A 57,119-nucleotide genomic window follows, 5' to 3' on the forward strand; every position below is an offset into this window, starting at 1 on the left:
CGGGGGGGGCCGGGCGCGTTTTTTGTCGGGTACCGGCGCCTCTTGGGGCTGGCTGGGGGGGCGGGGTGGTTTAATTGCCGGGCCGCCGGGGGGGGGGGGCGGACTTCGCCGAGAAGTCCGCCGCCCCCCACACGCGTCTCAGGGCGAAGCCGGCGGATACAGCGAGCGCGGCAGTCGCGCCGCCGCCGCCGCGTCCAGCAGCCACAGGGTGCGGGCGCGGCCCCGCGCACCGGCCGCCGGAGCCTGGATCTCGCCCGCGCCCGACAGGGCGATGGCCGCCGCCTGCGCCTTGTCCTCACCGGCCGCCAGCAGCCACACCTCACGCGCCGACCGGATCGCCGGAAGGGTGAGGGTGGTGCGGGTCGGCGGCGGCTTGGGCGCGCCGCGCACGCCGACCACCGTGCGCTCGGTCTCCCGTACGGCCGGCAGCTCCGGGAAGAGCGAGGCCACGTGGGTGTCCGGGCCGACACCCAGCATCAGGACGTCGAAGGTGGGCACGCGGCCGTGGTTCTCCGGACCGGCCGCGCGGGCCAGCTCCTCCGCGTAGCCGGCCGCGGCCTCCTCCACGTCGCTGCCGTGAGGGCCGTCCGACGCGGGCATGGCGTGCACGCGCTTCGGGTCCAGGGGCACGGAGTCCAGCAGGGCCTCGCGGGCCTGCGTGACATTGCGGTCCGGGTCGCCCTCGGGCAGGAACCGCTCGTCGCCCCACCACAGGTCGAGCCGGCCCCAGTCCACGGCGTCGCGGGCGGGGGCCGCCGCCAGCGCGGCCAGCAGGCCGTTGCCGTTGCGGCCGCCGGTGAGGACCACGGACGCGTGGCCCCGGGAGGCCTGCGCGTCCACGATCTTCGTGATGAGACGGGCCGCGGCGGCCTGGGCCATCAGATCCTTGTCGCGGTGCACGACGAGCTGGGGCGCGCTCACTTCGCGGCCGCCTTCTTCACCGGGGCCTGCGCCGTCGCCTCCCCCGCGGGTGCTTTCGCAGCCGCTTCGACGGGAGTGGGGGCCGCGACCGGTTCTCCTTTGGCGACGGCTTCCGGAGCGTCGGCCGCCGGGTCCGCCGCGGCGGACCCCCCGGCGCCCCGGTCACCCTCGCCGCCCGAGGTGTGCAACCGCTCCACCCCGAACCGCAGCGCCGACGCGTAGGTGTCGTCCGGGTCGAGCCGCCGCAGCTCCTCGGCGATCAGCTCCGCCGTGTCCCGGCGCTTGAGCGCCACCGCACGGTCGGGCTGCCCGTCGATGGACAGGGTGGCCAGCGAACCGTCGGCCCGGTCCAGCACGATCGGGCCGCAGGTCGTCGACAGCCGTACGGCCGTGAGGCCCGGCCCGCCGGACAGCGAGCGCTGCACGGGCACGCCCAGCCGGTCGCCGAGCCACATCGCCAGCAGCTCGCAGCTCGGGTTGAACTCCTCGCCCTCCACCTCGACCGACTCGACCTCGCAGGTGACCTGGTCGAGAGCCGCGGCCAGCATCGAACGCCAGGGCGTGATGCGGGTCCACGACAGGTCGGTGTCGCCGGGGGCGTAGGTCTTGGAACGGGCCGTCAGGTCCCGCACCGGCTGCTCGGCGGCGTAGGTGTCGGTGACGCGGCGCTGGGCCAGCGCGCCGAGCGGGTCGGCGGCCGGGTCGAGCGGCGCGTTCACCGGCCACCAGGCGACCACGGGCGCGTCCGGCAGCAGCAGCGGCAGCACGACCGACTGCGCGTGGTCGGCCACCTCGCCGTACAGCCGCAGGATGACCGTCTCGCCGGTGCCCGCGTCCGCGCCCACCCGCACCTCGGCGTCCAGGCGGGACTGGGTGCGGTCGCGCGGGGAGCGGGAGACGCGCTTGATCACCACGAGCGTGCGCGAGGGGTGCTCGCGCGACGCGTCGCCCGCGGCCTTGAGCGCGTCGTACGCGTTCTCCTCGTCCGTGACGATGACCAGCGTGAGCACCATGCCCACGGCCGGCGTGCCGATGGCCCGCCGGGCCTGCACCAGCGCCTTGTTGATCTTGCTGGCCGTGGTGTCCGTGAGATCTGTCTTCATGGCCGGCGCCAGCTCCGTCCGTCTCGTTCGAGCATCTCGTCCGCCTCGACGGGACCCCAGGTACCGGACCGGTACTGGGCCGGCGTGCCGTGCGCGTCCCAGTACTGCTCGATCGGGTCGAGGATCTTCCAGGAAAGCTCGACCTCCTCGGTGCGCGGGAAGAGGTTCGAGTCGCCGAGCAGCACGTCCAGGATGAGACGCTCGTAGGCCTCCGGGCTGGACTCCGTGAAGGACTCGCCGTAGGCGAAGTCCATCGACACGTCCCGGATCTCCATGGAGGTGCCGGGGACCTTGGAGCCGAAGCGGACGGTGACGCCCTCGTCGGGCTGGACGCGGATGACGATCGCGTTCTTGCCCAGCTCCTCCGTCGCCGTGTGGTCGAAGGGCGAGTGCGGGGCGCGCTGGAAGACGACCGCGATCTCGGTGACGCGGCGGCCCAGGCGCTTGCCGGTGCGCAGGTAGAAGGGGACGCCCGCCCAGCGGCGGTTGTCCACCTCCAGCTTGATGGCCGCGTAGGTGTCGGTCTTCGACTTGGGGTCGATGCCCTCCTCCTGGAGGTAACCGACCGCCTTCTCGCCGCCCTGCCAGCCGGCCGCGTACTGACCGCGCACGGTGGCGTCGCCCAGGTCCTTCGGCAGCCGGACGGCACCGAGGACCTTGGTCTTCTCCGCGGCGAGCGCGTCCGCGTCGAAGGAGGCGGGCTCCTCCATCGCGGTCAGCGCCATCAGCTGGAGGAGGTGGTTCTGGATGACGTCACGGGCGGCGCCGATGCCGTCGTAGTAGCCGGCCCGGCCGCCGATGCCGATGTCCTCGGCCATGGTGATCTGCACGTGGTCCACGAAGGACCGGTTCCAGATCGGCTCGAACATCGTGTTGGCGAAGCGCAGCGCCAGGATGTTCTGGACGGTCTCCTTGCCCAGGTAGTGGTCGATGCGGAAGACCTGGTCCGGGGCGAAGACCTCGTGGACGATCGCGTTGAGTTCCTCGGCCGACTTCAGGTCGTGGCCGAACGGCTTCTCGATGACCGCGCGCCGCCACGAACCCTTCGACTGGTCCGCCAGCCGGTGCTTCTTCAGCTGCTGGATGACCACGGGGAAGGCGCCCGGGGGCACCGACAGGTAGAAGGCGAAGTTGCCGCCCGTGCCCTGCGCCTTGTCGAGTTCCTCGATCGTCGAGCGCAGCCGCTCGAAGGCGTCGTCGTCGTCGAAGGTGCCCTGCACGAAGCGCATGCCCTGGATGAGCTGCTGCCAGACCTCCTCGCGGAAGGGGGTGCGGGCGTGCTCCTTCACCGCGTCATGGACTTCCTGGGCGAAGTCCTCGTGGGCCCATTCGCGGCGGGCGAACCCGACCAGCGAGAAGCCCGGCGGCAGCAGACCCCGGTTGGCGAGGTCGTACACCGCGGGCATCAGCTTCTTCCGTGACAAATCGCCCGTGACACCGAAGATCACCAGACCCGACGGCCCCGCGATGCGCGGGAGCCGTCGGTCTGCGGGGTCACGCAGCGGATTGCTGCTCGACAAATTCTCAGCCCTCCGAAGGGGCGAGGCGCTGGAGCTCCGCCTCGGTCGACTTGAGCAGGTCGTTCCAGGACGCCTCGAACTTCTCGACGCCCTCGTCTTCCAGGAGCTGCACCACGTCGGCGTAGGGGATCCCGAGCTTCTCGACCGCGTCGAGGTCGGCACGGGCCTGCTCGTAGGTGCCGGTCACGGTGTCGCCGGTGACCTCGCCGTGGTCCTCGGTGGCGAACAGGGTCGCCTCGGGCATGGTGTTCACCGTGTTCGGCGCGACCAGGTCGACGACGTACATCGTGTCGCGGTACGCCGGGTCCTTCACGCCGGTGGACGCCCACAGGGCACGCTGCTTGTTGGCGCCCGCCTTCTCCAGGGCGCCCCAGCGCTCGCCCGCGAAGACCTCCTCGTACGCCTGGTAGGCGAGCCGGGCGTTGGCGACGCCGGCCTTGCCGCGGGCGGCCTTGGCCTCGTCGGTGCCGAGCGCGTCGAGCCGCTTGTCGATCTCGGTGTCCACGCGGGACACGAAGAAGGACGCCACCGAGTGGATCAGGGACAGGTCCAGACCGCGCTCCCTGGCCTTCTCCAGGCCGGCCAGGTACGCGTCCATGACCTGGCGGTAGCGCTCCAGGGAGAAGATCAGCGTGACGTTGACGCTGATGCCCAGGCCGACGACCTCGGTGATGGCCGGCAGGCCGCCCATCGTGGCCGGGATCTTGATCAGCGTGTTGGGGCGGTCGACCAGCCAGGCCAGCTGCTTGGCCTCGGCGACCGTCGCCCTGGTGTTGTGGGCGAGGCGCGGGTCGACCTCGATCGACACCCGGCCGTCCTGGCCGCCGGTGGCGTCGAAGACCGGGCGCAGGATGTCGGCGGCGTCACGGACGTCCGCCGTCGTGATCATGCGGATGGCCTCTTCGACCGTGACCTTGCGGGCGGCGAGGTCGGAGAGCTGCTGGTCGTAACCGTCGCCCTGCGAGATCGCCTTCTGGAAGATCGACGGGTTGGTGGTGACGCCCACGACGTGCTGCTGGTCGATCAGCTCGGCGAGGTTGCCGGACGTGATCCGCTTGCGCGACAGGTCGTCCAGCCAGATCGCGACGCCCTCCTCGGAGAGGCGCTTGAGTGCGTCTGTCATGGAATTACATCTCCTACGTCTCGTGTACGGGCGTCAGCGCTGGGCGGCCGCGAGGGATTCCCGGGCCTTGTCGGCCACGTTCTCGGCAGTGAAGCCGAACTCGCGGAAGAGGACCTTGCCGTCGGCCGAAGCACCGAAGTGCTCCAGGGAAACGATGCGGCCGGCGTCCCCGACGTACTTGTGCCAGGTGAGGCCGATACCCGCCTCGACGGCGACCCGGGCCTTCACGGAGGGCGGCAGCACGCTGTCCCGGTACCCCTGGTCCTGCTCCTCGAACCACTCCACGGACGGCATGGACACCACCCGCGTCGGCACGCCGTCGGCCTCCAGCCGCTCGCGCGCCTCGACCGCCACGTGCACCTCGGAACCGGTCGCGATCAGGATCAGCTCGGGCGTCCCGGTGGAGGCCTCGAACAGGACGTAACCGCCCTTGGCCGCGTTCTCGTCGGGCTCGTACGTCGGCACGCCCTGGCGGGTGAGGACCAGACCGTGCGGGGCGCCCTTGCCGAAGACCTTGGTGTAGCGCTTGAGGATCTCGCGCCAGGCGATCGCGGTCTCGTTGGCGTCCGCGGGGCGGACCACGTTCAGGCCGGGGATCGCGCGCAGCGAGGCCAGGTGCTCGACCGGCTGGTGGGTGGGACCGTCCTCGCCGAGACCGATGGAGTCGTGCGTCCACACGTACGTCACCGGCAGGTGCATCAGGGCCGACAGCCGGACCGCGTTGCGCATGTAGTCGGAGAAGACGAGGAACGTGCCGCCGTAGACGCGGGTGTTGCCGTGCAGCGCGATGCCGTTCATCTCCGCGGCCATCGAGTGCTCGCGGATGCCGAAGTGCACCGTGCGGCCGTACGGGCTCGCCTCCGGCAGCGGGTTGCCCTCGGGCAGGAACGACGACGTCTTGTCGATCGTCGTGTTGTTCGAGCCGGCCAGGTCGGCCGAGCCGCCCCACAGCTCGGGGACGACCGCGCCGAGCGCCTGGAGCACCTTGCCGGACGCGGCACGGGTGGCGACGCCCTTGCCCGGCTCGAAGACCGGGATCTGCTCCTCCCAGCCGGCCGGCAGCTCGGCCGCCGCGACGCGGTCGTACTCGGCCGCGCGCTCGGGGTTGGCGTCCCGCCACAGCTGGTAGGACTTCTCCCACTCGGCCTTCGCCTGGGCGCCGCGCTCCAGGGCCTGCCGGGTGTGGGCGATGACCTCGTCCGCGACCTCGAAGGACTGCTCCGGGTCGAAGCCCAGGACGCGCTTGGTGGCCGCGACCTCCTCGTCGCCGAGCGCCGAGCCGTGCGCGGCCTCGGTGTTCTGTGCGTTCGGGGCGGGCCAGGCGATGATCGAGCGCATCGCGATGAACGACGGCCGGTCCGTGACCTGCTTCGCCGCCTCGATCGCGTCGTAGAGAGCGTGCGGGTCGAGGTCGCCGTCCGGCTTCGGGGCGACCCGCTGCACGTGCCAGCCGTACGCCTCGTACCGCTTCACGGTGTCCTCGGAGACGGCCGTCTCGGTGTCGCCCTCGATCGAGATGTGGTTGTCGTCCCACAGCAGCACCAGGTTGCCGAGCTTCTGGTGACCGGCCAGCGAGGACGCCTCGGCGGAGATGCCCTCCTGGAGGCAGCCGTCACCGGCGATGCAGTAGACGAAGTGGTCGAAGGGGGACTCGCCCTGCGGCGCCTCCGGGTCGAACAGGCCGCGCTCGTAGCGGGCGGCCATGGCCATGCCCACCGCGTTGGCGACACCCTGGCCCAGCGGACCGGTGGTGGTCTCGACGCCCGTGGTGTGCCCGTACTCCGGGTGACCGGGGGTCTTCGAGCCCCATGTCCTGAAGGCCTTCAGGTCGTCCAGCTCCAGGCCGAAGCCGGCCAGGTACAGCTGGGTGTAGAGGGTCAGGGACGAGTGGCCCGCGGACAGCACGAAGCGGTCGCGGCCGACCCAGTCCGCATCGGCGGGGTCGTGCCGCATCACCTTCTGGAAGAGGGTGTACGCGGCAGGCGCCAGGCTCATCGCCGTACCGGGATGGCCGTTGCCGACCTTCTGTACGGCGTCGGCGGCCAGGACGCGGGCGGTGTCCACGGCCCGCTGGTCCAACTCGGTCCACTCGAGGTCTGTGGTGGTCGGCTTGGTGCTCACCCTGGGTCAGGGCTCCTCTCCACATGTCGAATACCGGTTGCTTCGGGCGCGCGCCCACCGGCTGCCGGTGACTGGATAACCACCGGCCGTCGTCGAGCCTACCCCCGTGAGGACGTGCGTTTTTTCGAGTCGTTCCAGACTGCCGGGCCGTCCGGGGATCCGCCTCCCGACCGGCCGAAGCCGCCTTCGCCACATGAATACGGGGCCGCTCATCTGACTGCTCAATCGAGCCTCCGTGCGATCGATGAGCGCACCTCCGTACGAGAGCCGAAACGGCTGCTGAGCGCGGCCCCACAACACGACCCCACCCCCGCGAAGCCCGGGGTATGGGCAACGTCTACAGTGGCGTGGTACGCGCGAGCCTCTACCCGTACTTCACGCGGGGAGGCTCGCTGGGATGTCTCTGTCAGGGGTGTGCGTGACGGCCGTTGAATCCCGTCCAGCGGGGGTTATCGGGGCGAGCCAGAGCCCGAGCCGGCGGCCGGTGGGGGCCCGCGTCATGGCGTTCGTGGCGCTGACCAAGCCGCGGATCATCGAGCTGCTGCTGATCACCACCGTTCCGGTGATGTTCCTGGCCCAGCAGGGGGTGCCGGACCTCGGTCTGGTGCTGCTCACCTGCCTGGGCGGCTATCTCTCCGCGGGCGGCGCCAACGCGCTGAACATGTACATCGACCGCGACATCGACGCCCTGATGGACCGCACCTCGCAGCGTCCGCTGGTCACCGGGATGGTCAGCCCCCGCGAGTGCCTCGCCTTCGGCATCACCCTCGCGGTCGTGTCGACCCTCCTGTTCGGCCTGACCGTCAACTGGCTGTCGGCCTGGCTGGCCCTCGGCGCGCTCCTCTTCTACGTCGTCGTCTACACGATGGTCCTCAAGCGCCGTACCTCGCAGAACATCGTCTGGGGCGGCATCGCCGGCTGCATGCCGGTCCTCATCGGCTGGTCCGCCGTCACCGACTCCCTCTCGTGGGCGCCGGTCGTCCTCTTCCTCGTCATGTTCTTCTGGACCCCGCCGCACTACTGGCCGCTGTCCATGAAGGTGCGCGAGGACTACGCGCGCGTGGGCGTGCCGATGCTGCCGGTCATCGCCTCCAACAAGGTGGTCGCCAAGCAGATCGTCATCTACAGCTGGGTGATGGTCGCCGTCTCGCTGCTGCTGACCCCGCTCGGCTACACCGGCTGGTTCTACACCACGGTCGCGCTCGCGGCCGGCGGCTGGTGGCTGTGGGAGGCGCACTCCCTCCAGAACCGCGCGAAGGCGGAGACCACGGGCGGCAAGCTGAAGGAGATGCGGCTGTTCCACTGGTCCATCACCTACGTCTCGCTGCTGTTCGTGGCGGTCGCGGTGGACCCCTTCCTGCGGTGAGGACCCCTTCCGTACGACCCCCTTCCCGGTGCCCCTGAGCGGCCCGACGGCCGGGGTGCGTGGTCAAGGCCACGCACCCCGGCCGTCGCCGTTCGATCTACCCGTCGGTAGCATCCTGGCCATGGCAGACACCAAGCAGGTTGACGAGAGCGCGGACGCCAAGCGGGCCGCGAAGGCCGAGCGCACGGCGGCCCGCCTCGCCAAGCGGATCAGCACCTTCTCCCAGGCGCACGGCGGCGCCGAGGGCCAGGTCGCCCACCTCGGCGAGCGCGGCGCCCGGATCGTGCTCGTCGGTGAGGACGGCGGCTGGGGCGACCTCGTGGCGCCCAGCGTGGAGATCGCCGCCAAGGCGGTCGAGAAGTCCGGGATCACCGTCCACGAGAACTTCGACGGCGAGTTCGCCGCCAAGGTGACGACCGGCCCCTACGAGTGGAGCCGGATGGCCGGGATCCAGGTCGGCGGCCCGCGCAACACCTGAGCAACACCTGACGCCGGGTTCACCCGTTAGGACGTGTGAGGAGCACACCGAGCACACGGTCCAGCCGCGGGAGTCCCGGATGATCGAAACACCGTCCCTGGTGGACCAGTACTGCCACGGCATCCTGAGGACGGAGCTGGGCCTCGGCACCTTCGAGGCCCAGCTCGCCCGCACCGAGGGACCGCCCGCGCCCGGCACCACGCTGTTCGACACCCAGACCGGCTTCGCGGTACGCCGCTGGTGCCCCCCGCTGCTGGGCCTGGAGCCGCACTGCCCACCCGCCCGCTACCTCGCCCGCCGCCGCGAACTGGGGGTGCCGGAGGCGGGCCGCCGACTGCTGCGCGGCAGCGGCATCACCACCTACCTCGTCGACACCGGCCCGCCCGGCGACCTCACCGGCCCCGACGAGATCGCCTCCGCGGGCGAGGCCGAGGCCCGCGAGATCGTCCGGCTCGAACCGCTGGCCGAGCAGGTCGCCGACACCTCCGGCACCGTCGAGTCCTTCCTCGCCAACCTCGTCGAGGCGGTGCACGGCGCCGCGGCGACCGCCGTGGCCTTCACCTCGGTGGCCGGTGTGCGCCACGGTCTCGCCCTCGCGCCCGAGCCGCCCGGACCGGGGGAGGTCCGGGGCGCGGCGGGCCGCTGGCTGGCGGGGCGCCGCGTCGGCGGGGAGGTGAACGACCCCGTGCTGCTGCGGCACCTGCTGTGGATCGCCGTCGCCGCGGGGCGGCCGCTCCAGCTCCACGCGGGCCTCGGCGAGCCCGGCCTGCGCGGCGACCGCGCCGACCCCGTCCTGCTGACCGACTTCGTCCGCGCCACGGCCGGCCTCGGCACCGACCTGGTGCTGCTGCACGGCTACCCGTACCACCGGCACGCCGCCCATCTCGCCGGCGTCTTCCCGCACGTCTACGCCGACTCCGGGGCCGCCCTCGTCCGCACCGGCGCCCGCGCGGCGACGGTCCTCGCCGAGATCCTGGAGCTGGCCCCCTTCGGCAAGATCCTCTTCTCCAGCGGGGCCCGCGGACTGCCCGAGCTGCACGTCGTGGGCGCCCGGCTGTTCCGCGAGGCACTGGGGCGGGTGCTCGGCGGCTGGGTGGCGGAGGACGCGTGGTCGCTCACGGACGCCCAGCGGGTGGCGGGGCTGCTCGCGGCGGGGAACGCGCGGCGGGTCTACGGGCTGGGGTGAGCGAAGACCCCACCGGCCGGAGCGCGCCCTACCGGACGGGGCGGATGCCGTACCAGACTGACCGGATGCGGACCGAAGCCCTGCTCGACCGTTTCCTGGGCGCCCTGGCGCCCCTCGACCCCCTCGCCGTCTGGGCGCACGGCTCGCTCGCCGGCGGTGACTACCAGGAGGGCCGCAGCGATCTGGACCTGATCGCGGTGCTGCCCGGACCCGTGCGGCCCGGCACGGTGTGGCGGGTGGCCGTCCTGCACCAGAGGCTGCGCGCCGATCCGCTCGCGGCGAAGCTGCACTGCAGCTACCTGACCCCGGCCACGGTCGCGGACTTCGGGCACCGGCACCTGACCTGGGCGCACCAGGAGCTGATGCGCCGACCGGTCACTCCCGTCACCCGCCGCGAGCTGCACACCTTCGGGCGGGTCCTGCACGGCGGCGCCCCGGGCGGGCTGCTGCCGGAGGTGCCGGACCGCGAGCTGGCGGAGTTCGTGGTGTCCGACCAGCGGGACTTCTGGCGGCCCGCCGTGGACAGGGCGCATCTGTGGACGCGGGACGTCTGGGTCGACATGGGCCCGGTGACCTTCGCGCGGGCGACGGTCACGCTGCGGGAGGGGCGGCTGATCTCCAAGCGCGAGGCACTGGAGGAGCTGCCCGGCCTCGGGGCGCCCGCCGAGATCGTCGAGGACATCCGACGGCGCCGCTACGGCGGGTCCGCTCCCGTCCCCTCCGGGGAGGGGTGGCGGGTCCGCCGGGCCGAGCTGGTGCGCGGCTGGCTCGGACCGGCGGTCGACGCCCTGGTGGCGGCGTACGCCTGAGCCGGGGACACGGGCCGGGAGCGGTCACGTACGGATGCCGGGAGGCGTCACGCGTGGGTGCCGGGAGGTGTCACGCGCGGGTGCCGACGGTCGCCTCCGCCGCCGGCCCCGGCAGGCCGAGCACCGTGTCCGGGCGCTCGCGCAGGGACAGCAGGACGCGCAGGACCGCGATCCACACCAGGCAGGAGCCGAGCATGTGCAGGCCGACCAGGACCTCGGGGAGGTCCGTGAAGTACTGGACGTAGCCGATGACGCCCTGGGCGAGGAGCACCAGGAAGAGCTCGCGGGTGCGGTGCAACGGGCCCTCGGGGGCGTCGACCGCCTTGAGGACGAACCACAGGGCGAAGGTCAGCGTCACCACGATCCAGGCGAGCACGGCGTGCAGCTTGGACACGGTCTCCCAGTCCAGCGGCATGCGCGCGACCTCGCTGGAGTCGCCCGCGTGCGGACCGGCCCCGGTGACCACCGTGCCGACCGCGATCAGCAGCACGGACGCGGCCACCAGGAACCACACCAGCTGCCGCACGGCCTGGCCGACCACCGGCTCGGGCGCCCCGTCACCCTCCCGGGTGCGCTGCCACATCACCGTGGCGACCGCGATCAGCGCCGACGAGAGCAGGAAGTGGGCCGCGACCGTGTACGGGTTCAGGCCCACCAGCACGACGATCCCGCCGAGGACGGCGTTGCCCATCACGACCCAGAACTGCGCCCAGCCCAGCCGGGTGAGCCCGCGCCGGTACGGCTTCTGCGAGCGGGCGGCGACGATCGCCCAGCCCACCGCGGCGCACAGCACGTACGTCAGCATGCGGTTGCCGAACTCGATGGCACCGTGGAGGCCCATCTCGCTGGTCGAGGTGAGCGAGTCGGCGGTGCACTTCGGCCAGGTCGGGCAGCCGAGGCCGGAGCCGGTGAGCCGGACGGCACCGCCGGTGACCACGATGATCACCGACATCACGAGCGCGGCGAGGGCCGCCCGCTGAACCGTCCGGGGGGCGGGGGTCCAGCGTGCGGCGATGAAGGCGAGGGGGTTGCGCACGGCGGCTACGGCGTCGGCGCGGGTCACGTTCGGCACGCCGTCCATCGTAAGGGCCCGCTTGTGCACGCTTTCACGAGGGTCCCGAACGGGCCCGGACGGTCCCGGACCGGGTCATTCCCAGCGGAAGAACCGGCCGGCCGCGGCCAGCCCCAGGGCCGCCCACACGGCGAGGATCCCCAGGTCGCCCCACGGCATCGCGGCCCCGTGCCGGAGCACGTCGCGCAGTCCGTCCGAGAGCGCCGAGATCGGCAGCAGGGCGAGCACGTCCTGGACGCCCGGGGGGAACTTCTCCAGCGGCACGATCACCCCGCCGCCCACCAGGAGCAGCAGGAACACCAGGTTGGCCGCGCCCAGCGTGGCCTCCGCCTTCAGCGTGCCCGCCATCAGCAGACCGAGGCCCGAGAAGGCCGCCGTGCCGAGGACCAGCAGCAACAGCACGGCGAACGGGTTGCCGTGCGGCGACCAGCCCAGTGCGAAGGCGATCACCGTCAGCAGGGCGACCTGGAGGACCTCCGTGACCAGCACGGCGAGCGTCTTCGCGGTCATCAGCCCCCAGCGTGGGAGCGGGGAGGCCGCCAGCCGCTTGAGCACGCCGTACCGGCGCTCGAAGCCCGTCGCGATGGCCTGTCCGGTGAACGCCGTCGACATCACCGCGAGCGCGAGGACGCCGGGGGTCAGGAAGTCGACCGCCTCGCCGGCGCCGGTGTCGATGATGTCCACCGAGCTGAACAGCACCAGCAGCAGGGTCGGGATCACGACGGTCAGCAGCAACTGCTCACCGTTGCGCAGGAGCATCCTCGTCTCCAGCGCCGCCTGGGCCCTGATCATGCGGGGCAGCGGGGCGGCCCCCGGCTTCGGCGTGTACGTACCGGTGGCCGTCATGAGCGCAGCTCCTTGCCGGTGAGCTCGAGAAAGACGTCTTCGAGGGTGTGCCGCTCCACCGAGATCCGGTCCGGCATCACCCCGTGCTGCGCGCACCACGAGGTCACCGTGGCCAGCATCTGCGGGTCGACCTTGCCGGTGATCCGGTACGAGCCCGGCGTCGGTTCGGCGGCCTCGCTGTCGGCGGGCAGGGCCTTGAGCAGGGAGGTCACGTCCAGGCCGGGGCGGCCGCTGAAGCGGAGGGTGTTCTCGGCGCCGCCGCGGCACAGCTCCTCGGGGGAGCCCTGGGCGACGACCCTGCCCGCGTCGATGATCGCGACGTCGTCGGCGAGCTGCTCGGCCTCGTCCATGTGGTGCGTGGTGAGGATGACCGAGACCCCGTCCGCGCGCAGGTCCCGGACCAGGTCCCAGGTGGCGCGGCGGGCCTGCGGGTCCAGACCGGCGGTCGGCTCGTCGAGGAACACCAGCTCCGGGCGCCCCACCACGGCCATCGCGAGCGCGAGGCGCTGCTGCTGGCCTCCGGACAGCCGCCGGTACGTCGTGCGGCCGCAGCCGCCGAGCCCCAGCCGCTCGACGAGCGCGTCCACGTCCAGCGGGTGCGCGTGCAGCCGGGCGACGTGCCGCAGCATCTCGTCGGCCCGCGCCCCCGAGTAGACGCCCCCGGACTGGAGCATCACCCCGATCCGGGGGCGCAGGTCGGAGGCCTGCGCCACCGGGTCGAGGCCGAGGACGCGCACGGTGCCGGAGTCCGGTCTGCGGTAGCCCTCGCAGGTCTCGACGGTGGTCGTCTTGCCGGCGCCGTTGGGGCCGAGCACGGCGGTCACGCCCGCCTCGGCCACCAGGTCGAGGCCGTCCACCGCGGTCTTCGTGCCGTACCGCTTCACCAGGGCCTGGACCTGGACCACGGGCTCGCTTCGCATGGGTCCAGAGTCTAGGTTCGCGGACGGGCGCCCGGACGGGCGGGTGCGGGAAGCCGCCGCCGGCCCCCCGCGGGCGGGCTTCCGACCTGCTCCTGGCGAGAGCGGCGCACCGCTCGGTGCCCTGCTCTGCGCACGCGTGCCGCGAGCGGGACCCGGGGACGACGCCGATCCCGCGGGTGGGGCGGGGCGACGGTTCCGGCTGTCCGGCAGATCGTTCGCGCAGGTCAGATTAGGTATACCTAAGTGACGCAGGGCACCGGGCGGCGATCCGGACGCGGCTTGCCTGCCTCCGAGGAATTACGCAACAATGGCGTTGTGAAAAACGTCGGCTCGGCTCGGGAGACCCCCACGGGGGCCCCTCAGGAGGAACTGGCGACCGGTGAGCGCTCCACGCGCAACCGCGTCGCCCGTTCCATCCTGGACCACGGGCCGTCGACCGTCGCCGAGCTGGCCGGACGCCTGGGGCTCACCCAGGCCGCCGTACGCAGGCATCTGGACGCGCTGGTCGCCGACGACGTCGTGGCGCCGCGCGAGCAGCGGGTGTACGGAGCGCGGACGCGCGGGCGTCCCGCGAAGGTCTTCGCCCTCACCGACTGCGGCCGCGACGCCTTCGACCAGTCGTACGACAAGCTCGCCGCGGACGCCCTGCGCTTCATCCAGGAGCGGTTCGGCGGGGACGAGGCCGTCACCGCCTTCGCCCGCGCGAGGATCGCCGAACAGGCCGCCGGCTACCGCGAGGCGATCGAGGCCGCCGGGCCCGAACAGCGCACCCAGGCCCTGGCCAAGGCCTTGAGCGCCGACGGGTACGCTGCTACGGCGCGCAGCGCACCGGTCGGCGAGCAGCTGTGCCAGCACCACTGCCCCGTCGCCCATGTCGCGGAGAAGTTCCCCCAGCTCTGCGAGGCGGAGACCGAGATCTTCTCCCAGCTGCTCGGAACGCACGTCCAGCGGCTGGCGACCATCGCGCACGGCGACGGCGTCTGCACGACGTTCATCCCCAGGATTTCCCACACGACCGATCACCGCACCGATCACACCACCGATATCGCATCTGCAAGCACGGCCGGGAGGAACCCCGCATGACTCTCCCCACGGAGACTGCCCACCCCGAACTCGAGGGACTGGGTAAGTACGAATACGGCTGGGCCGACTCCGACACGGCCGGCGCCTCTGCGAAGCGCGGCATCAACGAGGACGTCGTCCGCGACATCTCGGCGAAGAAGAACGAGCCGGAGTGGATGACCAAGCTCCGTCTCAAGGGCCTGCGCCTGTTCGAGAAGAAGCCCATGCCGAACTGGGGCTCGGACCTGTCGGGGATCGACTTCGACAACATCAAGTACTTCGTGCGCTCCACGGAGAAGCAGGCGGAGTCCTGGGAGGACCTGCCCGAGGACATCAAGAACACGTACGACAAGCTGGGCATCCCCGAGGCGGAGAAGCAGCGCCTCGTCGCCGGTGTCGCGGCCCAGTACGAGTCCGAGGTCGTCTACCACCAGATCCGCGAGGACCTGGAGGAGCAGGGCGTCATCTTCCTCGACACCGACACGGCGCTGAAGGAGCACCCGGAGCTCTTCAAGGAGTACTTCGGCACCGTCATCCCGGTCGGCGACAACAAGTTCGCGTCGCTGAACACCGCGGTGTGGTCCGGCGGCTCCTTCATCTACGTGCCGCCGGGCGTGCACGTCGAGATCCCGCTCCAGGCCTACTTCCGCATCAACACGGAGAACATGGGCCAGTTCGAGCGGACCCTGATCATCGTCGACGAGGGCGCCTACGTGCACTACGTCGAGGGCTGTACGGCGCCGATCTACAAGTCGGACTCGCTGCACTCCGCGGTCGTCGAGATCATCGTCAAGAAGAACGCCCGCTGCCGTTACACGACCATCCAGAACTGGTCGAACAACGTCTACAACCTGGTCACCAAGCGCGCCGTCGCCTACGAGGGCGCGACCATGGAGTGGATCGACGGCAACATCGGCTCCAAGGTGACGATGAAGTACCCGGCCGTCTACCTGATGGGCGAGCACGCCAAGGGCGAGACCCTGTCCATCGCCTTCGCGGGCGAGGGCCAGCACCAGGACGCCGGCTCCAAGATGGTCCACATGGCGCCGAACACCTCCTCCAACATCGTCTCGAAGTCCGTGGCGCGCGGCGGCGGCCGCACCTCCTACCGCGGCCTCGTCGAGATCGGCGAGGGCGCCCACGGCTCCAAGTCCAACGTGCTGTGCGACGCGCTGCTCGTGGACACCATCTCCCGCTCCGACACGTACCCCTACGTGGACGTCCGTGAGGACGACGTGTCCATGGGCCACGAGGCGACCGTCTCCAAGGTCTCCGAGGACCAGCTCTTCTACCTGATGAGCCGTGGTCTGAGCGAGTTCGAGGCGATGGCCATGATCGTGCGCGGCTTCGTCGAGCCCATCGCCAAGGAGCTGCCGATGGAGTACGCGCTGGAGCTCAACCGGCTGATCGAGCTGCAGATGGAGGGCGCGGTCGGCTAGGACCCGCCCGCCACCGAAAGCCAGCGAAACCTGACGTAGGAAGAGAGCAGACCGACAGCCATGGCTGAGGCCCGAAACTCCCCCACCTTCAACTCCGTTCAGGCGGGGGGACCCCCACCGGTGGGCAGCACGACCGCCGGCCAGATCGCGGTGGCCGCCGAGTCCACCGTCGCCACGCGCATGAGCGCGCCCGCCTCCTTCGACGTGGCGGACTTCCCGGTCCCGCACGGCCGCGAGGAGGAGTGGCGGTTCACCCCGCTGGAGCGGCTGCGCGGCCTGCACGACGGCACCGCGGTCGCCACCGGCGACGGCGTCAAGGTCGGCATCGACGCCCCCGAGGGCGTCGTCGTCGAGACCGTCGGCCGCGACGACGCCCGCCTCGGCAGGGCGGGCACCCCCGTGGACCGCGTCGCCGCCCAGGCGTACTCCGCGTTCGAGAAGGCCGGTGTCGTCACCGTCCCCAAGGAGACGGTCCTCACCGAGCCCATCCGCATCACCGTGCACGGCGAGGGCGGGGTCTCCTTCGGCCACCAGGTGATCGAGCTGGGCGCCTTCGCCGAGGCCGTCGTCGTCATCGACCACACCGGTGACGCCGTGCTGGCAGCCAACGTCGACTACGTCCTCGGTGACGGCGCCAAGCTGACTGTCGTCTCCGTCCAGGACTGGGACGACAAGGCCGTGCACGTGGCCCAGCACAACGCGCTGATCGGCCGGGACGCCACCTTCAAGTCGTTCGTGGTCACCTTCGGCGGCGACCTCGTACGGCTGCACCCGCGCGTCGCCTACGCCGGCACCGGTGGCGAGGCCGAGCTGTTCGGCCTGTACTTCACCGACGCCGGCCAGCACCAGGAGCACCGCCTCCTCGTCGACCACAACACCCCGCACTGCAAGTCGAACGTCGCCTACAAGGGCGCGCTCCAGGGCGACGGAGCCCACGCGGTGTGGATCGGCGACGTCCTCATCGAGGCCAAGGCCGAGGGCACCGACACCTACGAGATGAACCGCAACCTGGTCCTCACCGACGGCGCCCGCGTCGACTCCGTGCCCAACCTGGAGATCGAGACCGGCGAGATCGTCGGCGCCGGCCACGCCTCCGCCACCGGCCGCTTCGACGACGAGCAGCTGTTCTACCTGATGGCCCGCGGCATCCCCGCCGACGACGCCCGCCGTCTGGTGGTCCGCGGCTTCTTCGCCGAGCTGGTGCAGCAGATCGGCGTCGACGACATCCAGGAGCGCCTCCTCACCCGGATCGACGAGGAGCTGGAGGCGTCGGTCTGATGACGTTCGTACGCGCCTGCGGGCTGGGCGAGCTGGAGGAGAACACCCCCAAGCGGGTGGAACTCGACGGCACCCCGGTCTCCGTCGTGAAGACGGAGGGAGAGGTGTTCGCGATCAACGACATCTGCTCCCATGCGAACGTCTCGCTCTCCGAGGGCGAGGTGGAGGACTGCCAGATCGAGTGCTGGCTGCACGGCTCCGCCTTCGACCTGCGCACCGGCAAGCCGTCCGGCCTTCCCGCGACGCGCCCCGTCCCCGTATACCCCGTAAAGATCGATGGGGACGACGTGCTCGTCTCCCTCTCCCAGGAGTCCTGAGGCACCCATGGCAACGCTTGAAATCCGAGACCTGCACGTCACCGTCGAGGCCGACAACGCCACGAAGGAGATCCTCAAGGGCGTCGACCTGACCGTGAAGCAGGGCGAGACGCACGCCATCATGGGCCCCAACGGCTCGGGCAAGTCCACCCTCGCCTACTCGCTCGCGGGTCACCCCAAGTACACGATCACCGGCGGCACCGTCACCCTCGACGGCGAGGACGTCCTGGAGATGTCCGTCGACGAGCGCGCCCGCGCCGGCCTGTTCCTGGCGATGCAGTACCCGGTCGAGGTCCCCGGCGTCTCGGTCTCCAACTTCCTGCGCACCTCCGCCACCGCCGTCCGCGGCGAGGCCCCCAAGCTGCGCACCTGGGTGAAGGAGGTCCGGGAGGCCATGGAGCGCCTCAACATGGACCCGTCCTTCGCCGAGCGCAACGTCAACGAGGGCTTCTCCGGCGGTGAGAAGAAGCGCCACGAGATCCTCCAGCTGGAGCTGCTCAAGCCGAAGGTCGCGATCCTCGACGAGACGGACTCCGGCCTGGACGTCGACGCCCTGCGGATCGTCTCCGAGGGCGTGAACCGCGTCCGTGAGACCGGCGAGGTCGGCACCCTGCTGATCACGCACTACACGCGTATCCTGCGCTACATCAAGCCCGATCACGTCCACGTCTTCTCCGGCGGCCGCATCGTCGAGTCCGGCGGCGCCGAACTCGCCGACAAGCTGGAGAACGAGGGCTACGAGGCATACACGAAGGGCGGCCCCGTGAGCGGAGCGAACTCAGGGGAGGAAGTCGCGTGACGCAGTTGCCGGGCCTCCTCGACACCGAGGCGATCCGCAAGGACTTCCCGATCCTGGACCGCATGGTCCACGAGGACCGGAAGCTCGTGTACCTGGACAACGCGGCGACCTCGCAGAAGCCGCGCCAGGTGCTGGACGCCCTGAGCGAGTACTACGAGCGCTACAACGCCAACGTCCACCGTGGCGTGCACGTCCTCGCCGAGGAGGCCACGGCACTGTACGAGGGCGCGCGCGACAAGGTCGCGGAGTTCATCAACGCGCCCAGCCGCGACGAGGTGATCTTCACCAAGAACGCCTCGGAATCGCTGAACCTGGTCGCGAACATGCTGGGCTGGGCCGACGAGCCCTACCGCGTGGACTCCGAGACCGAGATCGTCATCACCGAGATGGAGCACCACTCCAACATCGTGCCGTGGCAGCTGCTGTCGCAGCGCACGGGCGCGAAGCTGAAGTGGTTCGGTCTCACCGACGACGGCCGCCTCGACCTGTCGAACATCGACGAGATCATCACGGAGAAGACGAAGATCGTCTCCTTCGTGCTGGTGTCGAACATCCTGGGCACGGTCAACCCGGTCGAGGCGATAGTGCGCCGCGCGCAGGAGGTCGGCGCCCTGGTGTGCATCGACGCCTCGCAGGCCGCGCCGCACATGCCGATGGACGTCCAGGCCCTCCAGGCCGACTTCGTGGCCTTCACCGGCCACAAGATGTGCGGCCCGACCGGCATCGGCGTCCTGTGGGGCCGCCAGGAGCTGCTGGAGGACCTGCCCCCGTTCCTGGGCGGCGGCGAGATGATCGAGACGGTGTCGATGCACTCCTCGACCTACGCGCCCGCCCCCCACAAGTTCGAGGCGGGCACCCCGCCGATCGCGCAGGCGGTCGGTCTGGGCGCGGCGATCGACTACCTGTCCGCGATCGGCATGGACAAGATCCTCGCCCACGAGCACGCGATCACCGAGTACGCGGTGAAGCGGCTCGGCGAGGTCCCCGACCTGCGGATCATCGGCCCGGCCACGGCCGAGGAACGCGGCGCCGCGATCTCCTTCACGCTCGGCGACATCCACCCGCACGACGTGGGCCAGGTCCTCGACGAGCAGGGCATCGCGGTCCGGGTCGGACACCACTGCGCGCGTCCCGTCTGCCTGCGCTACGGAATTCCCGCGACCACGCGAGCGTCGTTCTATCTGTACTCCACGCCCGCCGAGATCGACGCGTTGGTCGAGGGCCTGGAGCACGTACGGAACTTCTTCGGCTGAGGGGCGTGACGACGACGATGGGACGCGAGGTTAGCTGACGTGAAGCTGGACTCCATGTACCAGGAAGTCATCCTGGACCACTACAAGAACCCGCACGGGCGGGGCTTGCGGGACGGCGACGCCGAGGTGCACCACGTCAACCCGACGTGCGGCGACGAGATCACCCTGCGGGTGAAGTACGACGGCACGACCGTCGAGGACGTCTCGTACGAGGGTCAGGGCTGCTCCATCAGCCAGGCCTCGGCCTCCGTGCTGAACGAGCTCCTCGTCGGCAAGAGCGTCTCCGAGGCACAGAAGATCCAGGAGACCTTCCTGGAGCTGATGCAGTCCAAGGGCCGGGTCGAACCGGACGACGCGATGGAGGAGGTGCTGGAGGACGCGGTCGCGTTCGCCGGTGTCTCCAAGTACCCGGCACGGGTCAAGTGCGCCCTCCTCAGCTGGATGGCGTGGAAGGACGCGACGGCCCAGGCGCTGGGCGCCGACGCCGAAAGGAAGACGGCATGAGCGAGACCGTTGAGATGAAGCCGGCCTCCGAGGAGGAGCTCCGCGAGGCGCTGTACGACGTCGTCGACCCCGAACTGGGCATCGACGTCGTCAACCTCGGGCTGATCTACGGCATCCACATCGACGACGCGAACATCGCGACGATCGACATGACCCTGACCTCCGCGGCCTGCCCGCTGACGGACGTCATCGAGGACCAGGCGAAGTCCGCCACGGACGGCCTGGTCAACGAGTTGCGCATCAACTGGGTCTGGATGCCGCCGTGGGGCCCGGACAAGATCACGGACGACGGACGCGAGCAGCTCCGCGCGCTCGGCTTCAACGTCTGAGATCCCGGTACCTCCGCAGCACACCCGCACCACGAAAGAACGGCGACGTCCGCGCGGACGTCGCCGTTCTTTCGTGGTGCGGGTCTTTCGCGCGCGGGTCCTACGCCAGCCCCTCCACGAGCCGGAAGGCGGAGTCGGCCGCGTACTGACCGCCGTTCTGGTAGCGCTGCAGCTTCACCTGGAAGCTCTGGTGGCGCAGGAAGTACCCCGGATAGTTCACCGACTCCAGCATGACCGCGCCGGAGGCGGAGTCGGCGGGGCGGGCGCAGAAGGTGGCGTCCTGCCGGAACAGCGAGGAGCCGTCGTCGCGTTCCGCGCGCAGCACGAAGTCGCGGTGGCGCAGGTAGGTCCCGTCGGACGTGCGGAACGAATGACACGCGCCGCCCGCCAGGCCGTTCACCACCGTGAAGGTGGCGTCCGCCCGGAACTCCGAGCCCCCGGCGGCTTCGAGCCGCACCTGGCCGCCGCCCACCCGCCAGTAGCGGTCGGGGTAGTTGACGGACCGCACCGACCGCCGCACGGTCACCGGCTGCGGACCGGAACCGCCCCCGCCGGCCGAGGCGGACGGGGAGGGCGGGGCCGACGGGGCCGGCGGGGGCGGTGAGGAACTGCCGCCGGGCGACGGCGACGAGGAGGCCTGCGCGGACGGCGAGGCACTCGCCCGCGCGGCCGGCGCCGAGGGCGAACCGCTCGCCGAGGGCGAGGCGAAGGAGATGAGCCCCGGTGACGTCTCCTTGTCGGACACGGTCCGCCCCGACCGGGCGGCCGACCGTTCGCCGGAAGGCCGGTCGGTGAGCGAGACGGTGGCGACGCAGACCACGACGGTCGCGACGGCGAGGACGCCGGCCAGCCACAGCCGCCGCGTCCCGGGTACCCGGGAGGTGTCCGGGGCCCAGCCGTTCTCCCAGGGATGCTCGGGGGAAGGCCGGGACTTGTTGTCTGGCATGCGCTGTTCCTCCAGTGGCGCCCAAAGGGCGAACACGGCTGCGACGGCCCGGTGTTTGAACGGTGAAACAGTAGCGGAACCGGTGGCTCCCGAGCAGGCGTTTGGGAGAGCGGTTTCCGCGCCGGGTTCCGAGTGCGGTGGAGGACCGGAACGGTTGGCCGGATCTGCCGGATGAGTCGGATCTGCCGGATGAGCCGGATGAGCCGGATGAGCCGGAGTCGGCGGGAGTGGCCGGGCCGGGGCCGGCGGGAGTGGCTGGGCCGGCCGAGCGGCCGCCGGGAGCGGGGCCGTGGCACGCCTCCCCGTCGGCGGCCTGACACGCCTCGCCGCCGCTTCCGGCCCGCCCGCCGCCGCTTCCCGCCCGCCACCTGAGACACCGCCCGGCGGGTTGGCCTCCACCCGTTCCCGCCGGTTAGGTTTCCCTCATGACCGACACGACTCGCACCACCGGCGCCGCGGCCGCCGGCCTCGCCACCCTCGCCGCCGACGGCACCGTTCTCGACACCTGGTTCCCCGCCCCCCGGCTCACCGACGAGCCCGGCCCGTCCGGCACCGAGCGCCTGTCCGCCGAGAAGGCCGTGGAACTGCTCGGCGAGGGAGCCGCCAGGGCGATCGGCCCGGACGCCCGGCGAGGCGTCGAAGTGGTCGCGGTCCGCACGGTCATCAGCTCCCTCGACGACAAGCCGATCGACACGCACGACGCCTACCTGCGCCTGCACCTGCTCTCCCACCGCCTGGTCAAGCCGCACGGCCAGAGCCTGGACGGCATCTTCGGCCTGCTCGCGAACGTCGCCTGGACCTCCCTCGGCCCGGTCGCCGTGGACGACGTCGAGAAGGTCCGGCTGAACGCCCGCGCCGAGGGCCTGCACCTGCAGGTGACGTCGATCGACAAGTTCCCGCGCATGACGGACTACGTGGCCCCGAAGGGCGTCCGCATCGCCGACGCCGACCGGGTCCGCCTGGGCGCGCACCTGGCCGAGGGCACCACGGTCATGCACGAGGGCTTCGTGAACTTCAACGCGGGCACGCTCGGCACGTCGATGGTCGAGGGCCGTATCTCCGCGGGCGTCGTGGTGGGCGACGGCTCGGACATCGGCGGCGGCGCCTCCACGATGGGCACCCTCTCCGGCGGCGGCAACGTGATCATCGCCATCGGCGAGCGCTGCCTGATCGGCGCCGAGGCCGGCGTCGGCATCGCCCTCGGCGACGAGTGCGTGGTGGAGGCCGGCCTGTACGTCACCGCGGGCACCCGCGTGACGATGCCCGACGGCCAGATCGTCAAGGCCCGCGAACTCTCCGGCGCCTCCCACATCCTGTTCCGCCGCAACTCCGTGACCGGCACGGTGGAGGCCCGTCCGAACAACGCGGTGTGGGGCGGCCTGAACGAGATCCTGCACAGCCACAACTGACATCCCGACGCCGGGCCGGGGCCCGTACCGCGGACACCCGCGGTACGGGCCCCGGTCTGTGCCGGTGGCGGGGCCGGTGACGACCGGCCGGCGTGATCGTGAAGCTCCACTCAAATCTGCTACGAGGTACGGCTGAGGAGTGCTTCGACGTCGTCGGCCCCGCGGGTACTCGCCGCACCGCACGGGTAGCCGTCGGTCCTGCGGGTACCCGGACCGTCACCACCGCGAGAGGAGGCGGAACACGTGACCGGGACCACGGAGACCCAACCCGTCCATGACGGGCACCGCACGGTCGGGGAACTCGTCGGACAGGCGAGCGAACAGCTCTCCCGGCTCGTCCGGCAGGAGATGGCACTGGCCAAGGAGGAGCTGGCCGAGAAGGGACGCCGCGCCGGCCGCGGCGGCGGTCTGCTGGGGGCCGCGGGCGCGTTCGCGTACGCCGGTCTGCTGGCACTCGCCGGTACGGGCGTCGCCGCCCTCTCGCTGGTGCTGCCGGTCTGGGCCGCGGCGCTGATCGTGACGGCGGTGCTGTTCGTGATCGCCGCCGTCCTGGGCGCGACCGGACGCAATCAGCTGCGTCAGGCCACGCCGCCCACCCCCGAGGCGGCCCTCGGCAGCGTCAAGGCGGACGTCGAGGAGATCAGGGAAAGGGCGCACCGATGACGGACAGGGCGGCCGCGGACGGTGCCGCGGAGCTGCGCAGGCAGATAGCACAGACCAGGAACCAGCTGGGCGCCACGGTCGAGGAGCTGGCGGCGAAGACGGACCTCCGCGGGCGGGCCAAGGCCCGCGCGGCCGACCTCAGGGACCGTGCCGGCGCGATGACGGTCCAGCTCCGCAGCACGGCGGCCCAGGCGGGCCACACCGTCCAGGAGAAGGCGGGCCGCGTCGGCCACACGGCCCGCGACCGGGCGAAGGACACGCGGTACGAACTCCGGAGCAAGGCCGCGAAGGCGGGCGAGGAGCTGCAGGGCACGGCGTCCCACGCGGAACGCGCCGCCCCGGCGCCGCTGCGGGCGCCGGTCCGGTTCGCCGTGCGGCACCCGGGGCCGGTGGTGATCGTGGCCGCGGCGGGCGTCGCGATCGTGGTGGCGGGGGTGCTCGGACGCCGCCGCTGCGCACGCTGACCCGGCCCCCGGCGGGCGACGGCTGCCGAGAGCCGGCCGCCGGGTGTCGACACCCGGCCGTCGAGCGTCGGCAGTTTGACGGGACATCGGACCCGGTTCCCCTTCCGGGGGCGCCGGGTCCCTCCCCGTCCGGGCCCACCTCGCCCTGCCCGCCAGGCCGACGGAACGGCCTGGCGGGGCCGGCTTGAACGGGTGTGTTCAGCCGGCCCCGAGGAGAACCGTCACGGCTTGAAGCGCAGCACCTGCGGGTCGTGGTCGCTGATCTGGTCGTTGAACTCCGCGTTGATGTGCACGCTGTCGTACGCGAAGTCGCAGCCGCGCCGGATCGACGGGCTGACCAGGATCTGGTCGAGGACCTGGCTGTTGCCCTGGTAGACGTACGAGTAACGCTCGCTCCTCGGCAGCGACTTGACCGCCGACCACAGCTCGCCGTCGCCCTCGAGGATCTTCGCGGTGCCGGAGAACTCGAAGTCGTTGATGTCGCCGAGCGCGACGACGTCCGCGTTCTTCTGGGCGTCGAGGATGTCCTTGACGAAGCCGTTGACCAGCGTCGCCTGCTGGTGGCGCTGGGTCTCCGAGCTGCGTGCCGCCGGCTGGTACTGCGAGGTCAGTCCCTGGTCGCCGCCCTTGGAGTTGAAGTGGTTGGCGATCACGAACACCGTGCGGCCGCGGAAGACGAACTCGCCGACCAGCGGCTTGCGGCTGGAGTTCCAGGCCGCGTTCGCCGGGTCGATCCGGCCCGGCGAGACGGTCAGGGCCGCCCTGCCCCGCTCCTTGGTGACGCCGGCCGCGGTGGTGGCGTCGCCGCCCGCGCGGTCGGTGAAGGAGACCCGCTCCGGGTTGAACAGGAACACCTGACGGATGTTCCCGCCCGGCTCACCGCCGTCGGTCTTGTTCACCGGGTCGATCGAGCGCCAGTCATAGCGGGGGCCGCCCGCGGCGACGATCGCGTCGATCAGTTCGGTCACCGTCAGGTCGGCGGCCACCGTGCCGTCGTCGGTCGCGCCGTTGTTGTCCTGGATCTCCTCCAGGGACACGATGTCGGGCGACTTCAGGTTGTTCACGATCGCGGAGGCGTGCGCCTCGAACGTGGTGTCGGACGGATCGAGGTTCTCGACGTTGTACGTCGCGACCGCCAGCTCGCCGTTCCTCTGCTTCCGGGTCGTCTCCCGCTCCACACCGGCGCTCTCGAGCGCGCCGATCCGGTTGGCGACGACGGTGTAACCGCCGAACTGGTTGTAGTCCAGCGGGCCCTCGGTGGCGCCGGTCAGCCTGTCGCCGACGTTCGCCGCCGGGAAGTCGGCGACCTTGCCGAGCGACTGGATCTGGAGCCGGCCGGTGTTCTGGGCGTCGTAGGAGCCGTAGACCGTGCCGCCGCGGCGGTTGCGGTTCTCCCACGGCTTCACCGTGACCCACAGCTCGGTGTACGGGTCGGTGGCGCCGACCACGCGGACGTCGAGGACCTGGACGTTCATGCCCTCGAGGGACTCGTAGAGGTCCAGGGCGTAGGTGCCGGGCCGCAGGGTGAGGGCGTTGACCGAGTTGTTCGCGGCGGGGTCGCCGGCCGGGGCGTAGGCCGCCGGCACCGACTTCGCGTCGACGACCGTCGCGGCCGGGACCGCGTTGCCCGCGGAGACCACGGTCACCGTGGGACGGACGATCTCCGTCACCGCCTGGTTGCCGGACGAGGTGCCGCCCGGGACGTACTCCGAGACCGTGCCGGAGACGCCGACCGCGTCCCCGACGGCGACCTTCGGGGCCGAGCTGGTGAAGACGAAGACGCCCTCGCTGGTGGCCGGGTCGGCGTCCGGGTTCGGATCCTGGATCCAGAAACCCTTGGAAGAACCGTAGGTGCGCACACCGGTGACGATTCCGGTCACGTCCGTGACCTGCTTGCCGGCGTACGGCGAGACGCGGGTGGTGCCCTGGATGTCGTGGATGCGCACCGAGTCCGCGTGCGCGGGCGCGGCGACGACGACCGCCGACGCGGCGGAGCAGACGGCGGCGACGGTGAGCGCGGCGAGGCGCGTGGAAGACCTGCTGGGCAAGGGGTTCCCTCCGGGGACGTTCATGAGCGCCGGGACTAGGGTGAGCCGTGGGGCGCGGATGACGCGCGTAGAAACCGGTGAACACCCGTCCCCCCAACTTCTACGCGCGTCAATCTCCAGCCTGGCCAGCCCAGTTGTCAAGGTTTCGGCCATGTACGAGACCTGACCGGTAGATGAACCGGGCGGCATGGGTCGAAACCCGTCTAGGCTGAGCGGTCGAGTGGCACCACGCGTCCGAGGAGAACAGCCGATGTCAGACAGCTCCCCCCTGCCGCCGGCGCGGCTGCACCCCGAAGCGGAGCTGGCGCGCGACGCGCTGTCCACGCCGTTGCTCTCCCGGGCCGTCCTCCTCGCCCGTTGGGCCGGACCCGACACCCGCGTCGACGCCGGCGGCGGACTCCTCGACGAGCAGCTCCCGGCCGCCGCCGAAGCCCTCGGACTCACCGGCGACGACGCCGCCGCCCACGCGAGCGAGGCCTGGCGGGTCGCCGTCGACGCCGGGCTCGTCGAGGTCGCCGACGAGGAGGCCGGCACCGTCACCGCGGGCGAGGACCTCCCCCTGCTCACCGGCGGCGCCCCGCACGACGTGCTCGCCGTCTGGCTCGCCGCACTGGAGGCCGTCCTCGCCGACGCGACCGTGCCCGACCTCGACGACCTGGCCGACGCCATGGACGAGGGCGGCGAGATCGACTTCTCCCGGCTCGACTGGGACCCCGAGGAGGAGGCCGCCTTCCTCGACGGCGTCCTCGGCAACCTCTACCTGCTCACCGTCACCGAGGACGGCCCCGGCGGCCCCGTCCCGCTGCCCGCCCTCGCCGCCTCCATGATCGTCCCCGGCGACCTGGGTGAACCCACCAACGACATGCTGGAGCAGATCTCCGACGCGATGATGCGTCTCGACGACCAGTTCCGGCTCCTGGAGCCCATCGGACTGGTCGCCTACCAGCCCGTCGACGAGGCACTGATGGGCGACCCCGAGGAGGAGCCCGCCGCCCCCGTCGACGAGACCGACGTCTCCCGCTACGGCATGGTCGGCCTCACCCCGCTCGGCCTCTACGGGCTCCGCGCGCGCCTGCTGGAGGCCGGCTTCCAGGCACCCGCCGTCGGAGACCTCGTCGACAAGGGGGCCGACGCCCTCCTCGACGGCAGCTCCGGCTACGGACCGCACGCCGCCCGCGCCGAGACCGAACAGTGGCTGGACCGGCGCGAACCCCTCGACGCCGCCCGCGAACTGCTCGCCGCCGCCCGCGGCTCGGACGAGGGCGCGCCGCTGCGCCGGCTGCGCTGCCAGCAGGCCCTGTCCCTCGTCGGCGCACAGGCCGAACCCGCCGTGCGGGAGGTCCTCGACGACCCCGAACTCGGCGGGCTCGCCCGGGTCTGGCTGAGCGAGCTGGGTGCCGCCGACGTACCGCCGCCCTCCGAGGACCTGGTCTACTGGCTCACCATCGACACCCTCGCCGCCCAACTGGCCGCCGAGGGCAACTCCGATGAACTCCAGGGGCTCGTCGAAGGGCTCGCGCAGCAGCACAGCGGCTTCTTCGCGGCGGCCTGGCGGGTCGCGCACCCGGCCACCGCCGACGTCCTGGAAGCCATGGGGCGCCTGCACCCGGACAAGCGGATCGCCAAGGAGGCCCGCAAGGCCGCGTTCAAGGCGCGCTCGCAGCAGGGCGGGTGACCGGGAGCCGGCGCGGGTGACCGGGGGGCCGGCGCGGGTGAGCGGGGGCCGGGTGCGGCCCCTCGCGCGCCCCGGCTCCGTGCCGCGGACGCGGGTGCGCAGTTTTCCCTGAGCCCGACCGGGCGCCGCTCCGTGTTCGGCCGGTGTTCAGGGGCGCGGGGGACGGTTGCGCGGACCGAGGTCCGCCACCCCCCACGGCACACCAGCGTCTCAGGAGACACCATGTCGCTCACCCGCAGGGACTTCGCCAGGAAAACCGCGGCAACCGGTGCCGGTGTCGCGTTGGCGGGCAGCGTCGACGTGCTCGCCAGCGCACCGAACGCCCTCGCGGCCACGGAGACCGCGAACGTGGACACCACGGACGCGGACACCACGGGCGCGGGACACAAGCCGGCGGCGCACCACGGCGGAGTCGGCTACGGACCGCTGCTCCCCGACCCCGACGGCATCCTCGCCCTGCCCGCCGGCTTCGACTACCGGATCATCACCTACAGCGGGAGGACCGAGCTGGAGTCGGGCGAGCCCACCCCCTCCAACCACGACGGCACGGCCACCTTCGACGGCCCGCGCGGCACCACCCTCCTCGTCAACAACCACGAGCTGAAGGGCCCGCGCGCCAACTGGAAGTACCCCGTACCGCTCACCGAGGGCCTCGTCTACGACCCGGCCGCCTCGGGCGGCTGCACGGTCGTCGAGGTCCGCCCCGGCGGCCAGGTCGCCGAGTGGGTGGGCATCGCCGGCACCTCCACCAACTGCGCGGGCGGCAGCACCCCGTGGGGCACCTGGCTGACCTGCGAGGAGAACTCCGACCGGGCCGGCACCAACGGCATGACCAAGGACCACGGCTACGTCTTCGAGGTCGACCCCCGCGACCGGCGCGCCAACCGGGACCCCAAGCCCTTGAAGTTCTTCGGCCGCTACGACCACGAGGCCGTCGTCATCGACCCCAGGCGCGGCCACGCCTACCTCACCGAGGACGCCGCCGACCCCAACGGCCTGTTCTTCCGCTGGACCCCGCCGCCCGGCTTCGAGCACGGCCGCGGCAAGTTCCGCACCCTCGCCGACGACGCCGGCGTCCTTCAGGCCCCCAGGTGCTTCGACTCCGGCGGCCAGTTCGTCGACGACCTCTCCCGCGCCACCAGGACCGGCACGGTGTACGGCGTCGACTGGGTGGACGTACCCGACCGCGACGCGCGGACCACCGCCGTGCGCAAGCAGTTCGGCGCCGGCGGGATCACCCGCGCCCGCAAGCTGGAGGGCATGTGGTGGGGCGACGGCGGCGCCTACCTCGTCTCCTCGTACGCCCGCGCCGAGAGCCCTGTCCAGCACGACGGCCAGGTCTGGTTCTACGACCCCAGGCGCCGCACCCTCACCCTGAAGGTCCTCCTCGGCGTCAACCCCGACCCGTCGGCCGACGGCGCCTTCGACGGCCCCGACAACATCACCGTCTCCCCGTACGGCGGCCTGGTGATCGCCGAGGACGGCGAGGGCGTCTCCCACCTGTTCGGCGCCACCGACAGCGGCCGCACCTACCCGATCGCCCGCAACGACCTGAACATCGGCACCGAAGAGGCCCCCGAGTACAGCGAGTTCACCGGCGTCACCTTCTCGCCCGACGGACGGACCCTGTTCGCCAACATCCAGCAGCCGGGCATCATGGTGGCGATCACGGGGCCCTGGAAGCGGCAGAAGCGCGGCTGATCGAAACAGGCTCGCACCCCGCGTGCCCCGCCTCCCGCAGGGAGAGCACGACGACGCACCTCCCGGTGCGAAGGCGGCGGCTGCTTCTCCTCCACGGAATCCGGGCCGCAGCCGGTCGGATCTCGGGAGGCGCGGCACGCGGTGGGTGCCCGGTGCCTGGTGCCTGGTGCCCGGTGCGCGGGCAACGGTTACTTCATTTCAGCACCCGTGCCGCGCAGGCGCGGCCCGCCCCGGCCGTGCGCACGACGGGCCGGAACCCGCGCACCCACCAGGGCGGCCGGGGCCAGGGGCGGGACGCACGCTCCGAACCGTTCCTGCTCGCGGTGTCCCACTTCGTGACGCGGAAGACCTTCTGCGAGACGGGTGCCGACCGCGACGACCGGTGCGCGGGCCTTCTCCTGAAGACCACTGGCATCTAACATGTCAGTTCATGGAGCCTCTACGACCGGTGCCCCGCACCCTGCTCAGGGAGCGGGCGTACGCAGCGATCCGCGACGCCATCGTGACCGGGGGGATCGAGCCCGGCGCGGTGGTGCGTGACGCCGACCTCGCGGAGCGGCTCGGGCTGTCCAGGGCGCCCGTCCGGGAGGCGTTCGCGCGGCTCGTGGACGAAGGGCTGCTGGAGAGCAAGCCGCAGAGCTACACGCGGGTGACTCCGGTCGTCGCCGGTGACGTGCGGGACGCGGCGGCCGTGGTCGGCGCGATGCACGAGCTGGTCACACGCGTGGCGGTGCCCCGGCTGTTCGCGGCGGACGTCGAGGCGATGCGCGCCGCCAACGAGCGGTTCGGCGCCGCCGTGGACGCCGGTGACGTCGAGGGCGCCCTGCGCGCCGACGACGAACTGCACGACGTCCTGGTGCGGGTGAGCGGCAACCGCGCGGCCGCCGCCACCGTCGCCCGCTACACCCCCCTCATCCGGCGGCTGGAGCGACGGCGCTTCGGCGAGGGCGGCGCCTGCCGCTCGGCCGGGCTGCACGACCGGTTGATCGCCGCCTGCGCGACCGCCGACGTGGACGAGGCGGTCCGCGTCACGGCCGAGATCTGGCGCACCCTCGCGGATCTCGACGACACCGACGGCACCGACGACTGACCGTCCTGCCGGATCTGCCCCAGGAGGCGACATGTCCCTGTCCTCGTACGAGCGTTACCCCCTGCTCTTCGGTCCGTCGCCCGTGCACCCGCTGCACCGGCTGACGGAACACCTCGGCGGCGCCGCCGTGTGGGCCAAGCGGGAGGACTGCAACTCCGGGGTCGCGTACGGCGGCAACAAGACGCGCAAGCTGGAGTACCTGATCGCCGACGCCCTCGCGCAGGGCTGCGACACCCTGGTGTCGATCGGCGGGGTGCAGTCCAACCACACCCGGCAGGTGGCGGCCTGCGCGGCCCGCGCCGGACTCAAGTGCGTGCTGGTGCAGGAGAGCTGGGTGGAGTGGCCCGACCCGGTGTACGACAAGGTCGGCAACATCCTGATCAGCCGGCTCGCGGGAGCCGACGTCCGGCTGGTGCGGGCCGGGTTCGGGATCGGCGTCAAGGAGAGCTGGGAGCTGGCGCTCCGGGAGGTCGAGGAGTCCGGCGGCAAGCCGTACGCCATCCCCGCCGGTGCCTCCGACCATCCGCTCGGCGGGCTGGGTTTCGCCGGATGGGCGTACGAGGTGGCGGAGCAGGAGCGGGACCTGGGCGTCTTCTTCGACACCGTGATCGTGTGCTCGGTGACCGGGTCGACGCAGGCCGGTATGGTCGCCGGGTTCGCGGCGCTGGAGGAGGCGGGCGGCCGGCCCCGGCGCGTCCTCGGTGTCGACGCCTCGGCCAGGCCCGCCGAGACCCGGACGCAGATCGCCCGCATCGCCCGCCGCACCGGAGAACTCATCGGAGTGCGAAGGGAGTTGACCGAGACGGACGTCGAGCTGGACGAGCGCTACCACGCCGGGGTCTACGGCGTCCCCGACGAGGTCACCCTGGAGGCGATGCGGCTCGCCGCGCGCACCGAGGGAATGGTCACCGACCCCGTCTACGAGGGGAAGTCGATGGCCGGACTCGTCGACCTGGTCGCGCGCGGCGAGATCGGCCGCGACTCCACCGTGCTCTACGCCCACCTGGGCGGCCAGCCGGCGCTCAACGCGTACAGCGCGCTGTTCTGAGCGCGGACGGCGGCACTTCGGTCCTCGCTAAAATCGGAGGGAGCCCCCGGCTTGCGAGGAGTGACTGGATGACGCAGGTCAAGCCCATGCGCGCGGACGCCCGCCGCAACTACGAGCGGTTGCTGACGGCCGCGGCGGAGGCCTTCGCCGAGCACGGGGAGGGCGCGTCCCTCGACGACATCGCCAAGCGGGCGGGGGTCGGCTCCGGCACGCTGTACCGGCACTTCCCCACGCGTCAGGCGCTGCTGGAGGCGGCGTACGTCGACCGGATCGAGGCGTTCGCGGTGCGCGCGGACGAACTCGCCGCGCGCCTGCCGCCGGGCGAGGCGCTGGTGGAGTGGCTGAACGAGGTGTGCGTCGGCACGATCCAGGTGCGCGGCATGAAGGCGCTGCTCGGGTCGGCCGTCACCGACGCCGGCAGCGCCGCGGCCACCGCCTGCGGTACGACTGTGCAGGGGGCGGCGGCCCGGCTGGTGGAGGCGGCGCAGCGGGAGGGGACGCTGCGGGCGGACGTCGAGCCCGTGGAGGTGCTGCGGCTGGCGCACGGTGTGGCGACGGCGGCGGAGCTGGCGAACGGGGGCGCGAGCGGCATCCGCCGGTACGTGTCGCTGCTGACGGAGGGCCTGGGCCCCGCGCGGTGAGCGGGGCGTGGCGGGGCGTCGGCGACGGGCGCCCCCGCCGAGGGGGCGCCCGCGTGCGTCGCCGGGGGCCGGCCGGCCCGGAGGTCAGAGCGCCTGCGCCGCCGGCTTCACCATGTTCCGCACCGTGCGGGCCTTGACGAACTCGCCCATGGCCGTCATCTCCCACTCGCCGGTGAACTGGCGGATCAGCTTGGCCATCATCACGCCCGTCTGCGGCTCGGCACCGGTCAGGTCGAAGCGGACCAGTTCCTCGCCGGTGGCGGCGTCCAGGAGACGGCAGTAGGCCTTGGCGACCTCGGTGAACTTCTGCCCGGAGAAGGAGTTCACGGTGAAGACCAGGCCGGTGACCTCCTGCGGGAGCCGGCCCAGGTCGACGACGATCACCTCGTCGTCGCCGCCGCCCTCACCGGTGAGGTTGTCGCCCGAGTGCTTGATCGCGCCGCCCACGATGGACAGCTTGCCGAAGTAGCAGCTGTCGATGTGGTTGCGCTGCGGGCCGTAGGCGATCACCGAGGCGTCCAGGTCGATGTCCTTGCCGCGGTACGCCGGCTCCCAGCCGAGGCCCATCTTGACCTGCGAGAGCAGCGGGCTGCCGCCCTTGACCAGGGACACCGTCTGGTTCTTCTGGAGGCTGACGCGGCCCTTGTCCAGGTTGATCTTCCCGGCGCCGGGGGCGGGCGGGGCCGGGGGAGCGGGCGGGGCGGCCATCGGCGGGGCGGACGGGGTGACCGGGGGCTGCATCGTGGGCACGGGCGGGGCGACCGGCTGGGCCGGGGCGGCCGGTGCGGCCTGGGCGGGCTCCTCCACGGTGACGCCGAAGTCGGTGGCGATGCCGGCCAGGCCGTTGGCGTACCCCTGGCCGACGGCGCGGGCCTTCCAGGCGCCGTTGCGCAGGTAGATCTCCACGACCACCAGCGCCGTCTCGGCGCCCAGCCGCGGGGGGGTGAAGGTGGCCAGGACGCTGTTGTCGTCCGCGCCGCGGACGGTGGCCGTCGGCTCGATGCCCTGGAAGGTCTGGCCCGCCGCGTCCGGGCTCGCGGTGACGACGATCTTCTCGATGCCCGGGGGCAGCGCGGAGGTGTCGACGATGATCGCGTCGGGGGCCGCGCCGCCGCCGGAGCGGTAGGTCACCCCGGGGCCGGTCGGCTGGTTGTAGAAGATGAAGTCGTCGTCGGAGCGCACCTTGCCGTCGGCGGTGAGCAGCAGGCCCGAAACGTCGAGACGCACGGGGGCGGCGACGTCCACCGCCACGCGGGTGACGGGGAGAGGGATGTTCGAGCCGGGGGTCATAGCTGTCATGCCTGGATGAACGAGCGAGGGTGTTTTACCGTTCCCTTACCTGTGGTCCGATCGGGGCCGGTGGGCCCGCGGGGGCCTCGCCCCGCCGCCCCGTCCCGCCCCGTACCCGAGGAGGGTGAGTGCCCCGGGCACGGGACGGGGCGGGACGGCGGGGCGAGGGCCCTACGGGACGACCACGATCTTCCTGCCCACGCCCGCGGCGAACTGGTCCAGGGCCTGGGGGTACTGGTCCAGCGGAAGCCGGTCGCTGATGAAGACGTCCGGGTCCAGGACGCCACCGGCGAAGAGCTCCGCCGCCCGCTCGTAGCTGTGCAGGACGGCCATCGAACCCGTGATGGTGATCTCCTGGTTGTAGATCCGGTACGGGTCGATCGTCACCCGCGTCGCGTAGTCGGCGACCCCGAACTGCAGAAACGTACCGGCCTTGGAGACCCGCTCCAGCCCGTCCTGGATCGCCGCCGCGTTGCCCGTCGCGTCGATGACGAGGTCCCACCCCTGGGGCCGGTCCAGCTCGTCCGGGGTCGCCGCCGCCGCGGAGACCCCCAGCCGCCGCGCCGTCTCCAGCCGCGCCGGGTTCAGGTCCACCATGTCCACGCTCGCCGCCCCGGTCCGTTTGGCCAGCTCCAGCATCATCAGGCCCATGGTCCCGGAGCCGTAGACGAGGACGTGGGCACCCAGGCGGGACTGGAGCACGTCGTAGCCGCGCACCGCGCAGGAGAGGGGCTCGATCAGCGCCGCGTCCTCGGTGCGGACGTGTTCGGGCAGCTTCACGCAGTTCGCCACCGGCGCCACCGCGTACTGGGCCGCGCCGCCGGCCGTCGTCACGCCGATCGCCGCCCAGCGCTCGCAGAGGTTGTTGTGGCCGGTGCGGCAGTAGCGGCACTCGTGGCAGTACAGCGACGGGTCGACGGCCACCCGGTCGCCCACCGTCACCTCGGTGACCTGGGCGCCGGTCCCCACCACCGTGCCGGCGAACTCGTGGCCCGGCACGATCGGCAGCTTGGGCGCGAACTCGCCCTGGAGGATGTGCAGATCGGTGCCGCACAGTCCGCAGGCGGCGACCTCGACGACGACGTCACGGGGACCGGGGGTCGGGTCCGGGACCTCGGTGACGACGGCGCGGCCGATGGACTCGATGACGGCGGCCTTCATTTCACGGCTCCCAACGACAGGCCCTGGACCAGCTTGTCCTGGGCGGCGAACCCCGCGGCGAGCACCGGCAGGGAGATGACGAGCGACGCGGCGCACACCTTCGCCAGGAACAGGCCCTGGCTGGTGATGAAGCCGGTCAGGAAGACCGGGGCGGTCTCGGCGACGACGCCCGTGAGGACCCGGGCGAACAGCAGCTCGTTCCAGCTGAAGATGAAGCAGATGAGGGCCGTGGCGGCGATGCCGGGCAGGGCGATCGGGCCCACCACCCGCGTGAGGACGGTGGGCAGGCGGGCCCCGTCCACCCGTGCCGCCTCGATGACCGCCACCGGGACCTCGGCGAGGAACGACTGCATCATCCACACCGCGATCGGCAGGTTCATGCAGGTGTAGAGCACGACCAGCAGCCAGATGTTGTCGAGCAGGCCGGTGTCCCTGGCGAAGAGGTAGATCGGCAGCAGGCCCGCGACGGCCGGCAGCATCTTCGTCGACAGGAAGAAGAACAGCACGTCCGTCCACTTGCGCACCGGGCGGATCGAGAGCGCGTAGGCCGCCGGGACGGCCAGCAGCAGCACCAGCAGGGTGGACGTCACCGAGGCCACCGCCGAGTTGGTCAGCGCGGGCCAGGGGCTGGCTCCGCCGTCCGTGCCGAAGAACTCGCGGTAGCCGTCCAGGGTGAGCGGCGCGGTGAAGGAGGGCGGGTTGGTCGCCGCGTCCTCCTCGGAGTGGAAGGAGGTCAGCGCCATCCACGCGATGGGCAGGAAGAAGACGATCCCGGCCAGCCAGGCCAGCAGGCCGAGTCCGGCGCCCTTGCGGCGGGCCCGTACGGTCGGTGCGTTCATGCGCGCGACACCTCCTCGCGGAACAGGGACGACACCACGCGCAGCGCGAAGGTGGCGATGACGATCGAGCCGATGACCACCAGGACGCCCGCGGCCGACGCGAGGCCGTTCTCGTGGGCCTGGTAGAAGCTCTGGTAGACGGTGTAGGGCAGGTTGGCGGTGCCCAGGCCGCCGGACGTGATCGTGAAGACCGCGTCGAAGTTCTGCACGATGTAGATCGAGCCCAGCAGGGCGCCCAGCTCCAGGTACCGGCGCAGGTGCGGGAGCGTCAGGTGCCGGAAGATCTGCCAGTCGCTCGCGCCGTCCACCCGCGCGGCCTCCATCTGCTGTTGGTCCCGGCTCTGCAGCCCGGCCAGCAGGATCAGCATCATGAACGGCGTCCACTGCCAGACCAGCGAGGCCTCCACCGCGAGCAGCGGGGTGTCGGAGATCCAGTCGGGCTGCGGGCCGCCGACGTAGTGCAACAGGCCGTTCAGCAGGCCGTACTCGGGGTTGTAGAGGACGTGCTTCCACAGCAGGGCCGCCGCCACCGGGACCACCAGGAAGGGGGCGATGAGCAGGGTGCGGACCACGCCCCGGCCGCGGAACCTGCGGTCCAGGAGCAGGGCGAGGCCCAGGCCCAGGACGAGACTGGTCAGCACCACCGAGGCCGTCAGCAGGACCGTCGTCCACACCGAGTGGCGCAGGTCGGAGTCGGTCAGCACCTGCTGGTAGTTGTCGAGGCCGGTGAAGCTGCGGGCGTCGGGGTAGAGGGCGTTCCAGTCGTAGAACGAGATCACCAGCGTGGCCACGAACGGGAGCTGGGTCACGACGATCATGAAGATCAGGGCGGGCAGCAGCGGGGCGCGGGTGGCCCAGGCGCGCAGCCGGGCGGAGGGCCTGCGCCCGGTCGGTACCGGGGCGGTGGCCACGGGGGCCGTCGTGGTGGCGGTCATCGGCCCTCGTACTCCTCGGAGATGCGCTCGGCGAGCTTCTGGGACTTCCTCAGGGCCGACTCGACGGACTGGCGTCCGGCGATGGCCGCGCTGATCTCCTGGGAGACCTTGGTGCCGAGGTCGGTGAACTCGGGGATGCCGACGAACTGGATGCCGGGAGCGGGCCGCGGCTGCACGCCGGGGTCCTTCGGCCGGGCCCCCTCGATGGCGGCCTTCGTCATGTCCTGGAAGGCGGACGCCTCGGCCCGGTAGGCCGCGTCGGCGTACGTCGAGGCGCGCTTGCCGGCGGGCACGTTCGACCAGCCGATCCGCTCGCCGACCAGCTGCTCGTACTCCTTGCCGGAGGCCCAGGAGACGAACCGCCAGGCCTTGTCGGTGTTGCGGGAGGCCTTCTGGATGCCCCAGGCCCAGGTGTAGAGCCAGCCGGAGGTCTCCGTCTTCTCGACGGGGGCGGGGGCGTAGCCCATCTTGCCCTTGACCGGGGAGTCCGCCGCCTCCAGGGAACCGGCGGCGGAGGTGGCGTCGTACCACATGGCGACCTTGCCCTGGGTCATGTTGTTGAGGCACTCGGCGAAGCCGGACTGGGCGGCGCCGGACTCGCCGTGCTCGCGGACGAGGTCGACGTAGAACTTCGTCGCCTTCTCGAACTCGGGCGAGTCCAGGCGCGCCCTCCAGTCCTCGTCGAACCAGGTCCCGCCGAAGGTGTTCACGACGGTGGTCAGGGGTGCCATCACCTCGCCCCAGCCGGGCAGTCCGCGCAGGCAGATGCCCTTCATGCCGGGCTCGGCCCCGTCGGTCTTCGCGGCCAGCTCGGCCACCTGGGTCCAGGTGGGGTGCTCGGGCATCGTCAGACCGGCCTTCGCGAAGACGTCCTTGCGGTACATCAGGAAGGACGACTCGCCGTAGAACGGCTGGCCGTAGAGCTTGCCGTCGTCGGCGGTGAGCGACTCGCGCATCGGGGCGAGGACGTCCTGCTCGTCGTAGGACGGGTCCCGGGCGACGTAGGAGTCCATCTCGTGCAGCCAGCCGTTGCGGGCGTAGATCGGTATCTCGTAGTTGGACAGGGTGGCCACGTCGTACTGGCCCGCCTGGTTGGCGAAGTCCTGGCTGATCTTGTCGCGGACGTCGTTCTCCGGCAGGACGGTGAAGTTCACCTTGATGCCGGTGTCCTTGGTGAAGTGGGCGGCGGTCAGTTTCTGCAGCTCGGTCATCTGGGGGTTGTTGACCATGAGGACGTTGAGGGAATCGCCGCCCGATCCGGCCCCGCCGGCTCCGGTCCAGCAGCCGGAGAGCAGGGGGGCGAGCAGCGTCCCTGCGGCGGCCAGGGCGAGCGTGGCTCGCGGTGGCCGCCGTCGGCTCGGGGTTCGCATGGATCACTCCTCGACGTATGGGGCGTATGAGGTTTATGGGACGTGTGGGATGTGTGGGGCTTGTGGTGCGTATGGGGCGTACGGAGGGGCAGAAGGGCGCGAAGGGGTGGGGGAGTGCCCCTCGGCGGGGGAGAGGGCGGGTTCTCCGGACGCGCGTCCGGCCGGGGTGTGCCGGCTCCTCAGACGCGGACGACCTGGGGGCCCAGCAGGGAGTAGCGGTGGGCCTCGGGGGCCGGCAGCAGCGTGCTCGTCACGATCGCCTCCAGCGAGCCGACCTCGGCGAACCGGCAGAAGCTGACCGCGCCGAACTTGGTGTGCACGCCGACGAACACCGTGCGGCGGGCGGCTCGTACCGCCTGCGCCTTGACCTCCCCGACGGCCGGGTCGGGGGTGGTCAGGCCGTGCTCGCGGGAGATGCCGTTGGCGCCGATGTAGGCGAGGTCGACGACGAAGCCCGCGAGCATCTTCGTCGTCCAGTGGTCCACCGTCGCCAGGGTGCCGGCCCGGACCCGGCCGCCCAGCAGCAGGACGGACACGTTGCCGGTCCCGGCGAGGGCGCCCGCGACCGGCAGGGAGGCGGTGACCACGGTCAGCGGCCGGTCCCGGGGCAGCGCCTCCGCGATGAGCTGCGGGGTGAAGCCCTCGTCGACGAACACCGTCTCGGCGTCCCCGAGGAGTCCGGCCGCCGCGGTGGCGATCCGGCGCTTCTCGGGCACGTGACTGGTGGCGCGGAAGGCGAGGGTCGTCTCGAAACCGGCGCTCTCCACGGGATACGCGCCGCCGTGCGTGCGCCGCACCAGGCCGTGGTCCTCCAGGGCGCGCAGGTCCCGCCGTACGGTCTCCTTGGCCACGCCCAGTTCGGTGGCGAGCGCGGCGACGTCGACCGAGCCGGTGGCGCGCGCGGCCCGCACGATCTCCCGCTGGCGCTCCTCCGCCGTCCTCGGGGTCACTGCCGTCACCTCGTTCTTCCGCCCGTTTCTGCCCGTTCGGGCCCGGTGGGGCCCATGGGGGAAGTTCTACAACGGGGCGGGGGCGGTTACCAGGCCTGTCGCGGGCCCGATGCGGCCCGTCTGTGCCCGTTCTCCGCGGCCGGTGCCCGCCGCGGACCTGCGCGGCCGTGGCGGCGGGCGGCGGTTCGGGCAGCGCGGACGCCCGAACGCGGCGGCGGGCGGGCCCGTTCGGTGCCCGCCCGCCGCCGTACCGCTCCCGTGGGGGCGTCAGTACGGCCAGATCGGCGGGTCGTTGACGAAGTGGCCGCCGAGGTGGGCGTGCGCGATGTTCCCGGGGTCCAGCTCGCCCTGCTCGGCGATCAGCTTCTCGGCCCACGGCTCGGAGTCGTCCTGCGGCTCGTAGCCGAGCGCCCGCGCGCTGCTCAGGTCCCACCACAGCCGGGTGTTGGCGGAGGAGCCGTGGACCACGGTGTGTCCGACGTCCCCGGCGGTCAGGGCGGCGTGGAACAGCCGGGCACCGTCGGCCGGGCTCATCCACACCGACAGCATCCGGACGCTGGTCGGCTCCGGGAAGCAGGAGCCGATGCGCACCGAGACGGTCTCCAGCCCGTGCTTGTCCCAGTAGAACTGGGCGAGGTCCTCGCCGAAGGCCTTGGACAGGCCGTAGAAGGTGTCCGGGCGGTGCGGGGTCTCGACGGGGATGAGGGGGTCGTCGCCCCGGGGGCGGGGGGTGAAGCCCACCGCGTGGTTGGAGGAGGCGAAGACGACGCGCCGCACGCCCTCCTCGCGGGCTGCCTCGTACAGGTGGTAGGTGCCGACGATGTTGGCGTCGAGGATCCTGTCGAAGGGGGCTTCCAGGGAGATGCCCGCCAGGTGGATGATCGCGTCGACGCCCCGCACGGCCTCCCGTACGGCGTCCCGGTCGGCGAGGTCGGCGACCAGTGCCTCCGGCTCGCCCTCGATCGGGCGCAGGTCCATCAGGCGCAGCTCGTAGCCGTACGCGGGGAGCAGTTCCCGCATCAGGGTGCCGAGGCCTCCGGCGGCGCCGGTGAGCAGGACGGTGCGCGGAGCGGGCATCCTCGGGTCTCCTTGGGTCGGCGGGTGCGGCAGACGACGGGCCCGGCGGCCGTATGCGTGTACGTCATTCACATGCATGGACACGCTAAGGATTTCCCGCCCGTCGCGTCAAGTGTCTCGTGGAGTCGGAGAATCGGTTCCCGTCTGGTGGTTTGTGCGCTTGACCGGGCGTCGGGGGCCTTCATAGGGTGAGTCCGTTCATAGATGTGGACATTAGTCAGAAGAATGCACGCGTCGTCCTAGGGAGAGCCCGTGACGCCAGCCCCGCTCGCCGCACGTCTGCGCGTCCCCAGCGGACCACTGTTCTTCCCCGTCACCGCCTACGGCCCCGACGGCTCCCTCGACCTCGACACCTACCGCGCGCACGTCCGCCGCGGCATCGAGGCCGGGGCGGCGGCCGTCTTCGCCTGCTGCGGCACCGGCGAGTTCCACGCGCTCACCCCCGAGGAGTTCGAGACGTGCGTGCGCGCGGCCGTGGACGAGACGGCCGGACGCGTGCCCGTCGTCGCCGGCGCCGGCTACGGGACCGCGCTCGCGGTGCACTACGCGCGCCTGGCCCGGGCCGCCGGCGCGGACGGGCTGCTCGCGATGCCGCCGTACCTCGTGGTCGCCGGGCAGGAGGGACTGCTGCGGCACTACCGGGAAGTGGCCGCCGCGACCCCGCTCCCGGTGATCGTCTACCAGCGCGACAACGCCGTCCTCACCCCCGAGACGGTCGTCGCACTGGCCCGCACGGACGGGATCATCGGGCTCAAGGACGGGCTCGGCGACCTCGACCTCATGCAGCGCATCGTCAGCGCCGTCCGCACCGACGACCCCGGCGACTTCCTCTACTTCAACGGCCTGCCGACCGCCGAGCAGACCCAGCTCGCCTACGCCGCCATCGGCGTCACCCTCTACTCGTCCGCCGTGTTCTGCTTCGCCCCCGAGATCGCCCTCGCCTTCCACCGGGCGCTCGCCACCGGCGACGAGAGCACCGCGCACCGCCTCCTCGACGGCTTCTACCGCCCCTTCGTCGAACTGCGCGCCCGGGGCCGCGGCTACGCGGTCTCCCTCGTCAAGGCCGGCGTACGGCTGCGCGGCCTCGACGTGGGCGAGGTGCGGCCCCCGCTGCACGAGCCCGGCGAGGACCACGTCAAACTGCTCGCGCAGCTGATCGACCGCGGGTACGCGCTGCTGGAGGAGGGCAAGTGAAGGCGTCGGCGTTCGTCTATCCCTGGGACGTCAACGGCGACCCGGCGGCGCCGGGCCGGATCGCCGCACTCGGCGTCCGGCAGGTCACCCTGGCCGCCGCCTACCACTCCACCCGCGCCCTCACCCCCCGCCACCCCCGCCACCGCGTCGTCACCGCCGAACACGCGGCCGTGCTGTATCCGGCCGGCGGCCGCTGGCAGGGCCGCGCGCTGCGACCCCACCCGGCCGGGGACTGGGCGCCCGGCGACGCGTACGGCGAGGCCGCCGCCGCGCTCGCACGGGCCGGCCTGGAGGTGCACAGCTGGGTCGTCCTCGCCCACAACTCCCGGCTGGGCGCCGAGCATCCGGCGACCTCCGTCGTCAACGCGTACGGCGACCGGTACCCGTGGGCCCCGTGCATCGCGCAGCCCGCCACGCGCGCGTACCTCGTCGACCTGGCCGCCGAGGCCGCCGTACGGCCCGGCGCGGCCGGCACCGAACTGGAGTCCCTCGGCTGGTACGGCCTCCAGCACCTGCACGCCCACGACAAGACCGGCGGGGTCGGGCTCGGCGAGGCCGGACAGTACCTGATGTCGCTCTGCTTCTGCCCCGCCTGCCGGGCCGGCTACGACGGCCTGGGCACGGACCCCGACGAACTGGCGGCGGCCGTGCGGACCGCGCTGGAACCGGTGTGGCAGGGACTGCCGGACGACGGGGGAGGCTGGGCAGGCGTGGAGAAGCTGCTCGGCGCGGAGCCGGCGGCGGCCACGCGCGCGTGGCGGGACGCGACCGCCCGCTCGCTCCAGGAGGAGGCCGTCGCGGCCGTCCGCGCGGCGGCGCCCGAGGGCTTCCAGGTCCTCCTGCACGCCGACCCGGTGTCCTACCACGTGGGCGCCAACCCCGGCGTCGATCCCGCGCACATCCTGTCGGTCGCCGACGGCGTGGTCGTGCCCTGCACGGGCGGGCCCGCACTTCTGAGCCCGTTCGCGCAGCAGCGCCGCGAGAAAGCCGTGATCGCCGCCAACCTCACCGTCGTCTCCGGCATGGGCGGCAGCCCCGGCACGCTCGCCGCGGACGCGGCACACGCGCGTGAGCTGGGGGCCACGGAGCTCCGGCTGTACCACGCGGGACTGGCCTCCGACGCCGACCTGGAGGCGGTCCGCGAGGGACTCGGCGCGCTCTGAGCCGGCACGGTGGCAAGGGTGCGGGGCCGGCAGCGGCACGGGACACGGGGCACGTGCCGCGGAGTGGCGGAGCGACCCGTCATCCGGTGATCACCGGGTGGTCCCCGGGCGGCGTACGGATTCCGGCCGGGCCGTTGCGGGCCACGGCGAAGAGACGGTCCGCCCCGCGACGACTTCGGGCCGCTCCGCCGCATCCCGGGCCGGGGCGGCCCTGTTCCGGCTGCCTGGTGCGGGGCGGGGTGCCGAGGTGTGGGTGGACGCCGGGCCGGGGACGTTCGCCGAGTTGCAGAAGCACACGTATCCACGGCGGCTCACCGCGATCTGGATCTCGCATCTGCACGCCGATCACAGCGCGGATCTCCTCGCCGCCGTCCACGCCTTAGCGTTCGGCGGCATGACGCCGCCGGCCCCGGTGCCGGTGTACGCGCCGCGCGACTGCGCCCGTCGCGTGGCGGGCTTCCTCGGCCGGCCGGACGTGCGGTTCCTGGACGGAATCCTCGACTTCAGGCCGCTGCATGACGGTCACACCGCCCGGCACCGGAACCTTCGCCCCACCTCCCGCGCGGTGCTCCACGACACCGAGGCGTACGGGCTGCGCGCCGAGTGCCAGGGCGGCGTGCTCGCCTGCTCGGGAGACAGCGGACCGTGCGACGCGCTCACCGGACTCGCGACGGGCGCCGACCTGTTCCTGTGCGAGGCCGACATCGACGCGCATCGCGAAGGCGAACAGCGGGTGCACCTCACTCCGGAGGACGCGGGGGCCTGTGCGAAGGGCGCGCGGGAACCGCTCGTCACCCACGTGGGACCCACCCTCACCCGTGAGGCCGCGGCCGGCCGCGCCGCGCTGGTCTTCGGCGGGCGGACCGCCGCCGCGCGCGAGGGTGACACCTTCTCCCTCTGACGGGCGAGCCGACGGGCGAGAAGAAGCAACCTCGAATTCCTCTGTCAGAAGCATTGACGAAACACAGGGCCCCTCCTACCTTCAACCCATCGTACTTCGTACGTCATATATGAGACGCGATACGCGAGATCAGATACGCGACACCGAGAGGCGCGCATGACCTCTGTGCCCACGCCGATCCCCTCCCGCACGCAGTACGTGCTGGAGGAGATCAAACGCCGCATCCTCACCGGGCGGCTGACGCCAGGTCAGGCGCTGGTCGAGACCGAACTGGCCGCGCAGTTCGGGGTCTCCAAGACCCCGGTGCGCGAGGCGCTCAAGACCCTGGCCGGCACCGGACTGGTCGTCATGAGCCAGTACAAGGGCGTCACGGTGCGCATGGTGGACGCGGACATGGCGCGCGAGGTCTACGACGTGCGACTGCTCCTCGAACCCGAGGCGCTGAAGCGGGCCGTGAAGCGCGGCGCCTCCCTGGACGCCGCCCGCGCGGCACTCGCCATGGCCGACGGGGCGACCGACACCGCCGAACGCTCCCTGGCCAACCGGGAGTTCCACCGCGCCCTGTACCTGCCGTGCGGCAACCCGCTGCTCGGCCGGATGCTCGACGAGGTCCGCGACCAGGCCGCCCTGGTCTCGGCCGTCGCCTGGGCCGCCTCCCCCTCCTGGGAGCGGGAGGCGGGTGAGCACCGCGAGATATTGCGGCTCGCCCTGGACGGCGACGCCGACGGCGCGGCCCGCGCCCTGCACGCCCACATCGCGTCGTTCGTTCGCAGGGCGTTCCCCGACGCCCAGGCAGAGGAAGGTCAGGAATGAGCAGCGTGGCGTTCGAGACCCAACGTGCGGCCCTGGCCGACATCGTGGCCATCCCGGTGACCCCCTTCGCCGAGGACGGCTCCGTCGACCAGGACGTCCACCGGGCCCTGCTGCGCCGTCTGCTCGACGGCGGGATCAGGACCCTCACCCCCAACGGCAACACCGGCGAGTTCTACGCCCTCACCCCCGAGGAACGTCGTCTCGTCACGGAGCTGACCATCGACGAGGCCGGGGACCGCGGGGTGATCCTGGTCGGCGTCGGACACGACGTGCCCACCGCCGTCGCCTCCGCCCGTCACGCCCGTGCACTCGGCGCGGGCATGGTGATGGTCCACCAGCCCGTGCACCCCTACGTCTCGCAGAGCGGCTGGGTCGACTACCACCGTGCCATCGCCGAGTCGGTGCCCGAGCTGGGCGTCGTCCCCTACATCCGCAACGCGCAGCTCGCCGGCGCCCGCCTCGCCGAACTCGCCGACGCCTGCCCGAACGTGATCGGCGTGAAGTACGCCGTCCCGGACGCCTCCCGGTTCGCCGCGTTCGCCCGGGACGCGGGTCTCGAGCGGTTCGTCTGGGTGGCCGGCCTCGCCGAGCCGTACGCCCCGTCCTACTTCTCCGCCGGCGCCACCGGTTTCACCTCGGGACTGGTGAACGTCGCCCCGGCCGTCTCGCTGAACATGATCGAGGCGCTGCGCTCCGGCGACTACCCGGCCGCGATGAAGGTCTGGGAGCAGATCCGCCGCTTCGAGGAACTGCGCGCGGCCAACGGTTCCGCCAACAACGTCACCGTCGTCAAGGAGGCCCTCGCCTCCCTCGGCCTGTGCCGCCGCGAGGTCCGCCCGCCGAGCAGGCCGCTGCCCGAGACGGACCGCGCCGAGGTCGCCGCCATCGCCGCGGGGTGGTCCATATGACCGAGCCCGTCCGCAGGCGCCCCGAGGACCTGCGCAGCCACCAGTGGTACGGCACCGACGGCCTGCGCTCCTTCAGCCACCGCGCCCGCACCCGCCAGCTCGGCTACCTCCCCGAGGAGCACCTCGGCAAGCCGGTGATCGCGATCCTCAACACCTGGTCGGACATCAACCCCTGCCACGTGCACCTGCGCGACCGGGCGCAGGCCGTCAAGCGGGGCGTGTGGCAGGCGGGCGGCTTCCCGCTGGAGTTCCCGGTCTCCACCCTGAGCGAGACCTTCCAGAAGCCGACCCCCATGCTCTACCGCAACATGCTGGCGATGGAGACCGAGGAACTGCTGCGGTCCTATCCGGTGGACGGCGCCGTCCTGATGGGCGGCTGCGACAAGACCACCCCCGCCCTCCTCATGGGCGCCGCGAGCGTCGACCTGCCGGCCGTCTTCGTGCCCGCCGGGCCGATGCTGCCGGGCCACTGGCGCAACGAGGTCCTCGGCTCGGGCACCGACATGTGGAAGTACTGGGACGACAAGCGGGCCGGCCTGATCGGCGACTGCGAGATGGCCGAGCTGGAGAACGGCCTGGCCCGCTCGCCCGGTCACTGCATGACGATGGGCACGGCGTCCACGCTGACGGCGGCCGCCGAGGCGCTCGGCGTCACCGTCCCCGGCGCCTCCAGCATCCCCGCCGTGGACTCCGGGCACGACCGGATGGCCGCGAAGGCCGGCATGGCGATCGTCGACCTCGTCCACCGGGACCGCAGTCTGTCGGACATCCTCACCCGCGACGCCTTCGAGGACGCGGTGACGACCGTCCTCGGCCTCGGCGGCTCCACCAACGCCGTCATCCACCTGATCGCCATGGCCGGGCGGGCGGGGGTCAGGCTCACGCTGGACGACTTCGACCGCATCGCCCGCACGGTCCCGGTGCTCGCCAACGTCCGGCCCGGCGGACAGACGTACCTGATGGAGGACTTCCACTTCGCCGGCGGTCTGCCCGGGTTCCTCTCCCGCATCCCCGACCTGCTCCACCTGGAGCGGCCGACCGTGTCGTACGACACGATGCGCGAGCAGCTCACCGGCGCGCAGGTGCACAACGACGACGTCATCCGGCCGCGGGACAACCCGGTCGCGGCCGAGGGCGGGGTCGCCGTCCTGCGCGGCAACCTCTGCCCGGACGGCGCGGTCATCAAGCACATCTCGGCCGAGCCGCACCTGCTCAAGCACACCGGCCCCGCGGTCGTCTTCGACGACTACCGGACCATGCAGCGGACCATCAACGACCCGGACCTCGGCATCACCGCCGACAGCGTGCTGGTCCTGCGCAACGCCGGCCCCAAGGGCGGTCCGGGCATGCCCGAGTACGGCATGCTGCCCATCCCCGACCACCTGCTCCGGCAGGGCGTGCGGGACATGGTCCGGATCTCCGACGCCCGGATGAGCGGGACGAGCTACGGCGCGTGCGTGCTCCACGTGGCGCCCGAGTCCTACGTGGGCGGGCCCCTCGCCCTGGTCCGCACGGGCGACCCGGTCACCCTCGACGTCGAGGCCCGCACCCTCCACCTCGGCGTCGACGACGAGGAGCTGGAGCGGCGCAGGGCCGACTGGACGCCGCCGCCCGACCGCTACGAACGCGGCTACGGCGCGCTCTACAACGAACAGATCACCCAGGCCGACACCGGCTGCGACTTCGAGTTCCTGGCCCGCCCGGGCACGGTGGCGGACCCGTACGCGGGCTGACCCGCGCAGCGGAACCACCTCCGCCGACCCCTAACCGGGGAGAAAGCGCTTCCTACGGGACGCGAGCACCACGACAGACGCAACAAGCACCACAAACGCAACAAGCACCACGCCAGCACGACGTACGACGACGTACCCAGAAACGGAGAACAGTCATGGCCCAAGCCGCAGCCGTGGCGAAACCGCCCGCGCCAGCCCGGCGGCGCCGTGCCTCCGCCACGCCGCGCAGGCTGCCGTACCTGCTGATCGCGCCGGCGGCCCTGCTCATGCTGGGCTTCATCGCCTACCCGGTCATCAGCGTCTTCTACTACAGCCTGCAGAACTACAACCCCACCAAACCGTGGCGCAACGGCTACGCGGGCTTCGACAACTTCGTCCACGCCTTCACCGAGGACCCGATCTTCTGGGACACACTGGTCTTCAGCGCCCAGTGGGTGTTCGTCGAGGTCGGGCTCCAGCTGATGTTCGGTCTGGCGCTGGCGCTCATCGTCAACCAGACCTTCGTGGGCCGCTCGCTCGGCCGCGCCCTGGTCTTCTCCCCGTGGGCCGTCTCCGGCGTGCTGACCTCCGCGATCTGGGTGCTGCTCTACAACTCCCAGACGGGCATCACCCGTTACCTCGCGGACATGGGCATCGGCAGCTACGGCACCAGCTGGCTGTCGGACACCTCCACGGTGTTCCCGGCCGCGATCGTCGCCGACCTGTGGCGCGGCGTCCCCTTCTTCGCGATCCTCATCCTCGCCGACCTCCAGTCCGTCTCGAAGGACCTGTACGAGGCCGCCGAGGTCGACGGGGCCAGCAGGCTCAAGCAGTTCTGGCACATCACGCTGCCCCACCTGAAGGACGCGATCGTCCTGTCCACGCTGCTGCGCGCGGTGTGGGAGTTCAACAACGTCGACCTGCTCTACACCCTGACCGGCGGCGGGCCCGCGGGCGAGACCACCACACTGCCCCTCTACATCGCCAACACCTCCGTGGACGCCCACAACTTCGGCTACGCGTCCGCCCTGACCACCGTCGCGTTCGTGATCCTGCTCTTCTGCTCGATGGTCTACCTGAGGCTGAGCAAGTTCGGAAGTGAGGCCAAGTGATCACCAAGGAGGCCACCGAGGTGGCGCCCACGCCCGTGAGCGTCCCCACCGCGTCCGAGCCGCGCCCGCGCGGCGGGAAGAACCGCGCCTGGGACGAGGCCCCGCGCTGGCAGATCTACCTGCCGCTGTCGGTCTACCTCGTCTTCACGCTGATCCCCTTCTACTGGATCCTGCTGTTCGCGCTGCGCCCGGCCGGTTCCACCTCGCTGCTGCCCTGGCCGCTCACCTTCGACCACTTCGAGAAGGTCTGGACGGACCGCAGCTTCGGCACCTACTTCCAGAACAGCCTGCTCGTCGGTGTCGCCACCCTGCTGATGACGACCCTCGTCGCGCTGGCCGGCGGCTACGCCCTCGCCCGCTTCGACTTCAAGGTCAAGCGCGCCTTCATGCTGGCCCTGCTCTGCTCCCAGTTCGTGCCGGGCGCGCTGCTGCTGGTCCCGCTGTTCGAGATCTTTGCCGAACTCCAGATGATCAACTCGCTGACCAGCGTGATCATCGCCGAGACGGTGTTCCAGCTGCCGCTGTCGATGATCCTGATCAGCAACTTCATCAAGAACGTGCCGTACTCGCTGGAGGAGGCGGCCTGGGTCGACGGCTGCAACCGGCTGACGGCTTTCCGCATCGTCGTGCTGCCGCTGCTGCGGCCCGGTCTGATCGCCGTCGGCTCCTTCGCCTTCGTGCACTCCTGGAACCACTTCCTGTTCGCCCTGATGTTCCTCAACAACCAGAGCAAGCAGACGATCCCGGTCGGCCTCAACACCCTGATGAGCGCGGACAGCGTCGACCTCGGCGCCCTCGCCGCCGGCGGCATCATCGCCGCCGTCCCGGTGGTGCTCGTGTTCGCCTTCATCCAGAAGTGGCTGATCACCGGCTTCAGCGCAGGGGCGGTGAAGGGATGAGGATCCGTCACCCCGCCGCGGCGACGGCCGCCGGCCGCCGCACCCCCGCCCCGCGCGCGGCGGCCGGCAGCACCACGGCGGCCGGCAGCACAACGGCGGCCGACCGCGGGACGGCACGCGGTGCGGGCGCGGGGAGGATCCCGTGAACACCCCCGAACCCCTGACCACGGGAGCTCCGCCGAGCACGGGCGTCCCCGTCGTCCTGGCCGGTGCGCGCGGCCACGGCCGCTGGCACCTGGAGAACATCCGCCGTCTCCAGGACAAGGGCATCGTCCGCCTCGCGGGCATCTGCGAGCTGACCCCGCTCACCCCCGACGAGATCCCGGAGGGCCTCGGCACGCCCGAGCAGTCCGCCGACTTCGGCGCGCTGCTGGACTCCACCGGCGCCCGGATCGCCGTCGTCTGCACCCCGATCCCCACCCACACCGACCTGGCGCTGACCGCGGCCCGCAAGGGCGTGCACCTGCTGCTGGAGAAGCCGCCGGCACCGTCGTACGCGGAGTTCCGCCGGATGGCCGACGGGGTCGCCGAGGCGGGCGTGGTCTGCCAGATCGGCTTCCAGTCGCTGGGCTCGCACGCCGTGCCCGCGGTCCGCCGGATGATCGGCGACGGGGTGATCGGCGAGGTCACCGGGGTCGGCGGGGCCGGCGCCTGGGCCCGCCCGGAGGCCTACTTCCGGCGCGCCCCCTGGGCCGGGAAGCGGCGGCTGAACGGTGTCGACGTGATCGACGGCGCCCTCACCAACCCGCTCGCGCACGCCGTCGCCACCGCCCTCACGCTGGCCGGCGTCACCCGAACCGAGGACGTCACCGGCATCGAGACCGAGCTGGCGCACGCCAACGCCATCGAGTCCGACGACACCTCCTGCGTCCGGATCACCACCGCCGCCGGACGTCCCGTCGTCGTCGCCGCGACCCTGTGCGCGGAGGACCCCGACGACCCGTACGTCGTCGTCCACGGCACCCACGGCCGGATCACCTTCTGGTACAAGCAGGACCGCGTCCTGCTCCAGCGCGGCGGCCACGGCCCCGAGGAGTTCGAGTACGGCCGCACCGACCTGCTGGAGAACCTCGTCGACCACCTCACCGACGGCACCGACCTGCTGGTCCCGCCGGCCGTGACCGAGGCGTTCATGCGGGTCGTCGAGGCGGTCCGGGTCGCCCCCGACCCGCTCGAACTGCCCGACGACGCCTGGCACCGGATCCCCGGCGAGGACCGCCGGGTCGTCCCCGGCGTCGACGGGCTGGTCGCCGCCGCCGCCGACACCCTCGCCCTCTTCTCCGAGCTGGGCGCCGCCTGGGCGTCCCCGACCGCGCACCCGAAAGGGGTGGACACCTGATGGCACAGGCTCCCGACGCACCCGTCGTGCTGCGGGTCGCGGGCCGCCCGGTCGGCGCCTACGTCACCCGGCCCGAGCTGCCCGACCGGCTCTCCCCGCGCCCCTTCCTGCACCCCGTCACCACCCTGGCCGGCACGACCGTCACCGAACTGAGCCCCGCCGACCACACCCACCACCTCGGCGTCGGTGTCGCCGTTCCCGACGTCGAGGGGCACAACTTCTGGGGCGGCCGCACCTACGTCCGCGACCGGGGCCCGACCGAACTGGCCAACCACGGCGTGCAGCGGCACACCGGCTTCCCCCTGTGCGACCCCGACGGCTTCGTGGAGGAGCTGCGCTGGACGGCCGCCGGAACCGAGCTGCTGCGCGAACGCCGTACGGTCGCGGCCACCGGACTCACCGACACCGCCTGGGCCCTGGACTTCACCTTCTCCCTCACCAACGTCACCCCGGACCCGGTGACCATCGGCAGCCCGGCGACGAACGGGCGCCCCGGCGCGGCCTACGGCGGCTTCTTCTGGCGCGCCCGCAAGGAGGACCAGGCCCCCGACGTCTTCACCGCCACCGCCGAGGGCGAGGCCGAGGTGCACGGCGCGTGCGCCGACTGGCTCGCCCTGGCCGGCGCCCGCTGGAGCCTGGTGTTCGCGGGCGCCACCGACGCCACCCGCCGCGACCCCTGGTTCGTGCGCACCGCCGAGTACCCGGGCGTCGGCTCCTCGCTCGCCTGTGCCGAGCGGCTCGTGATCGCCCCCGGCGACACCGCCGTCCGCCGCGTCGTCACCGTCGTCGCCGACGGCCGCCTCGGGCGCGACGAGGCCGCCGCCCTCGTGCGGAAGGCGGTCACCCAGTGACGGACGAAGCCGTGGCCGGCGAAACGTACGAGAACCCGGTCCTGAACGCCGACTGGTCCGACCCGGACGTGGTGTGCGTCGGCGACGACTTCTACCTCACCGCCTCCAGCTTCGGCCGGGCCCCCGGCCTGCCGCTGCTGCACTCCCGCGACCTGGTCGACTGGACGCTGGTCGGGCACGCCCTCGAACGCCTGGAACCGGCGGCCGAGTTCGACTCCCCGCGCCACGACCGCGGGGTCTGGGCGCCTTCGCTGCGCCACCACGACGACCGCTTCTGGATCTTCTGGGGCGACCCCGACCAGGGCATCTTCCAGGTCAACGCCCCCGAGATCAGAGGGCCCTGGACCCGGCCCCACCTGCTGAAGGAGGGCAAGGGCCTGATCGACCCGTGCCCCCTGTGGGACGAGGAGACCGGCGAGGCCCACCTGGTCCACGCCTGGGCGAAGTCCCGCTCCGGGATCAAGAACCGCCTCACCGGCCACCGGATGCACCCCGACGGCACCTCCCTCCTCGACGACGGCAAGGTGATCGTCGACGGGGACCGCATCCCCGGCTGGTTCACCATCGAGGGACCCAAGCTGTACCGGCACGACGGCTGGTTCTGGATCCTCGCCCCGGCCGGCGGCGTGGAGACCGGCTGGCAGGGCGCCTTCCGCTCCCGGGACTTCTTCGGCCCCTACGAGGAGAGGATCGTCCTGGAGCAGAAGGACACCGACGTCAACGGCCCCCACCAGGGCGGCTGGGTGCGCACCCCGTCCGGCGAGGACTGGTTCCTGCACTTCCAGCAGCGCGGCGCGTACGGCAGGGTCGTGCACCTCCAGCCGATGCGCTGGGGTGAGGACGGCTGGCCGGTGCTCGGGGACGACGGCGCCCCCGTCGCCGTGCACCGCAGGCCCGCTCTGCCGCCGCAGCCCGCCGCCGCGCCCGCCACCGACGACGACTTCCCCGGCGGACGGTTCGGCAGGCAGTGGCAGTGGACGGCCAACCCCCAGGACGGCTGGGCCACCCAGCACTCCGGCGACGGACTGCGCCTGTCCTGTGTCCGTACGGCCGACGCGCACGACCTGCGCAAACTGCCCCACGTGCTCACCCAGCGGCTGCCCGGCACCCCGTCGGTGGCCGAGGTGGAGCTGGAGCTGCACGGCGAGGAGCCCGGCGCACGGGCCGGACTCGCGGTGCTCGGGGACGCCTTCGCCTGGATCGGGCTGGAACGCGCCACCGACGGCACGGTCCACCTCGTGCACCGCTTCGCCGAGGCCGTCGCCGAGCGGGAACGGGACGCCGCCCACCCGCGGCCCGCCCCGCACAACAGGGTCCGCCTGCGCATCGAGATCGGTGCCGGCGCCCGCTGCCGTTTCGCCTACGACCTCGGCGACGGCCGACGCCACAGCGGACCCGTCTTCGCCGCCACCCCCTGGCGCTGGGTGGGCGCCCTGCTCGGCCTGTTCGCCCTGGCACCCGAGGCACCGGGCCGCCCCGGGGCCGCCACGTTCACCCGCTTCAGAATCAGCCCCCTCTAACCCACCGCAACGCTCAGCCTGTCGGGAGCCGCAATGACGCACTTCCCCAGCAAGCGCTCGTCGAGACCCGGCGTCGTCCTGGCCGCCGTGGCCGGCCTGGTCGCCGCGCTGGGCCTCGGCGCGGTCGGCGAGGCCCACTCCGCGCCGGCCCCGGCCGCCGTCGCACCGGGCGCCCACCGCGAGGAGGCGTCCGTCCCGGCGGACGAGCCGAACATCTTGCCGCAGGGGACTGGACAGGACCGCTCCGGCACCGTCATCGTCTACGACACACCTGTGGCGCACGGGGGTTCCACCGGCAGCGCCACGGTCCGGATCACGTCCCACGACGTCACCGCCCGCCACCTCGCCCTCGGCAGCGACCTCGACGAGGCCGCGCACGAGCCGAACGGCGAGCAGGTGCCGGCGGTGGGCACGGCCGGCGGCCGGATCGTCCTCGACGGCGCCGCCTTCCCGGGCGACCGGGACACCCTGATCACCGACAGCCCCGGGCCGGACGTGATCAGCCCGGCCCGCATCCGCGCCTCCTGCCCGAAGGACGGCGTCGACCTCCTCCACGGACGGGCGACGACCGCCGTCGAACGCTCCGTGACCCGGGCGCCCGGCCGCTGGTCCGCCGCGGACGACGGCCGCGGCACGGCCGTCCGGCCACTGATCCGTGACACCGAGGCACGGACCCGCACCGTCGCCGACCACCTCAGGGGCACCGGCAACCGGGCTCCCCACGCCCGCCGCTGACCCCGCGCGCCCCCACATGCCCGTACAGCCCGTTGGATCCAGAAGAGAAGAAGAAGAGAGCCGACCAATGAAGATCAGCATCCACAGAAGCAGGCGCGCCGCCACGGCCGTAGCCCTGGGGGCCGCGCTCGCCCTGACCGCCACCGCCTGCGGTGACGACGGCAGCGGCGCCGGCGGGGACAAGGGGGCCGACGGCAGCGGCAAGGGCAAGATCGTCTTCTGGGACAACAACGGCGGTGTCCGCACTGACATCTGGAAGGAGATCATCGCCGACTTCGAGAAGGCCAACCCGGACATCGACGTCGAGTACGTCGGCATCGCCTCCACCGAGTACCAGTCCAAGGTCGACACCGCCATCCAGGGCGGCGGCCTGCCGGACGTCGGCGGTGTCGGCGCGTCGATAGCGGCCGCGATCGCGGCCCAGGACGCCCTGGAGCCGCTGGACGGCCGCCTCGCCAAGTCCTCCCTCAACGGCGAACTCAACAAGTCCATGATCGAGTCGTTGAAGTCCGCCGGCGGCGGTGACGCGCTGTACTCGATCCCGACCTCCGCCAACAACGGCGTCCTCTACTACCGCACCGACCTGTTCAAGGCGGCGGGGCTGGCCGAGCCGACCACCTGGGAGGCCTTCTACACGGCGGCGGAGAAGCTGACGAACGCCGGCAAGAACCAGTTCGGGTACACCATCCGCGGCGGCGCCGGATCCATCGCCCAGGCGCTGGACGCGATGTACGGGCAGAGCGGGATCACCTCGTTCTGGAACGGGGACAAGACCACCGTCAACGACCCGAAGAACGTCGCGGCGCTGGAGAAGTACGCGGCCCTCTACAAGAAGGTCACCCCGGCCGCCGACCTCAACAACGACTTCACCAAGATGGTCGCCCAGTGGGACTCGGGCACCATCGGCATGCTGAACCACAACCTGGGCTCGTACCAGGACCACGTGAAGGCGTTCGGCGCCGACAAGTTCCGGGGCATCCCGCAGCCGGTCGGCGCCTCCGGCAAGCGGGTGCAGGTGTCCAACCCGGTCGACGGGCTCGGCATGTTCAAGAGCTCGAAGAACAAGGACGCCGCCTGGAAGTTCATCGAGTTCGCCACCTCGCAGGCGGAGAACTCGAAGTTCAACGAGTCGGCCGGCCAGGTGCCGTCGAACACCGCGGCGGCGAACGACGCGTGGATCGCCAAGGCCGAGCCGACCAAGCTGGCCGCGCAGGCGCTGTCGGACGGCTCCACGACGATCGTGCAGCTGCCGTACTACCTGCCGGACTGGGGCACCATCTCCAAGTCCGACAACGAGCCCAACTTCCAGAAGGTCCTCCTCGGCAAGCTCACCGCCAAGAAGTTCCTGGACACTCTCGCCGAGCAGCTGAACACGGCGCAGGCGGAGTGGAAGGAACAGAAGGGCTAGGCCTTCCTCCCGTGGCGCGGCGGCCGGCCGCGGTGTCCCGCCGGGGCCGGCCGTGATCCTCGCGGCGGAGCCGGCCGCTGCTTCGGCGGCGGAGCCGCACCTGTGCACCGCCCCGCGCCCCGGCAGGGGCGCGGTCCCCTCCCTGTGAGAAATCCCTGTGCGAAAGGCGCACCCCCGTGTCCCTCACCCGCAGACAGGTCACCTCGGCGGCCCTCGCCGCCGTCCCGCTCGCCGCCGCGGCCACCGGTACCGCCCGGGCCGCGGGGCGGCCCCGCACCCTCTACATCGCCGGTGACTCCACCGCCGCCCAGAAGTTCGCCGACGCGGCGCCCGAGACCGGATGGGGAACGGCGCTGCCGTTCTTCCTGCACAAGGACCGGCCGGTCGCCAACCACGCGGTGAACGGCCGCAGTTCCAAGAGCTTCGTCGACGAGGGGCGGCTGGACGTCATCCTCGCGTCGATCCGGCCGGGGGACTTCCTCCTGATCCAGTTCGCGCACAACGACGAGAAGACCGCCGACCCGGCCCGCTACACCGAGCCCTGGACGACGTACCAGGACCATCTCCGGCTGTACGTCGAGGGGGCGCGCTCCCGCGGGGCGCGGCCCGTGCTGGCGACGGCCGTGGAGCGCCGCCGCTTCGACGCGGACGGCAACGCCCTGCCCACGCACGGCGACTATCCGGCGGCGATGCGCGCCCTCGCCGCGGAGGAGGACGTCGCGCTCCTCGACCTCCAGGCCCTGTCGCTCGCGCTGTGGCAGAAGCTCGGGGCCGAGGAGACCAAGAGGTACTTCAACTGGACCGACACCGAGCAGGACAACACGCACTTCAACCCGCCGGGCGCGATCGCCGTGGCCCGGCTCGCCGCCGCCGAGCTGCTGCGCCGCCGGGTACTGACGGCGCGGGACGTGCGCCGGCTGGACACCGAGATCCCGGAGTCGTGGATCACCTGGCCCCCGGCCACCACCGCGTAACCCCTATCTCCCGTGAAAGAGAGCCGCACAGTGAATGCACAGAGATGGCATGGGCATGCCACAAAGACCGCCGTCGTGGTCGGCTGCACCGCCCTCGCCCTGACGGTCACCGGCACCCCCGCCCAGGCCCACTCCGCCCGTGACGTCGCCCGGCAGACCCTGCCGGCGGGCGACGGCTGGGCGTCGTACGGAACCGGCACCACCGGCGGTGCCGCCGCTGACGCCGAGCACGTCCACACCGTCACCACCTGGGCGGAGTTCAGGGCCGCCCTGGAGGCCGGCGGCACCGCACCGAGGATCATCAAGGTCAAGGGCACGATCGACGCCGTCTCGGAAGGGTGCGACGCCTTCGCCGCGCCCGGCTACGACTTCGACGCCTACCTCGCCGCGTACGCGCCCGAGGTGTGGGGCCTCGACACCGACCTGAGCGCCGAGCCCGCGGACAGCCCCGAGGGCCTGCGGCGCGCCTCCGCCGCCGCCCAGGACACGGCGATCAAGGTGAACGTCCCCTCCAACACCACCATCATCGGCGTGGGCAGGAACGCGGGCATCAAGGGTGCCAGCCTCCAGATCAAGGGCGTCGACAATGTGATCATCCGCAACCTCGCCTTCGAGAGCCCCATCGACTGCTTCCCGCAGTGGGACCCCACCGACGGCTCGAAGGGCAACTGGAACTCCGAGTACGACACCGCCGTCGTCTACGGGTCCACCCACGTGTGGCTGGACCACAACACGTTCACCGACGGCTCCCACCCCGACAGCGCCGCGCCGACCTACTTCGGCATGCTCTACCAGCAGCACGACGGCGAACTGGACGTCGTGCGCGGCTCGAACTACGTCACCGCCTCCTGGAACGTCTTCACCGAGCACGACAAGACGATCCTCATCGGCAACAGCGACAGCGAGTCCACCGCCGTGGGCGACCGGGGCAAGCTGAAGGTCACCTTCCACCACAACCTGTTCTCGAAGCTCGTCGAGCGCGCGCCCCGTGTCCGCTTCGGGCAGGTCGACTCCTACAACAACCACTTCGTCGCCGACCCCTCCTACTCCTACAGCTTCGGCATCGGCAAGGAGTCGCAGCTCGTCGCCCAGCACAACGCGTTCACGCTGCCCGCCGGCGTCAGCGCCGCGAAGGTGCTGAAGAAGTGGAGCGAGGCGCCGGTCACCGCCGACGGCAACTACGTCAACGGCAGGCCCGTCGACCTGATCGCCGTGCACAACGCGGAGATCCCCGCCGAGACCCTCCGGTCCGGCGCGGGCTGGACGCCCACCCTGCGCACCAGGGTCGACCCCGCGAAGGCCGTCCCCGGCATCGTCACCGGCCGGGCCGGCGCCGGAAAGATCTGCTGACCCGAACCGCACCGCAGAGCGACGCACCGCACCGCAGAGCACCGCACCGCAATGCACCGTGCGGGCCGGGGCCCCGCCGCCCCGGCCCGCACGCGCCGGCCACCCCGCATCCGAGGTCCGCATCCCACGAGCCGCACGAGCCGCACGAGCCGCACGAGCCGCACGAGCCGCACGAGCCGCACGAGTCGCACGAGTCGCACCCCGAAGGAGCACCCGCATGCCCTCGCACCACGTCCAGCTCCCCCTGTCCAGAAGGGGTTTCCTCCTGGCGAGCGCCGGTGCGGGCGCCGCCCTCGGCCTGTCGGCGGGACCCGTCCGGGCCGGCGCCCGCAGGCCGTTCGGCCGCTTCGGCTCCCCGTCCGCCCGCCTCACCCCGGGGACCCTGTACGTCGATGCGCGCGGACGCGGTGACCACACCTCGGTCCGGGACGCCGTGGCCGCCGCCACCGGCACCGGCCGCACCCTCGTCATCGCCCCCGGCACCTAC

52 protein-coding genes and 1 pseudogene (1 of these 53 running past the window's edge) are annotated in these 57,119 nt (G+C 71.9%); 36 read left to right on the top strand and 17 right to left on the bottom strand.

Features of this window, described 5'->3' with window-relative positions:
- Positions 1–138 precede the first annotated feature (138 nt).
- The 5 genes from pgl to tkt are packed head-to-tail and all read right to left on the bottom strand — an operon-like array spanning position 139 to position 6,788.
- The gene (gene pgl / locus ACIP5W_RS30625) at positions 139–921 is read right to left on the bottom strand and encodes a 6-phosphogluconolactonase (protein WP_401480440.1); all 783 of its coding nucleotides are present in this window, start codon (positions 919–921) and stop codon (positions 139–141) included.
- A complete protein-coding gene (gene opcA, locus ACIP5W_RS30630; RefSeq protein WP_401480444.1) occupies positions 918–2,024 on the bottom strand; it encodes a glucose-6-phosphate dehydrogenase assembly protein OpcA in 1,107 nt (368 codons plus the stop codon). The genes pgl and opcA overlap by 4 nt, the downstream gene beginning before the upstream one ends.
- Positions 2,021–3,544, bottom strand: coding sequence for a glucose-6-phosphate dehydrogenase (gene zwf, locus ACIP5W_RS30635; protein WP_401480446.1), 1,524 nt, complete (start codon positions 3,542–3,544; stop codon positions 2,021–2,023). The genes opcA and zwf overlap by 4 nt, the downstream gene beginning before the upstream one ends.
- A gap of 4 nt (positions 3,545–3,548) precedes the next feature.
- Positions 3,549–4,667 (bottom strand): transaldolase, encoded by a 1,119-nt coding sequence (tal, locus tag ACIP5W_RS30640; RefSeq protein ID WP_401480448.1) that lies wholly within the window; start codon positions 4,665–4,667, stop codon positions 3,549–3,551.
- A gap of 33 nt (positions 4,668–4,700) precedes the next feature.
- On the bottom strand, positions 4,701–6,788 hold the full coding sequence (tkt, locus tag ACIP5W_RS30645) for a transketolase (RefSeq protein ID WP_401480450.1): 2,088 nt from the start codon (positions 6,786–6,788) through the stop codon (positions 4,701–4,703).
- Positions 6,789–7,200: 412 nt separating this feature from the next.
- Here tkt and ACIP5W_RS30650 point away from each other — a divergent pair, with 412 nt between their 5' ends.
- The 4 genes from ACIP5W_RS30650 (at position 7,201) to ACIP5W_RS30665 (ending at position 10,627) form a co-directional block, all read left to right on the top strand.
- Positions 7,201–8,154 (top strand): heme o synthase, encoded by a 954-nt coding sequence (locus ACIP5W_RS30650; protein WP_401480599.1) that lies wholly within the window; start codon positions 7,201–7,203, stop codon positions 8,152–8,154.
- A gap of 121 nt (positions 8,155–8,275) precedes the next feature.
- Positions 8,276–8,632 carry a hypothetical protein gene (locus tag ACIP5W_RS30655; RefSeq protein WP_401480451.1) on the top strand — a complete coding sequence of 119 codons (357 nt, stop codon included), beginning with the start codon at positions 8,276–8,278 and terminating at the stop codon, positions 8,630–8,632.
- 79 nt (positions 8,633–8,711) lie between these two features.
- Positions 8,712–9,818: an amidohydrolase family protein gene (locus ACIP5W_RS30660; RefSeq protein WP_401480453.1), complete on the top strand. Its 1,107-nt coding sequence runs from the start codon at positions 8,712–8,714 to the stop codon at positions 9,816–9,818.
- Positions 9,819–9,883: 65 nt separating this feature from the next.
- Positions 9,884–10,627 carry a nucleotidyltransferase gene (locus tag ACIP5W_RS30665; protein WP_401480455.1) on the top strand — a complete coding sequence of 248 codons (744 nt, stop codon included), beginning with the start codon at positions 9,884–9,886 and terminating at the stop codon, positions 10,625–10,627.
- 70 nt (positions 10,628–10,697) lie between these two features.
- Here the strand turns inward: ACIP5W_RS30665 and ACIP5W_RS30670 are convergent, their stop codons facing one another.
- The 3 genes from ACIP5W_RS30670 to ACIP5W_RS30680 form a co-directional block, all read right to left on the bottom strand.
- Positions 10,698–11,708 (bottom strand): heme A synthase, encoded by a 1,011-nt coding sequence (locus ACIP5W_RS30670; protein WP_401480456.1) that lies wholly within the window; start codon positions 11,706–11,708, stop codon positions 10,698–10,700.
- Positions 11,709–11,774: 66 nt separating this feature from the next.
- Entirely contained in the window at positions 11,775–12,545 is a 771-nt protein-coding gene (locus ACIP5W_RS30675; protein WP_401480458.1) for an ABC transporter permease, read from the bottom strand.
- Positions 12,542–13,465 carry an ABC transporter ATP-binding protein gene (locus ACIP5W_RS30680; RefSeq protein ID WP_401480460.1) on the bottom strand — a complete coding sequence of 308 codons (924 nt, stop codon included), beginning with the start codon at positions 13,463–13,465 and terminating at the stop codon, positions 12,542–12,544. Before ACIP5W_RS30680 ends, ACIP5W_RS30675 begins: the two co-directional genes overlap by 4 nt.
- 315 nt (positions 13,466–13,780) lie before the next feature.
- On the opposite strand from ACIP5W_RS30680, the gene ACIP5W_RS30685 reads away from it, so the two are divergent.
- From ACIP5W_RS30685 to ACIP5W_RS30720, 8 genes are read left to right on the top strand one after another with little or no spacing between them, the layout of a single operon-like run.
- Positions 13,781–14,548 (top strand): helix-turn-helix transcriptional regulator, encoded by a 768-nt coding sequence (locus ACIP5W_RS30685; RefSeq protein WP_401480462.1) that lies wholly within the window; start codon positions 13,781–13,783, stop codon positions 14,546–14,548.
- Positions 14,545–15,966, top strand: coding sequence for a Fe-S cluster assembly protein SufB (gene sufB, locus ACIP5W_RS30690; RefSeq protein ID WP_363091184.1), 1,422 nt, complete (start codon positions 14,545–14,547; stop codon positions 15,964–15,966). Before ACIP5W_RS30685 ends, sufB begins: the two co-directional genes overlap by 4 nt.
- Before the next feature lie 60 nt (positions 15,967–16,026).
- Positions 16,027–17,244 (top strand): Fe-S cluster assembly protein SufD, encoded by a 1,218-nt coding sequence (gene sufD, locus ACIP5W_RS30695; RefSeq protein ID WP_401480464.1) that lies wholly within the window; start codon positions 16,027–16,029, stop codon positions 17,242–17,244.
- A complete protein-coding gene (locus ACIP5W_RS30700; protein ID WP_366062366.1) occupies positions 17,244–17,561 on the top strand; it encodes a non-heme iron oxygenase ferredoxin subunit in 318 nt (105 codons plus the stop codon). The genes sufD and ACIP5W_RS30700 overlap by 1 nt, the downstream gene beginning before the upstream one ends.
- Positions 17,562–17,568: 7 nt before the next feature.
- Complete coding sequence (sufC, locus tag ACIP5W_RS30705) at positions 17,569–18,360, top strand: Fe-S cluster assembly ATPase SufC (RefSeq protein ID WP_401480466.1); 792 nt, start codon at positions 17,569–17,571, stop codon at positions 18,358–18,360.
- On the top strand, positions 18,357–19,613 hold the full coding sequence (locus ACIP5W_RS30710; RefSeq protein ID WP_401480468.1) for a cysteine desulfurase: 1,257 nt from the start codon (positions 18,357–18,359) through the stop codon (positions 19,611–19,613). The genes sufC and ACIP5W_RS30710 overlap by 4 nt, the downstream gene beginning before the upstream one ends.
- 39 nt (positions 19,614–19,652) lie before the next feature.
- On the top strand, positions 19,653–20,117 hold the full coding sequence (gene sufU, locus ACIP5W_RS30715; protein ID WP_401480470.1) for a Fe-S cluster assembly sulfur transfer protein SufU: 465 nt from the start codon (positions 19,653–19,655) through the stop codon (positions 20,115–20,117).
- A complete protein-coding gene (locus ACIP5W_RS30720; RefSeq protein WP_037743875.1) occupies positions 20,114–20,446 on the top strand; it encodes a metal-sulfur cluster assembly factor in 333 nt (110 codons plus the stop codon). Before sufU ends, ACIP5W_RS30720 begins: the two co-directional genes overlap by 4 nt.
- A gap of 100 nt (positions 20,447–20,546) precedes the next feature.
- Here the strand turns inward: ACIP5W_RS30720 and ACIP5W_RS30725 are convergent, their stop codons facing one another.
- Positions 20,547–21,392: an AbfB domain-containing protein gene (locus tag ACIP5W_RS30725; RefSeq protein ID WP_401480472.1), complete on the bottom strand. Its 846-nt coding sequence runs from the start codon at positions 21,390–21,392 to the stop codon at positions 20,547–20,549.
- Between the two features lie 425 nt (positions 21,393–21,817).
- Between ACIP5W_RS30725 and dapD the strand changes: the two genes are divergently transcribed.
- The 3 genes from dapD (at position 21,818) to ACIP5W_RS30740 (ending at position 23,928) form a co-directional block, all read left to right on the top strand.
- The gene (gene dapD, locus ACIP5W_RS30730; protein ID WP_401480474.1) at positions 21,818–22,801 is read left to right on the top strand and encodes a 2,3,4,5-tetrahydropyridine-2,6-dicarboxylate N-succinyltransferase; all 984 of its coding nucleotides are present in this window, start codon (positions 21,818–21,820) and stop codon (positions 22,799–22,801) included.
- Positions 22,802–23,044: 243 nt separating this feature from the next.
- A complete protein-coding gene (locus tag ACIP5W_RS30735) occupies positions 23,045–23,464 on the top strand; it encodes a phage holin family protein (protein ID WP_401480476.1) in 420 nt (139 codons plus the stop codon).
- Positions 23,461–23,928 carry a DUF3618 domain-containing protein gene (locus tag ACIP5W_RS30740; protein WP_401480478.1) on the top strand — a complete coding sequence of 156 codons (468 nt, stop codon included), beginning with the start codon at positions 23,461–23,463 and terminating at the stop codon, positions 23,926–23,928. Before ACIP5W_RS30735 ends, ACIP5W_RS30740 begins: the two co-directional genes overlap by 4 nt.
- Positions 23,929–24,149: 221 nt before the next feature.
- On the opposite strand, the gene ACIP5W_RS30745 is transcribed toward ACIP5W_RS30740, so the two are convergent.
- On the bottom strand, positions 24,150–25,976 hold the full coding sequence (locus tag ACIP5W_RS30745; RefSeq protein WP_401480480.1) for an endonuclease/exonuclease/phosphatase family protein: 1,827 nt from the start codon (positions 25,974–25,976) through the stop codon (positions 24,150–24,152).
- A 250-nt stretch (positions 25,977–26,226) separates the two neighbouring features.
- On the opposite strand from ACIP5W_RS30745, the gene ACIP5W_RS30750 reads away from it, so the two are divergent.
- The 5 genes from ACIP5W_RS30750 (at position 26,227) to ACIP5W_RS30770 (ending at position 32,131) form a co-directional block, all read left to right on the top strand.
- The gene (locus ACIP5W_RS30750; protein WP_401480482.1) at positions 26,227–27,651 is read left to right on the top strand and encodes a hypothetical protein; all 1,425 of its coding nucleotides are present in this window, start codon (positions 26,227–26,229) and stop codon (positions 27,649–27,651) included.
- Between the two features lie 222 nt (positions 27,652–27,873).
- Positions 27,874–29,352, top strand: a complete 1,479-nt coding sequence (locus ACIP5W_RS30755; protein ID WP_401480484.1) for an alkaline phosphatase PhoX — start codon at positions 27,874–27,876, stop codon at positions 29,350–29,352.
- A 430-nt stretch (positions 29,353–29,782) separates the two neighbouring features.
- Positions 29,783–30,442: a GntR family transcriptional regulator gene (locus ACIP5W_RS30760; RefSeq protein WP_401480486.1), complete on the top strand. Its 660-nt coding sequence runs from the start codon at positions 29,783–29,785 to the stop codon at positions 30,440–30,442.
- Between the two features lie 31 nt (positions 30,443–30,473).
- The gene (locus ACIP5W_RS30765) at positions 30,474–31,490 is read left to right on the top strand and encodes a 1-aminocyclopropane-1-carboxylate deaminase (RefSeq protein WP_401480488.1); all 1,017 of its coding nucleotides are present in this window, start codon (positions 30,474–30,476) and stop codon (positions 31,488–31,490) included.
- Between the two features lie 68 nt (positions 31,491–31,558).
- Positions 31,559–32,131 (top strand): helix-turn-helix domain-containing protein, encoded by a 573-nt coding sequence (locus tag ACIP5W_RS30770; RefSeq protein ID WP_366061753.1) that lies wholly within the window; start codon positions 31,559–31,561, stop codon positions 32,129–32,131.
- Between the two features lie 84 nt (positions 32,132–32,215).
- Here ACIP5W_RS30770 and ACIP5W_RS30775 read toward each other — a convergent pair whose 3' ends face one another.
- From ACIP5W_RS30775 to ACIP5W_RS30805, 7 genes are all read right to left on the bottom strand, one after another.
- On the bottom strand, positions 32,216–33,421 hold the full coding sequence (locus ACIP5W_RS30775) for a TerD family protein (RefSeq protein ID WP_401480601.1): 1,206 nt from the start codon (positions 33,419–33,421) through the stop codon (positions 32,216–32,218).
- Positions 33,422–33,592: 171 nt separating this feature from the next.
- Entirely contained in the window at positions 33,593–34,582 is a 990-nt protein-coding gene (locus tag ACIP5W_RS30780) for a zinc-dependent alcohol dehydrogenase family protein (protein ID WP_401480490.1), read from the bottom strand.
- Positions 34,579–35,421, bottom strand: a complete 843-nt coding sequence (locus ACIP5W_RS30785) for a carbohydrate ABC transporter permease (RefSeq protein WP_401480492.1) — start codon at positions 35,419–35,421, stop codon at positions 34,579–34,581. Before ACIP5W_RS30785 ends, ACIP5W_RS30780 begins: the two co-directional genes overlap by 4 nt.
- Complete coding sequence (locus ACIP5W_RS30790) at positions 35,418–36,356, bottom strand: carbohydrate ABC transporter permease (protein ID WP_401480494.1); 939 nt, start codon at positions 36,354–36,356, stop codon at positions 35,418–35,420. The genes ACIP5W_RS30785 and ACIP5W_RS30790 overlap by 4 nt, the downstream gene beginning before the upstream one ends.
- Positions 36,353–37,726 (bottom strand): ABC transporter substrate-binding protein, encoded by a 1,374-nt coding sequence (locus ACIP5W_RS30795; RefSeq protein WP_401480496.1) that lies wholly within the window; start codon positions 37,724–37,726, stop codon positions 36,353–36,355. Before ACIP5W_RS30795 ends, ACIP5W_RS30790 begins: the two co-directional genes overlap by 4 nt.
- Before the next feature lie 179 nt (positions 37,727–37,905).
- On the bottom strand, positions 37,906–38,676 hold the full coding sequence (locus ACIP5W_RS30800; protein WP_401480498.1) for a DeoR/GlpR family DNA-binding transcription regulator: 771 nt from the start codon (positions 38,674–38,676) through the stop codon (positions 37,906–37,908).
- Positions 38,677–38,943: 267 nt separating this feature from the next.
- The gene (locus tag ACIP5W_RS30805; protein WP_401480500.1) at positions 38,944–39,753 is read right to left on the bottom strand and encodes an NAD-dependent epimerase/dehydratase family protein; all 810 of its coding nucleotides are present in this window, start codon (positions 39,751–39,753) and stop codon (positions 38,944–38,946) included.
- A gap of 252 nt (positions 39,754–40,005) precedes the next feature.
- On the opposite strand from ACIP5W_RS30805, the gene ACIP5W_RS30810 reads away from it, so the two are divergent.
- The 16 genes and pseudogenes from ACIP5W_RS30810 to ACIP5W_RS30885 form a co-directional block, all read left to right on the top strand.
- Positions 40,006–40,947, top strand: coding sequence for a 5-dehydro-4-deoxyglucarate dehydratase (locus ACIP5W_RS30810; RefSeq protein WP_401480502.1), 942 nt, complete (start codon positions 40,006–40,008; stop codon positions 40,945–40,947).
- Positions 40,944–42,110, top strand: coding sequence for a hypothetical protein (locus ACIP5W_RS30815; protein ID WP_401480504.1), 1,167 nt, complete (start codon positions 40,944–40,946; stop codon positions 42,108–42,110). Before ACIP5W_RS30810 ends, ACIP5W_RS30815 begins: the two co-directional genes overlap by 4 nt.
- A gap of 134 nt (positions 42,111–42,244) precedes the next feature.
- Positions 42,245–43,011: pseudogene (locus tag ACIP5W_RS30820) on the top strand (MBL fold metallo-hydrolase).
- Between the two features lie 156 nt (positions 43,012–43,167).
- Complete coding sequence (locus ACIP5W_RS30825; protein ID WP_401480506.1) at positions 43,168–43,824, top strand: GntR family transcriptional regulator; 657 nt, start codon at positions 43,168–43,170, stop codon at positions 43,822–43,824.
- A complete protein-coding gene (locus tag ACIP5W_RS30830) occupies positions 43,821–44,732 on the top strand; it encodes a dihydrodipicolinate synthase family protein (protein WP_401480508.1) in 912 nt (303 codons plus the stop codon). The genes ACIP5W_RS30825 and ACIP5W_RS30830 overlap by 4 nt, the downstream gene beginning before the upstream one ends.
- Positions 44,729–46,465, top strand: a complete 1,737-nt coding sequence (gene araD, locus ACIP5W_RS30835) for an L-arabinonate dehydratase (RefSeq protein WP_401480510.1) — start codon at positions 44,729–44,731, stop codon at positions 46,463–46,465. The genes ACIP5W_RS30830 and araD overlap by 4 nt, the downstream gene beginning before the upstream one ends.
- A gap of 155 nt (positions 46,466–46,620) precedes the next feature.
- Entirely contained in the window at positions 46,621–47,556 is a 936-nt protein-coding gene (locus tag ACIP5W_RS30840; RefSeq protein ID WP_401480512.1) for a carbohydrate ABC transporter permease, read from the top strand.
- Positions 47,553–48,455, top strand: coding sequence for a carbohydrate ABC transporter permease (locus ACIP5W_RS30845; RefSeq protein ID WP_401480514.1), 903 nt, complete (start codon positions 47,553–47,555; stop codon positions 48,453–48,455). The genes ACIP5W_RS30840 and ACIP5W_RS30845 overlap by 4 nt, the downstream gene beginning before the upstream one ends.
- 142 nt (positions 48,456–48,597) lie before the next feature.
- Positions 48,598–49,794, top strand: a complete 1,197-nt coding sequence (locus ACIP5W_RS30850) for a Gfo/Idh/MocA family protein (RefSeq protein WP_401480516.1) — start codon at positions 48,598–48,600, stop codon at positions 49,792–49,794.
- Positions 49,794–50,645 carry a PmoA family protein gene (locus tag ACIP5W_RS30855; protein ID WP_401480518.1) on the top strand — a complete coding sequence of 284 codons (852 nt, stop codon included), beginning with the start codon at positions 49,794–49,796 and terminating at the stop codon, positions 50,643–50,645. Before ACIP5W_RS30850 ends, ACIP5W_RS30855 begins: the two co-directional genes overlap by 1 nt.
- A gap of 11 nt (positions 50,646–50,656) precedes the next feature.
- Positions 50,657–52,165: a family 43 glycosylhydrolase gene (locus tag ACIP5W_RS30860; RefSeq protein WP_401480603.1), complete on the top strand. Its 1,509-nt coding sequence runs from the start codon at positions 50,657–50,659 to the stop codon at positions 52,163–52,165.
- A 33-nt stretch (positions 52,166–52,198) separates the two neighbouring features.
- Positions 52,199–52,900 (top strand): hypothetical protein, encoded by a 702-nt coding sequence (locus ACIP5W_RS30865; protein ID WP_401480520.1) that lies wholly within the window; start codon positions 52,199–52,201, stop codon positions 52,898–52,900.
- A 67-nt stretch (positions 52,901–52,967) separates the two neighbouring features.
- Positions 52,968–54,308: an ABC transporter substrate-binding protein gene (locus tag ACIP5W_RS30870; RefSeq protein WP_401480522.1), complete on the top strand. Its 1,341-nt coding sequence runs from the start codon at positions 52,968–52,970 to the stop codon at positions 54,306–54,308.
- A gap of 176 nt (positions 54,309–54,484) precedes the next feature.
- Positions 54,485–55,282 carry a rhamnogalacturonan acetylesterase gene (locus tag ACIP5W_RS30875; RefSeq protein WP_401480524.1) on the top strand — a complete coding sequence of 266 codons (798 nt, stop codon included), beginning with the start codon at positions 54,485–54,487 and terminating at the stop codon, positions 55,280–55,282.
- A gap of 30 nt (positions 55,283–55,312) precedes the next feature.
- A complete protein-coding gene (locus tag ACIP5W_RS30880) occupies positions 55,313–56,632 on the top strand; it encodes a polysaccharide lyase family 1 protein (protein WP_401480526.1) in 1,320 nt (439 codons plus the stop codon).
- Between the two features lie 217 nt (positions 56,633–56,849).
- Positions 56,850–57,119: the start of a pectinesterase family protein gene (locus ACIP5W_RS30885; protein ID WP_401480528.1), read on the top strand. 858 nt of this gene lie beyond the right edge of the window; 270 of the gene's 1,128 nt are visible here — the first part of the coding sequence; it begins with the start codon at positions 56,850–56,852; the stop codon falls past the right edge of the window.

Source organism: Streptomyces sp. NPDC088766, assembly GCF_044750845.1.
Lineage (GTDB): Bacteria > Actinomycetota > Actinomycetes > Streptomycetales > Streptomycetaceae > Streptomyces.

Excerpts from the sequence above, each read along its gene's own strand:
- opcA (WP_401480444.1), bottom strand. The coding sequence starts at position 2,024 with ATGAAGACAGATCTCACGGACACCACGGCCAGCAAGATCAACAAGGCG.
- tal (WP_401480448.1), bottom strand. The coding sequence starts at position 4,667 with ATGACAGACGCACTCAAGCGCCTCTCCGAGGAGGGCGTCGCGATCTGG.
- ACIP5W_RS30655 (WP_401480451.1), top strand. The coding sequence starts at position 8,276 with ATGGCAGACACCAAGCAGGTTGACGAGAGCGCGGACGCCAAGCGGGCC.
- ACIP5W_RS30660 (WP_401480453.1), top strand. The coding sequence starts at position 8,712 with ATGATCGAAACACCGTCCCTGGTGGACCAGTACTGCCACGGCATCCTG.
- ACIP5W_RS30665 (WP_401480455.1), top strand. The coding sequence starts at position 9,884 with ATGCGGACCGAAGCCCTGCTCGACCGTTTCCTGGGCGCCCTGGCGCCC.
- ACIP5W_RS30670 (WP_401480456.1), bottom strand. The coding sequence starts at position 11,708 with ATGGACGGCGTGCCGAACGTGACCCGCGCCGACGCCGTAGCCGCCGTG.
- ACIP5W_RS30675 (WP_401480458.1), bottom strand. The coding sequence starts at position 12,545 with ATGACGGCCACCGGTACGTACACGCCGAAGCCGGGGGCCGCCCCGCTG.
- ACIP5W_RS30680 (WP_401480460.1), bottom strand. The coding sequence starts at position 13,465 with ATGCGAAGCGAGCCCGTGGTCCAGGTCCAGGCCCTGGTGAAGCGGTAC.
- sufB (WP_363091184.1), top strand. The coding sequence starts at position 14,545 with ATGACTCTCCCCACGGAGACTGCCCACCCCGAACTCGAGGGACTGGGT.
- sufD (WP_401480464.1), top strand. The coding sequence starts at position 16,027 with ATGGCTGAGGCCCGAAACTCCCCCACCTTCAACTCCGTTCAGGCGGGG.
- ACIP5W_RS30700 (WP_366062366.1), top strand. The coding sequence starts at position 17,244 with ATGACGTTCGTACGCGCCTGCGGGCTGGGCGAGCTGGAGGAGAACACC.
- sufC (WP_401480466.1), top strand. The coding sequence starts at position 17,569 with ATGGCAACGCTTGAAATCCGAGACCTGCACGTCACCGTCGAGGCCGAC.
- ACIP5W_RS30720 (WP_037743875.1), top strand. The coding sequence starts at position 20,114 with ATGAGCGAGACCGTTGAGATGAAGCCGGCCTCCGAGGAGGAGCTCCGC.
- ACIP5W_RS30725 (WP_401480472.1), bottom strand. The coding sequence starts at position 21,392 with ATGCCAGACAACAAGTCCCGGCCTTCCCCCGAGCATCCCTGGGAGAAC.
- dapD (WP_401480474.1), top strand. The coding sequence starts at position 21,818 with ATGACCGACACGACTCGCACCACCGGCGCCGCGGCCGCCGGCCTCGCC.
- ACIP5W_RS30740 (WP_401480478.1), top strand. The coding sequence starts at position 23,461 with ATGACGGACAGGGCGGCCGCGGACGGTGCCGCGGAGCTGCGCAGGCAG.
- ACIP5W_RS30750 (WP_401480482.1), top strand. The coding sequence starts at position 26,227 with ATGTCAGACAGCTCCCCCCTGCCGCCGGCGCGGCTGCACCCCGAAGCG.
- ACIP5W_RS30755 (WP_401480484.1), top strand. The coding sequence starts at position 27,874 with ATGTCGCTCACCCGCAGGGACTTCGCCAGGAAAACCGCGGCAACCGGT.
- ACIP5W_RS30760 (WP_401480486.1), top strand. The coding sequence starts at position 29,783 with ATGGAGCCTCTACGACCGGTGCCCCGCACCCTGCTCAGGGAGCGGGCG.
- ACIP5W_RS30765 (WP_401480488.1), top strand. The coding sequence starts at position 30,474 with ATGTCCCTGTCCTCGTACGAGCGTTACCCCCTGCTCTTCGGTCCGTCG.
- ACIP5W_RS30770 (WP_366061753.1), top strand. The coding sequence starts at position 31,559 with ATGACGCAGGTCAAGCCCATGCGCGCGGACGCCCGCCGCAACTACGAG.
- ACIP5W_RS30775 (WP_401480601.1), bottom strand. The coding sequence starts at position 33,421 with ATGACCCCCGGCTCGAACATCCCTCTCCCCGTCACCCGCGTGGCGGTG.
- ACIP5W_RS30780 (WP_401480490.1), bottom strand. The coding sequence starts at position 34,582 with ATGAAGGCCGCCGTCATCGAGTCCATCGGCCGCGCCGTCGTCACCGAG.
- ACIP5W_RS30785 (WP_401480492.1), bottom strand. The coding sequence starts at position 35,421 with ATGAACGCACCGACCGTACGGGCCCGCCGCAAGGGCGCCGGACTCGGC.
- ACIP5W_RS30790 (WP_401480494.1), bottom strand. The coding sequence starts at position 36,356 with ATGACCGCCACCACGACGGCCCCCGTGGCCACCGCCCCGGTACCGACC.
- ACIP5W_RS30795 (WP_401480496.1), bottom strand. The coding sequence starts at position 37,726 with ATGCGAACCCCGAGCCGACGGCGGCCACCGCGAGCCACGCTCGCCCTG.
- ACIP5W_RS30805 (WP_401480500.1), bottom strand. The coding sequence starts at position 39,753 with ATGCCCGCTCCGCGCACCGTCCTGCTCACCGGCGCCGCCGGAGGCCTC.
- ACIP5W_RS30825 (WP_401480506.1), top strand. The coding sequence starts at position 43,168 with ATGACCTCTGTGCCCACGCCGATCCCCTCCCGCACGCAGTACGTGCTG.
- ACIP5W_RS30830 (WP_401480508.1), top strand. The coding sequence starts at position 43,821 with ATGAGCAGCGTGGCGTTCGAGACCCAACGTGCGGCCCTGGCCGACATC.
- araD (WP_401480510.1), top strand. The coding sequence starts at position 44,729 with ATGACCGAGCCCGTCCGCAGGCGCCCCGAGGACCTGCGCAGCCACCAG.
- ACIP5W_RS30840 (WP_401480512.1), top strand. The coding sequence starts at position 46,621 with ATGGCCCAAGCCGCAGCCGTGGCGAAACCGCCCGCGCCAGCCCGGCGG.
- ACIP5W_RS30855 (WP_401480518.1), top strand. The coding sequence starts at position 49,794 with ATGGCACAGGCTCCCGACGCACCCGTCGTGCTGCGGGTCGCGGGCCGC.
- ACIP5W_RS30865 (WP_401480520.1), top strand. The coding sequence starts at position 52,199 with ATGACGCACTTCCCCAGCAAGCGCTCGTCGAGACCCGGCGTCGTCCTG.
- ACIP5W_RS30870 (WP_401480522.1), top strand. The coding sequence starts at position 52,968 with ATGAAGATCAGCATCCACAGAAGCAGGCGCGCCGCCACGGCCGTAGCC.